This is a genomic window from Paenibacillus oleatilyticus (assembly GCF_018998565.1).
Taxonomy (GTDB): domain Bacteria; phylum Bacillota; class Bacilli; order Paenibacillales; family NBRC-103111; genus Paenibacillus_G; species Paenibacillus_G oleatilyticus.
In genome coordinates this window covers 57,672-115,342 of the sequence record NZ_JAHNZO010000003.1, presented here as the reverse complement: position 1 = coordinate 115,342, position 57,671 = coordinate 57,672, and the positions used below count along the sequence as shown (strand labels likewise).

Annotated in this window: 44 protein-coding genes (2 of these 44 cut by a window edge); 9 read left to right on the top strand and 35 right to left on the bottom strand. The window is 54.3% G+C overall.

Going from position 1 to position 57,671, the window contains the following annotated elements; genetic code table 11:
• The 3 genes from KQX66_RS05410 to KQX66_RS05400 all read right to left on the bottom strand — a co-directional run.
• Positions 1-1,533, bottom strand: the 5' portion of a protein-coding gene (locus KQX66_RS05410) for a response regulator transcription factor (RefSeq protein ID WP_216790688.1). Its footprint begins 57 nt before the window's first position; the window shows 1,533 of its 1,590 coding nt (coding positions 1-1,533); it begins with the start codon at positions 1,531-1,533; its stop codon lies off the left edge, out of view.
• Positions 1,526-3,343 (bottom strand): cache domain-containing sensor histidine kinase, encoded by a 1,818-nt coding sequence (locus KQX66_RS05405; protein ID WP_216790686.1) that lies wholly within the window; start codon positions 3,341-3,343, stop codon positions 1,526-1,528. Before KQX66_RS05405 ends, KQX66_RS05410 begins: the two co-directional genes overlap by 8 nt.
• A gap of 152 nt (positions 3,344-3,495) precedes the next feature.
• Positions 3,496-3,927, bottom strand: a complete 432-nt coding sequence (locus KQX66_RS05400; protein WP_216790684.1) for a hypothetical protein — start codon at positions 3,925-3,927, stop codon at positions 3,496-3,498.
• A 249-nt stretch (positions 3,928-4,176) separates the two neighbouring features.
• Between KQX66_RS05400 and KQX66_RS05395 the strand changes: the two genes are divergently transcribed.
• Positions 4,177-4,527, top strand: coding sequence for a helix-turn-helix domain-containing protein (locus KQX66_RS05395; RefSeq protein ID WP_216790682.1), 351 nt, complete (start codon positions 4,177-4,179; stop codon positions 4,525-4,527).
• Positions 4,528-4,598: 71 nt separating this feature from the next.
• On the opposite strand, the gene KQX66_RS05390 is transcribed toward KQX66_RS05395, so the two are convergent.
• The 3 genes from KQX66_RS05390 to KQX66_RS05380 are packed head-to-tail and all read right to left on the bottom strand — an operon-like array spanning position 4,599 to position 6,250.
• A complete protein-coding gene (locus KQX66_RS05390; protein WP_216790679.1) occupies positions 4,599-5,315 on the bottom strand; it encodes a DUF1963 domain-containing protein in 717 nt (238 codons plus the stop codon).
• A 14-nt stretch (positions 5,316-5,329) separates the two neighbouring features.
• Positions 5,330-5,761, bottom strand: a complete 432-nt coding sequence (locus tag KQX66_RS05385; RefSeq protein WP_216790676.1) for an immunity 22 family protein — start codon at positions 5,759-5,761, stop codon at positions 5,330-5,332.
• 18 nt (positions 5,762-5,779) lie between these two features.
• The gene (locus KQX66_RS05380; protein WP_216790674.1) at positions 5,780-6,250 is read right to left on the bottom strand and encodes a MarR family winged helix-turn-helix transcriptional regulator; all 471 of its coding nucleotides are present in this window, start codon (positions 6,248-6,250) and stop codon (positions 5,780-5,782) included.
• Between the two features lie 191 nt (positions 6,251-6,441).
• Here KQX66_RS05380 and KQX66_RS05375 point away from each other — a divergent pair, with 191 nt between their 5' ends.
• From KQX66_RS05375 to motB, 3 genes are all read left to right on the top strand, one after another.
• Positions 6,442-7,821 (top strand): MFS transporter, encoded by a 1,380-nt coding sequence (locus KQX66_RS05375; RefSeq protein ID WP_216790671.1) that lies wholly within the window; start codon positions 6,442-6,444, stop codon positions 7,819-7,821.
• A gap of 209 nt (positions 7,822-8,030) precedes the next feature.
• Positions 8,031-8,822 (top strand): flagellar motor stator protein MotA, encoded by a 792-nt coding sequence (motA, locus tag KQX66_RS05370; RefSeq protein WP_216790669.1) that lies wholly within the window; start codon positions 8,031-8,033, stop codon positions 8,820-8,822.
• Entirely contained in the window at positions 8,815-9,648 is an 834-nt protein-coding gene (gene motB, locus KQX66_RS05365; protein ID WP_216790666.1) for a flagellar motor protein MotB, read from the top strand. The genes motA and motB overlap by 8 nt, the downstream gene beginning before the upstream one ends.
• A gap of 71 nt (positions 9,649-9,719) precedes the next feature.
• On the opposite strand, the gene KQX66_RS05360 is transcribed toward motB, so the two are convergent.
• The 4 genes from KQX66_RS05360 to KQX66_RS05345 form a co-directional block, all read right to left on the bottom strand.
• On the bottom strand, positions 9,720-16,154 hold the full coding sequence (locus KQX66_RS05360; RefSeq protein WP_216790664.1) for a phosphodiester glycosidase family protein: 6,435 nt from the start codon (positions 16,152-16,154) through the stop codon (positions 9,720-9,722).
• Between the two features lie 375 nt (positions 16,155-16,529).
• Complete coding sequence (locus tag KQX66_RS05355) at positions 16,530-17,534, bottom strand: helix-turn-helix domain-containing protein (RefSeq protein WP_216790661.1); 1,005 nt, start codon at positions 17,532-17,534, stop codon at positions 16,530-16,532.
• A gap of 314 nt (positions 17,535-17,848) precedes the next feature.
• Complete coding sequence (locus KQX66_RS05350) at positions 17,849-18,505, bottom strand: hypothetical protein (RefSeq protein WP_216790659.1); 657 nt, start codon at positions 18,503-18,505, stop codon at positions 17,849-17,851.
• Positions 18,506-18,926: 421 nt separating this feature from the next.
• On the bottom strand, positions 18,927-19,481 hold the full coding sequence (locus KQX66_RS05345; RefSeq protein WP_438804171.1) for a DUF6985 domain-containing protein: 555 nt from the start codon (positions 19,479-19,481) through the stop codon (positions 18,927-18,929).
• 181 nt (positions 19,482-19,662) lie between these two features.
• Between KQX66_RS05345 and KQX66_RS05340 the strand changes: the two genes are divergently transcribed.
• Both KQX66_RS05340 and KQX66_RS05335 read left to right on the top strand, forming a co-directional pair.
• Positions 19,663-21,462: a helix-turn-helix transcriptional regulator gene (locus KQX66_RS05340; RefSeq protein WP_216790654.1), complete on the top strand. Its 1,800-nt coding sequence runs from the start codon at positions 19,663-19,665 to the stop codon at positions 21,460-21,462.
• Positions 21,463-21,750: 288 nt separating this feature from the next.
• Positions 21,751-23,745, top strand: a complete 1,995-nt coding sequence (locus KQX66_RS05335) for a serine hydrolase domain-containing protein (protein WP_216790652.1) — start codon at positions 21,751-21,753, stop codon at positions 23,743-23,745.
• A gap of 93 nt (positions 23,746-23,838) precedes the next feature.
• Here KQX66_RS05335 and KQX66_RS05330 read toward each other — a convergent pair whose 3' ends face one another.
• The 8 genes from KQX66_RS05330 to KQX66_RS05295 form a co-directional block, all read right to left on the bottom strand.
• A complete protein-coding gene (locus KQX66_RS05330) occupies positions 23,839-24,897 on the bottom strand; it encodes an alpha/beta fold hydrolase (protein WP_216790650.1) in 1,059 nt (352 codons plus the stop codon).
• Positions 24,898-24,918: 21 nt separating this feature from the next.
• Positions 24,919-26,238 carry an esterase/lipase family protein gene (locus KQX66_RS05325; RefSeq protein ID WP_216790648.1) on the bottom strand — a complete coding sequence of 440 codons (1,320 nt, stop codon included), beginning with the start codon at positions 26,236-26,238 and terminating at the stop codon, positions 24,919-24,921.
• Positions 26,239-26,389: 151 nt separating this feature from the next.
• Positions 26,390-27,130 carry a 3-oxoacyl-ACP reductase FabG gene (gene fabG, locus KQX66_RS05320; protein WP_216790646.1) on the bottom strand — a complete coding sequence of 247 codons (741 nt, stop codon included), beginning with the start codon at positions 27,128-27,130 and terminating at the stop codon, positions 26,390-26,392.
• A 2-nt stretch (positions 27,131-27,132) separates the two neighbouring features.
• On the bottom strand, positions 27,133-28,050 hold the full coding sequence (gene phaZ / locus KQX66_RS05315) for an intracellular short-chain-length polyhydroxyalkanoate depolymerase (RefSeq protein WP_216790644.1): 918 nt from the start codon (positions 28,048-28,050) through the stop codon (positions 27,133-27,135).
• A complete protein-coding gene (locus tag KQX66_RS05310) occupies positions 28,040-29,074 on the bottom strand; it encodes a 3-oxoacyl-ACP synthase (protein WP_216791066.1) in 1,035 nt (344 codons plus the stop codon). Before KQX66_RS05310 ends, phaZ begins: the two co-directional genes overlap by 11 nt.
• Positions 29,074-32,289, bottom strand: a complete 3,216-nt coding sequence (locus tag KQX66_RS05305; RefSeq protein WP_216790642.1) for an AfsR/SARP family transcriptional regulator — start codon at positions 32,287-32,289, stop codon at positions 29,074-29,076. Before KQX66_RS05305 ends, KQX66_RS05310 begins: the two co-directional genes overlap by 1 nt.
• A gap of 40 nt (positions 32,290-32,329) precedes the next feature.
• Positions 32,330-33,835, bottom strand: a complete 1,506-nt coding sequence (locus KQX66_RS05300) for an acyl-CoA synthetase (protein ID WP_216790640.1) — start codon at positions 33,833-33,835, stop codon at positions 32,330-32,332.
• Positions 33,836-34,400: 565 nt separating this feature from the next.
• Entirely contained in the window at positions 34,401-34,607 is a 207-nt protein-coding gene (locus tag KQX66_RS05295) for a recombinase family protein (RefSeq protein ID WP_216790637.1), read from the bottom strand.
• A gap of 174 nt (positions 34,608-34,781) precedes the next feature.
• Between KQX66_RS05295 and KQX66_RS05290 the strand changes: the two genes are divergently transcribed.
• A complete protein-coding gene (locus tag KQX66_RS05290; protein WP_216790634.1) occupies positions 34,782-35,006 on the top strand; it encodes a helix-turn-helix domain-containing protein in 225 nt (74 codons plus the stop codon).
• Positions 35,007-35,155: 149 nt separating this feature from the next.
• On the opposite strand, the gene KQX66_RS05285 is transcribed toward KQX66_RS05290, so the two are convergent.
• From KQX66_RS05285 to KQX66_RS05270, 4 genes are read right to left on the bottom strand one after another with little or no spacing between them, the layout of a single operon-like run.
• Positions 35,156-37,336, bottom strand: a complete 2,181-nt coding sequence (locus KQX66_RS05285) for a molybdopterin oxidoreductase family protein (protein WP_253956946.1) — start codon at positions 37,334-37,336, stop codon at positions 35,156-35,158.
• 27 nt (positions 37,337-37,363) lie between these two features.
• On the bottom strand, positions 37,364-37,720 hold the full coding sequence (gene nirD / locus KQX66_RS05280; RefSeq protein WP_216790632.1) for a nitrite reductase small subunit NirD: 357 nt from the start codon (positions 37,718-37,720) through the stop codon (positions 37,364-37,366).
• Positions 37,721-37,734: 14 nt separating this feature from the next.
• Positions 37,735-40,155, bottom strand: coding sequence for a nitrite reductase large subunit NirB (gene nirB / locus KQX66_RS05275; RefSeq protein ID WP_216790630.1), 2,421 nt, complete (start codon positions 40,153-40,155; stop codon positions 37,735-37,737).
• A gap of 35 nt (positions 40,156-40,190) precedes the next feature.
• A complete protein-coding gene (locus KQX66_RS05270; protein ID WP_216791062.1) occupies positions 40,191-41,438 on the bottom strand; it encodes a nitrate/nitrite transporter in 1,248 nt (415 codons plus the stop codon).
• A gap of 404 nt (positions 41,439-41,842) precedes the next feature.
• Here KQX66_RS05270 and KQX66_RS05265 point away from each other — a divergent pair, with 404 nt between their 5' ends.
• On the top strand, positions 41,843-42,490 hold the full coding sequence (locus KQX66_RS05265; protein WP_216790628.1) for an ANTAR domain-containing response regulator: 648 nt from the start codon (positions 41,843-41,845) through the stop codon (positions 42,488-42,490).
• 10 nt (positions 42,491-42,500) lie between these two features.
• On the opposite strand, the gene KQX66_RS05260 is transcribed toward KQX66_RS05265, so the two are convergent.
• Together KQX66_RS05260 and KQX66_RS05255 are read right to left on the bottom strand one after the other, a co-directional pair.
• Positions 42,501-43,229 carry an NAD-dependent protein deacylase gene (locus tag KQX66_RS05260; protein ID WP_216790626.1) on the bottom strand — a complete coding sequence of 243 codons (729 nt, stop codon included), beginning with the start codon at positions 43,227-43,229 and terminating at the stop codon, positions 42,501-42,503.
• A gap of 24 nt (positions 43,230-43,253) precedes the next feature.
• Positions 43,254-44,243 carry a Gfo/Idh/MocA family protein gene (locus tag KQX66_RS05255; protein WP_216790624.1) on the bottom strand — a complete coding sequence of 330 codons (990 nt, stop codon included), beginning with the start codon at positions 44,241-44,243 and terminating at the stop codon, positions 43,254-43,256.
• A 168-nt stretch (positions 44,244-44,411) separates the two neighbouring features.
• Here KQX66_RS05255 and KQX66_RS05250 point away from each other — a divergent pair, with 168 nt between their 5' ends.
• Positions 44,412-44,801 (top strand): hypothetical protein, encoded by a 390-nt coding sequence (locus tag KQX66_RS05250; RefSeq protein ID WP_216790622.1) that lies wholly within the window; start codon positions 44,412-44,414, stop codon positions 44,799-44,801.
• A 123-nt stretch (positions 44,802-44,924) separates the two neighbouring features.
• On the opposite strand, the gene KQX66_RS05245 is transcribed toward KQX66_RS05250, so the two are convergent.
• The 11 genes in view from KQX66_RS05245 to KQX66_RS05195 are tightly spaced (at most 34 nt apart) and all read right to left on the bottom strand, a layout consistent with a single transcriptional unit that may run on beyond the window.
• Positions 44,925-45,656: a YggS family pyridoxal phosphate-dependent enzyme gene (locus KQX66_RS05245; protein ID WP_216790620.1), complete on the bottom strand. Its 732-nt coding sequence runs from the start codon at positions 45,654-45,656 to the stop codon at positions 44,925-44,927.
• Positions 45,657-45,689: 33 nt separating this feature from the next.
• A complete protein-coding gene (locus KQX66_RS05240) occupies positions 45,690-47,423 on the bottom strand; it encodes an ABC transporter ATP-binding protein (RefSeq protein WP_216790617.1) in 1,734 nt (577 codons plus the stop codon).
• Positions 47,383-49,221, bottom strand: coding sequence for an ABC transporter ATP-binding protein (locus KQX66_RS05235; protein ID WP_216790614.1), 1,839 nt, complete (start codon positions 49,219-49,221; stop codon positions 47,383-47,385). The genes KQX66_RS05240 and KQX66_RS05235 overlap by 41 nt, the downstream gene beginning before the upstream one ends.
• 14 nt (positions 49,222-49,235) lie before the next feature.
• Entirely contained in the window at positions 49,236-49,790 is a 555-nt protein-coding gene (locus tag KQX66_RS05230; RefSeq protein WP_253956944.1) for a GNAT family N-acetyltransferase, read from the bottom strand.
• Positions 49,791-49,824: 34 nt separating this feature from the next.
• Positions 49,825-50,547, bottom strand: coding sequence for a class I SAM-dependent methyltransferase (locus KQX66_RS05225; RefSeq protein WP_216790611.1), 723 nt, complete (start codon positions 50,545-50,547; stop codon positions 49,825-49,827).
• A gap of 20 nt (positions 50,548-50,567) precedes the next feature.
• The gene (locus KQX66_RS05220) at positions 50,568-53,690 is read right to left on the bottom strand and encodes a non-ribosomal peptide synthetase (protein ID WP_216790609.1); all 3,123 of its coding nucleotides are present in this window, start codon (positions 53,688-53,690) and stop codon (positions 50,568-50,570) included.
• 23 nt (positions 53,691-53,713) lie between these two features.
• Positions 53,714-54,829 (bottom strand): DegT/DnrJ/EryC1/StrS family aminotransferase, encoded by a 1,116-nt coding sequence (locus KQX66_RS05215; protein ID WP_216790606.1) that lies wholly within the window; start codon positions 54,827-54,829, stop codon positions 53,714-53,716.
• Positions 54,823-55,917 carry a GNAT family N-acetyltransferase gene (locus KQX66_RS05210; protein ID WP_216790603.1) on the bottom strand — a complete coding sequence of 365 codons (1,095 nt, stop codon included), beginning with the start codon at positions 55,915-55,917 and terminating at the stop codon, positions 54,823-54,825. The genes KQX66_RS05215 and KQX66_RS05210 overlap by 7 nt, the downstream gene beginning before the upstream one ends.
• Positions 55,898-57,031, bottom strand: coding sequence for a glycosyltransferase family protein (locus KQX66_RS05205; RefSeq protein ID WP_216790600.1), 1,134 nt, complete (start codon positions 57,029-57,031; stop codon positions 55,898-55,900). Before KQX66_RS05205 ends, KQX66_RS05210 begins: the two co-directional genes overlap by 20 nt.
• A 14-nt stretch (positions 57,032-57,045) precedes the next feature.
• The gene (locus tag KQX66_RS05200) at positions 57,046-57,507 is read right to left on the bottom strand and encodes a nucleoside 2-deoxyribosyltransferase (protein ID WP_054972943.1); all 462 of its coding nucleotides are present in this window, start codon (positions 57,505-57,507) and stop codon (positions 57,046-57,048) included.
• A gap of 1 nt (position 57,508) precedes the next feature.
• Positions 57,509-57,671 carry the final stretch of a DegT/DnrJ/EryC1/StrS family aminotransferase gene (locus KQX66_RS05195; protein WP_216790597.1) on the bottom strand. 1,073 nt of this gene lie beyond the right edge of the window, so 163 of the gene's 1,236 nt are visible here — the last part of the coding sequence; the start codon falls outside the window, past its right edge; it ends in the stop codon at positions 57,509-57,511.

Sequence of the window (57,671 nt, the reverse complement as noted above, 5' to 3'; positions counted from 1 at the left end):
GGTATATTTGCGGAAAATTTGGCTGAAATAGCGCGAATCCTGATAGCCCACCTGAAGCCCGACCTCGTATATTTTCAGCCGCGGGTTCGTGAGAAGCTCCTTCGCCCGGCGCATCCGCAAGGCGGTCAAATAATCGACGAAGCTCGTGCCAACCTGCTTCTTGAACAAACGGCTGAAGTAGCTCTCGCTCATATTGCAGCGCTCCGCGATGCTCTGGAGCGTGATGTCTTCGGCATAATGCCGCCCGATGTAGTCCTCGATCTCCTCGAACCCGCTCCTTGACTGCGGCTTCGTTTGTTCCTGATAGCGTACGCTCCAGGAAAGCAGCATCCCGTTCAGCCGCTCCAGCCCGTCTTCCAGCCGGACGGTCCGTTCCAGAGAGGTCAACAGAAGGGCGGAATCCTGCACGATGAGCCGCAGCTCGTCCTCGTGAAGCAGCATGGTGTAGAGCGATACGATCCAGCCGAAAAACGCCTTTCTCGCCTCCAGCTCGTTCGTCGGGTGCTGCTGCACGATCCATGTGAAGCAAGCCTGGCTTTTCGCCCGGATGGACGCTTCCGTTCCCCACTTGACCGCCTCGATCAGCTCCTCCGTCAAGCCGGGCAGCGCCGGCACCTCCGCCGCGAGCCGCTCCGTATCTTCGAACCAGGCGATACGCTCCCCGCCCCAGAAGAACGACGTCACCAAGGCGTGCGTCGCTTGCTGGAACGCGGCCGGAATCTGATCCAGCCGGTTGTGGCGCCCGCTGACCCCAAGCACCAGTTGCCGCTGCGTCGCTTGCGACACGCTGAAACGGGCCAAGTCCAGCAGCCGGTGCAGCTCGGCGCGCTCCGTCTCCCGGTCCAGCAGCAGCGCATATTTGGCATCGTTCATGCGCACGAGCGGATACGACGATAGCCCGGAGCTCCAGGCCGCGACGCTCCGGTACAGCTCGCCCGGCGGCGCGGATTCTCCCGGAGACGGCTCCGCATAGAGCAGGGCAATGCGGAACGCGTCCAATACCTCTCCCTGCTCGGCGGCATATTCCAGAAACAGCTCCTGCTCCATCGCTCCCGCATGGTCCAGCATCAAGTCGTACAGCATCTTCTCGACGATCAGCGGCTGGCCGAACGCCAGCTTGTGCTCCATGCGCTCCCGCTCCGTCCGCCGCCGCCGCTCTTCGTCCAGCTTGGCCGCCATGCGTCCCATCAGCTGCGTCAGTTCGTCCGGATTCGTCGGCTTCAGCACGTAATCCGCGGCTCCCAGCTTGAGCGCCTGCTGGGCGTACGCGAATTCGTCAAAGCCGGTCAAAAATACAACCTTCATCCCCGGATACCGGGACGCAATTTCCTTGGCGAGCTGAATGCCGTCCATCTCCGGCATCCGGATATCCGTCAGCACGATATCCGGCGTCTCCTCTTCCATCAGCCGGAGCGCCATTTCGCCGTCGGACGCTTCGCCCATGATGCGGCAGCCGACGTCTTCCCAGTCGATCGTATGCTTAAGCCCTTCCCGAACGAGCCATTCGTCTTCCACGATGAGCACCTTATACATGCGTATCCTCCCCCGGCGTCCGAATGATCGGAATCTCGATCGTCGTTATCGTCCCCTGCTGCGGCTGGCTGCTAAGCCTCAGAACATAGCGGTCTCCGAAGTAGAGCTGCAGCCGCTTTTTTACATTTTCCAGGCCGATCCCCGTCTTCCGCTCGTCGGCCGATACAAACTGTCCCGACGTGATGCGTTCGAGCTTCTCCTGCGGGATGCCGACGCCGTCGTCGCGCACTTCAAAACGGACCCGCTCCCCCAGCACCTTGCCGGTAATCCAAAGGTGCCCCGGTCCCCGCTTCATCTCGAGCCCGTGCGTGATCGCATTTTCCACAATCGGCTGCAGTATCAGCTTCAGTGTGTAAAGCCGCTCGACCTCTTCTTCCAGCTCGATATGCACCTCCAGCTTGTCCCCGTAGCGCATCTGCTGGATCGTAAGAAAATTGCGGATTTGCTGCATGTCCTCGCGTACGGGAATGAGCGCTTGCCCTTTGCGGATGCTGAACCGGAGCAGCTCGCCGAGCGAGACGACCGTCCGGCTGATATGATCGAGCTTATGAATGCGGGCCATCCAGTTGATGGAATCGAGCGCATTGTACAGAAAATGCGGATTGAACTGCGCCTGAATCGCCCGGATCTCCGCTTCCTGGAGCATGAGCTGCTTTTTGTACACTTCGTCGATCAGTTGCTTGATGCGCTGCACCATCGCATTGAAGCTGCGGCCGAGCTGCCCGACCTCATCCTTGTACTTCGTCGGAAAGGCGACGTCCAGATTGCCCGTTTCTACCGTACGCATCAACGACTTCAGCTTGCGCAGCGGATGGGTGATGTTCACGGACAGCAAGTAGGCCAGCACGCACGAAACGGCTGCGCCGACGGCAATGACCAGCAGGGTCAAATTGCGGATGCTGCTGCTCTCCCGCGTCAGCGCCGCTACCGGCAGCACGTTCACCAGCTTGAAGCCGGTTACCTCCGACGTATCGTACACGACCATGACGGGCGGCGTCCCTTCGCCGGCCTGCTCGAAAAAGCCTTTGCCGCCCGCAAGCACCCGGTCCACAAAAGGCTCCTCCAGCTTCGTCCCGACCTTGTGCTTGGACGGCGTGCTGGAGATGATATAACCGTTGCGGTCCAGCAGCAGCATCTGCCCGCCCGGCTGCAAATGGGCTTTTTTGTACTTGTCCGCGAGCGCATTTTCCATCATGTCCACGACCAGATAGCCCAGCGGCGCGTTCGTATCGATGCGCTTCAAGAGCCGACCGCTGCTGAGCACGATGCCGAAATCGTCCGTCTTCTTCATGCTGTAATGCGTATCCCAGACAACATTGCCGCCCGCAAGCCTCATTTTCCGGAAAAGTCCCCAGGAGGCGTTGTAATCGTCGTAAGCCCCGGGCAGCAGATCGCCGGTAAAATAACGGTCCCCGTTTTCCCCAAGCAAATAAATGGAAATATCCCAATTTTTGAATCCGAGAAACGTGTCCAGCACCTCGCCTACCCGCTGCTTGTCCCGGTGCTTCTCCGCGAGCGGGCGGTCCGCCGGCTTGGACAGCACGTCCTGAATGTCGCGGCTGCTGTAGATATACATCGTGAGCTGCTCGATATCTTTTACAAAATAGTCCAAGCTGTAATTCACCTGCGACAAGCTTTCCAGAATGGTCTGGCATACTTGCTGCTGTACGACCTGCGCCGATTTATGATATGAAAACGTTCCCAAAACAGCGAGCGGAATAATGGCAAGCGGCAATACCGCCAAAAGCAGCTTGGTTTGCAGGCTGGTGCCCAGCAGGTTGTTCTTAAGCTTGCGTATCCAATCCGCCATGTCCCCCAGGCCCCCCCGAACAATCGTTTGCTAGTAATTATGGCACAAGTTGAAACCGGTTACTAGCCCTAAGGCCTACTGGAAAATGGAGGATGCCAGGGGATGACGGGGATGCAGTCACTATACAATAGGCTAAATCTGCGGTTGCGAGGCTAAGGTCTGACGTAGAAGAGAGACTTTTTAGGGAGAACCCTCGATATGCGGCAAGGCAGGCACGGAAGTTGAAAAACAAAGCGATATCCGCCCTCACACTCTTCTGCTGTCATTAACGACATGCGATACAAAATAGCATCGGCTTTAACCAGCACCTTCGAGACCGATTCCATAGCTGGTAAATAAGCAGACCGATCATATTCAGAACAAAAGAATAAATGAACATTGATTAAAAACAATTCTGAATCTAAGTCAAGCTTAACATAGGACCGGACATCTTGGATCAGGCCCCCGACTGAAAGCTGCGATGAGGGGAAGGTTCCGTTTATTTTTATGTATACTGCTTGAAGCATGGTTTTTAAAGCCTCATCGGCAAGTAAAACGCTTTGCCAGTACAATCCACGTTGAAAGAAAAGTAAAGCCAGTTCCATCAACTGTTGCGACTTTTCATGCCTATTGTGCGAATTTGTTTCAAGCATTATTGAAATAAATGGGACGCTTTATTTTCATTTGAAGCCCTCCAGTTCTATGCATAAATACCGAATAAAGACTCATTTTGTGTCTTATTATTCAAAATATACATACTTATCCACAAGATTGTCAAGCATAAGGAAACTTATTGTGTCCTTTATGGTTTGGAATTTTACAGTTTCCTATAATGAAGCGAGGGGGTGCTCTGCTTGTTCGGAAAAAGATTAGCGGAACTGCGAAACAAAAAGGGAATCAGCCAATACGATCTAGCAGATCGGTTACAGTTCACCCGGGCTCAGTTAGCCAATTATGAACAAGGCACCAGAGAACCTGATTTCCAAACGCTCGTTACGTTAGCCGACTATTTTGAAGTGAGTTTGGATGACTTGCTTGGTCGGACGAACAACGCCGCTGTGCCAACCAACGAATATAAAAATGTTGTTTTTTTCGGCGAAGAGAAGGAAATTTTGACGGACGAAGAAGCCGAGTATTTGAAAGAAAACCTGCTTCTACTCCGCAAGTATAAGACAAAATGGAACCATTCCAATATGCATAAATAGCCTGTCCTACCCATCTTTCCATGGCATAGGATCAGGCTATTTTTGTGTATGTTTCTGCATCCCGCGGCTGCTCAATAACAGTCCCAGGTCATACGCCATTCGTTCGTTCGCGGGTCCCGGAAAAAGTAGGCGCAGCCAGAGTCGTGTCCCCACATGAGGTTGCCTTTTTCCGTCGAATCGATCTGAAGCACGAACTCGAACGACTCGCCAACCGACGTGCCGGGCTGGATAAAGCAAGGGTGGCCTCCAATTTTAAAGCCGCCATGCAGTTCGATCAGATCATGGTAATCCTCGATCTTGCCTTCGTCTTCCAGCTGCAGGATCAAATCCGAAATGTCCTCCGGAATGTCTCCCCCATCCCAGACGGGATAGTCTTCCACCGGCTCGCCCGGCCGCATCGGAAACGGCTTCAAATGCGAGCTCGTCTTCCTCTGCTCTAACGGCGCCAGCTCTTCCAACGATGCATAGGTGCGGATCAGCCAGTTCGTTCCGTTCGGGTCTTCCTGCTGCGGATGCTTGGGCCCGAAAAAGATCGTGAGAAACGCAACATCCTTAAGCGCCTCGGGAACGCAATCGAGTGCAGACAAGTTCACTTGGCCCAAAGCCCACATTGGCGTTCCGTCCGAAAGCGCCGGCCACCTTTCGTCGCGCGCGGCGACCGTTACCTTGCCGAACCAGGGTGCAAGCGGGTCATCCGGCGGGCGAAAGCCGCCGATTTCGAACACGACGGCCGGCCGTTTCAGTCGGCTTTTAATTTTTTCGATCGACTCCACCACGGTTTCGTTCATCTCCTAATCCCCCGCTACCTCTCTTCCGTTTCGTAAACGATTTTCGCGATAAGCGCGACAGGCTGCTGCCCGACCTCAGAGCCGCTCTCGGCCAACGAAAACAACACTTCGTTAATGGAACCGTACCGCGAATCGTTGCCATAGAGCACGATCACCGAAGAATACGGCGCTATGCTCTCGCCGAGCGAATCCGGAACCTGCGGCGCAAACCGGTCCGGATCAGAGGCATAGTCCTGCTTCAAATATTGCACGAACGCCTCGCGGCTCTCCCCGTCCGGCAGCAGATGAACCTCCATAAAGTCCTCATCGATCCAAGACAACCCGGTGCCGCTCATGAATTCGGACGGGGTAACATCCCCATCCTCCGTATATTCCAGTTCGACGAAAGCGGCAAGCTCCTCTTCCGAGCGACAATTCACGCCCCAGATCGCCACGACATGCTTCATCCGATGTTACCCCTCCCGTTAGCCGTCCTTGCGGGAACGCCCGCTCTCCAAGCGGCGGTTGTAATCGCTTAAGTACTGGCTTAAACGATTGATCCGCTCGCTTAAATCGTCCAGGCCCTCCTGGGGCACCTGTGCAAAAATAACATCCGCGTGCTCGGAAAACTGCTGCCTCCAGCGAAGCAATTGCTCCTTCCCCTGATCCGTCAGTTGGACATTCATAATGCGCCGGTCCTCTTCGGAACGCACCCGTTCCACCCATTGCTTTTCTTCCAGCTTATCAATGAGATTGGAGGCTGCGCCGATAGTAATGCCCAGAACCTCGGCAATTTTGTTGATTTTCATCGATTCCTTATGCTCCAGCTTGAAGATCAGCGCCACCGCGGACGGAGGAACCTCCTCCGCCGAGCTAAGCAGACACAGCGTCTGGTTCAGCTTGCGGTTCATATCCAGAAGACTGTGCCACAACGTATTCATGGAATTCGAAGGCATAAGCGACCCACCTTAACATCGTTCTTTTCCTTCCATACTACACTATACCTAAGGCAAAAGAAAAATTTAACAAAGACCCCGTTGACAACATCCGGGCGTGTGATATATATTTTAGCACAAATACTATTTCTAGAATAGTATTATCGGAAAAGTATTCACTTCCATTTATCATAAGGAGGCTGCCATTTGTTATGAAGCCTGAAGCCGCAAATCCATCGTTTCGGGAATCGTTAATTATCCCCCTATGGGGGCTCACCGTCCTGCTGGTCGTCATGAACACGACCATGTTCAACGTTGCGCTGCCGACCGTTGCCCATGATTTGGGGCTGACCGCGACAGCCGCTTCGTGGATCGTCACCGGCTACTCGATCCTGTTCGCTATTTCGTCCATCACGTACAGCCGTTTGACCGACTTCGTCCCGATTCGGACGCTGCTGATGATCGGCCTTGTACTGCTCGGCATCGCCTCCGTCGTCGGCCTGCTGGCGCACAATTTCTACGGCGTGCTGGCCGCCCGCCTGCTCCAGGCGATCGGAGCAGCATCCGCGCCCGGACTCGGGATCGTTCTCGTTACCCGGTATATCCCGCTGGAGCGCAGAGGCAAATCGATGTCCGTCATTATTTCCGCGGCGTCGTTCGGCTTCGGCCTCGGTCCAATCGTCGGGGGCGCGATGACGCAGTATTTCAGCTGGAACTCGCTGTTCGTCGTGACGGCCTTGGTGCTGCTGACGATCCCTGTATTTTACCGCAATCTGCCCAAGCAGCCGTATTCCCGCATTCAATTCGACGGATGGGGCGCTCTCTTCATTGGTGTCGGCGTTACCGGGCTGCTGCTCTTTCTGACGCTGCATCCTTGGTGGGCTCTGGTGCTGGGACTGCTGTCGCTGGCTGCCTTCTGGATTCGAATTCACCGGGTCGACCAGCCTTTCCTGCAGCCCTCGCTGCTGCGCAATCGGCCATACATGAACCTGACGGTGATGGGATTTGTGGCTTACGTGCTTCATTTTGCCACGTTGTTTCTCATGCCTCTCGTGATCATCCGACTGTATGGGCAGAGCTCCGCCGTCACCGGATTCCTGATTTTCCCCGGAGCGATTCTGACCGCGCTGCTCTCTCCCCGGATCGGCCGACTGATCGACCGGGTGGGTAATTCTCCGGTCATCCTGGCCGGACATGCGACGCTGCTTGCCGCCACTTTCGTTTTTGCACTGCTCTCCACGCAGTACTTGTACGCCATCACCGCAGCGTACATGCTGATGAGCGTATCGGTGTCCGCCATCGGATCGAGCGTCTCGAACGAAATGTCGCGCATTCTCGCAAAGCATGAGATCGGCGGCGGGATGGGCATGGCGCAGCTGACGCAGTTTTTCGGCGGCGCGCTCGGCGTGGCGCTCACCGGCGCTTCGCTCGTCTGGCAGGCGTCCGCCCCGCTGCAAGCCGCTTACCGGAACATCTTCTGGGTCATGGCTGCGGTCGCTGCCGTTTCCCTGCTCGTCTCCCTAAGCTACGTCCGCGCCAGCCGCAAAACGGTTCCGCTGCCCGCTGTCGAAGAAGCCGCGAACGCCGGATGAAGCCGTATCTGTTATTTCAATATCCCGACGAGCCTCTCGTTTTCTCTTGTTGAAAACGGGGGGCTCTTTCTTTTTCCCAGGTCATAAAAAAATTTAAATTTCGCCAGGTCGATTTAGCAGGATTTGTGTCATTTTATGTCGAACTAGTGAACTGCTCATCTAATTGGCATATCATGCCTGAATAAACAGAAGCGGAAGGTGTTCCTCGCGTGGAAAAATCAACTATCATCGGCATTATTCTCGCAATTATCGCAGTAGGGGTGGGCATGGTATTAAAGGGGGCAAGCCTGTCCGCACTAATCAATCCGGCGGCGATCCTCATCATTTTCGTCGGAACGGCAGCAGCGCTCTTTATCGGGTTTTCCCTGGAAGAGATGAAATTGTTTCCGAAATTAATGAAAATTGTGTTTACCGAGCAAAAGACGATCTCGAAGATGGAACTGATCGACATGTTCACGGACTGGGTAGCGATTACCCGCCGCGAAGGCTTGCTGGCTATGGAAAGCAAGGTGGAGGAAATCCCCGATCCGTTCTTGCGCAACGGGATGCGGATGATCATCGACGGAAACGATCAGGAATTCGTTCACGACGTATTAATGGAAGATATACATACGATGCAGGAGCGGCATCGGACGGGCGCGCAAATTTTTACGCAAGCCGGTACCTACGCGCCGACCCTCGGCGTTCTCGGGGCGGTTGTCGGTTTGATCGCGGCACTCAGCAACTTGAGCGAAATCGAGGCGCTCGGCCATTTGATCTCCGCCGCCTTCGTCGCTACGCTGCTTGGCATCTTTTCGGGGTACGTGTTATGGCACCCTATCGCAAATAAGCTGAAGCAAAAGTCGAAAAAAGAAGTGGAGCTGCGTCTAATGATGGTAGAAGGATTGCTTTCCATTCAGACCGGCATTTCCGCAACTGCCGTCCAACAGAAGCTTATGGTCTTCATTCCGACGTCCCAGCGGGAAAAAAATAACGACGATGCGGTGAAAGCGGATGAGTAAAAAACGACAAGAGCATCACGAAGAACACGTTGACGAATCGTGGCTGATTCCTTACGCCGACCTGCTGACGCTGCTTCTTGCGCTGTTCATTATTTTGTTCGCCGCCAGCCAGACGGACCAGAAGAAATACCAGACCATCATGCAGTCGTTCAACTCCGCCTTTACCGGCGGGATAGGACAGTTTAACTTCTCGAATCTCATTCCGCTGACGACGGAACCGAACATTGACCAAAAGAAGTACGATCAGCCGACTAATCCGGCGACGCCGAACACTTCGGGACAACAGCAGAAGCAGCAGGAACAGCTTAACAGCCAAATGGCAAAGGAGCAGGTTGACCTCCAGCAGCTGAAAGAAAAATTGGACAAGTACATCGCCGAAAACCAATTGTCCACCCAATTGGAAACGAAGCTGACCGAAGATCTCCTGATGCTCACGATTCGCGACAACGCCTTGTTCTCGTCCGGATCAGCCACGGTCAAGCCGGAGGCGAAGCAGCTTGCGGGCACGATCTCCGAGATGCTCGCCCAATATCCGGATTATCGGATCGAGGTCGCCGGCCATACGGATAACGTGCCGATTCGAACCGCGGCATTCGAAACCAACTGGGATTTAAGCGCCAAGCGGGCTTTAAATTTCATGAAAATTTTGCTCGAAAACGATAAAATCGGTCCGGAGCGCTTCCGCTCTATCGGATACGGCGAGTACCATCCGATCGATACGAACGATACCGAAGCCGGCCGTGCAAAAAACCGCCGCGTCGAAGTCAGCATTCTGCGCAGCGTGAAGCCGCCGCAAATGATTGACGCTGCTGCGAAACAGCCGTAGCCCAGTTGAAAAGAGAAGAGCCCGATCCGCACGCTGTCGGCGTACGGATCGGGCTCTTTTTCGATTTCCGATTACTTGTAGATCTTGTTCAAGATGCGGTACATGAACACGGCGACTTCCGCTCTCGTAGCGTTACCTTCCGGATTCAGCGCCTGACCGTCGCCTTGGATCAGACCTTCCTTGACCATCCCGGCCAGACTGTCCGCCGCATAGGCTGCGACCTTCGCACGATCCGCGAAACCGGCTAACGCCTCGGCGCTTGCGGTCATGTTCATGTTTCTGACCGTGTTCAGCGCTCTTGCCATGATCGTAAACATATCCTGACGCGAGATTTTTTCTTTCGGATGAAAGATCCCGTCGCCGGTTCCTTCAATGATTTTCAGTTCTTTGGCCGTGCCCAACGCTTCGTAATAATAATCGCCGCTGTTCACGTCTGTGAAGTTTCCGGTCACCGATGCTTTCAACTCCAGCGTTCGAACGAGCATCGCGACAAAGTCCGCTCGCGTAATATTCAGCGCCGGGGCGTACGTGTCCGCATCCATGCCTTGGATGATGTCGCGCGCCGCTAAAGCCTCGATCGATGGTTTAGCCCACGCATAAGCCGCAATATCGGCAAACGTCTTGTCAACAAACGCTACGGCATATTTGCTAAAATGCTTCACTTCAAACCGCACCGTTCCTGCTGCCGGATCGTAGATGCCGCTCGGCACCGAAAGAATACGCCCCGCCGCATCGAGATAGCGGATGACAATCTTGCCCGGATTCTCCAGCTCCTTCGCTGTCGGTTTATACGGAATGGCAATCCGTACGACCGTATCCGGGTTGTTCCATGCGCGGAATGCCCCTTTTTCTCTAACCTCCAAATTGATGATCGGGCGGCTGCCAACTTCTTTCCGCGCCTCTTCGCTTAGGGAAGACGGGGCCTCCTTGCTGATCACCAAGCTTACGAAGTCGGTATCCGCTACGTTCTTGTCCTTCAGGAAGTCCGAAGGCACGGTCACGCTGCCGATAGGCGTCACGATCTCAAACTTGTTGTCCAGCCTCGTTTTCGTTACCGATTTCTTAGGCAGCGACACTTCCACGTGGTTCGCGTTTTGAGCGCCTTTCACCTCGACACGGACCACTTTAGCGCCGTCGGAATCCAACTTTGCTTCCTTCTGCGCAAGCTCCAAATCTTCCGCACGAATCTCGACCTTCGCGGTTCCCGCTTCGACCTTCGCCTCGACGGAGACGCTGCCTTGCGTTACCGTAGCCTTGCCCGGCTTCGTAGCTGGAGGCTGCGTATTGGTATTGCCCGAGCTGCCCGACGTTACCGGCGTGCCGGAATCTCCGGAGCTTCCGGAGTCTGAGTCGTCGTCCCGTTCTTTTACAATCAGCTCCAGCTGTGCGTACTTGGTTGGGTCCATCTGGCTGGTCGCGCGAATGGATACCGTTCCCGGGTTCAATGCGGTAACCAGACCTTTGTCGGTGACATTGGCGATTCCCGCCGGACCTTCTACCGACCAGATGACGTTTTTGTTAAGCACGTTCTCCGGCAACACTCTTGCAGACAGTTGCAGCGTTTCTTCCACTTTCAGCACCGCAACCTCGCGATTCAGCCAAACCTCGCTCACTGGCGGATTGGTCGGCTTGTCCGCTTCTTCTACGGTCAGCTGAAAGTCCGCATATTTCGTCGCATCCACTGCACTCATCACGCGGATCGTCGCGGTTCCAGGTGCAGCTGCCTTGACCAGACCACTACCGTTGACGGTAGCAATCCCTTTCGAAGCATCGCCATATACGGACCAGTAGACAGATTGGGTTACATTCGACGGAAGAACCGTAGCTTTCAACTGAAGCTCTTGTCCAGCTTTCAGTTTGCCGCTCGTTTGGTCCAACCGCACTTCTTCCACGCGAATCTGAGGCAGCCGGTCCACCGTAATGACGCTGTCGGCGTACACGTTGCTCCATACGCTGGTCGCCCGAACGACAGCACTGCCTAAATTCTGTGCGGTCAGCAAGCCGTCTGCTGTCACCTTAACAACATTGTCCGTAGAAGAACGATAAACGGACCACGTTACGCTCTTGTTGCTGGCATTGGCCGGCAGCACGGCAGCATTTAATTGAACACTCTCGTTTACGGCCAGATTGACCTGCGCTTTATCGATCACAACCGACTGCGCCGGAATTTTGACCAACTTAAATTGATCCACTACACGGTCGTTGATCGTTTTGACGACGAATTTCATCTCGTCCCCGTCGATCTCGGCAGCGACGTACATCTGCACCTGCTCGCCGTCCGTCACCTTCTGCCAATCTCTTGCCCATACTTGGTAAAACTTCGGACCTGACGACCCGCCGACGATATACGTCGTGCCTTCGCCATCGGCAACCGGCTTCTTGTCTTTCATCGGATATGTCCGTACATACACATGATCATGACCGTTCATGACCAGATCGACTTGGAACTCGTCGAAAATCGGCGTCCAAATGTTACGGGCATTCTTCTCATCGTACATACTGCCGAACGGTCCGCGGTGGAAAGCAACGATCTTCCACTTCTTGTCCGTAGCGGCCAAGTCTTTGCGCATCCATTCTTTTTGCTGCTCAAAATCATATTCACTGTTCAGCACCACAAAATGGGCATTCTTGTAATCAAAGGAGAAATTGCTTCCTTTGAGGCTGTCGATCCCGTTCTGCGGGTGGTTGAAGTGAGCCAGGTAATCTTCCGTTTTCCGCGTACCGGTCACTTCATGGTTGCCGACGACAGGCACGACGGTCGTTTGCATCAGGATGCCTTGAGCGGCATTGAACCACATATTCCACTCGTTTTCCTTAAAGCCGTCCTCGACCAAGTCGCCGCCCTGTACGACGAACTCCGTATCCGGATGATCCGTCATCGCTTTTTTCAAAATATCTCCCCACAGCTTGAAGCCTGCTTCGTTCGATGCCTGCGAATCTGCCAGGAAAATGAACTTCGTACGCTCGCCCGTGGCTGCCGCAGTCTGAAGCGACCCGTTCGAGCTGTAGTTGCCGTGGCCGTCGCCTACACGGAACACATAGTGCGTTCCCGGCTCCAACCCGTTTGCAATCGCCTTATGAACTCGAACAGTTCCCGTGTCCGTGGTGTTGAACAAGTAGCTGGTGCCGGTAAACCGTTTCACGTTTGATCCGCTGAAATCCGTAAACTCCGATTTCTTGACGACCTCGATTACCGTATCGCCCGTAGCCGGGTCCGTATGCCAGGTGAAGGCTTTGGAGGTCGTCGTGTCCGCTCCCATCGTCACGCTGACGTTGCTCGGAATCGGGCTGCCCGCCAGCTTTGATACTTTAAATTTCAGAATTGGGCTATAGGAGTCGCCCTTGACCGCTTGAAGCGGGTACTCCTTCACTTCGGAAGTAAGAGCCCCAGTAATTAGCGTACCGTGAGCGTCGGTCACACCCGCCTCGGCACCGCCAACAACGGTTACTTTCGCTCCTTCGACCGGAGTTCCGTTCTCGCCGACTACCTTGAACGTGGTAGGCATCCCTTGAACGACGCCGTGCTCATCCCAGCTTAGCTGCAAATGATGCTTGATGGCCGCTTCCACCGGCAAGCCGAAGAAGCCGAAGCTTGTATCGCCTTTATCTTTAAACGTAATGGCTCCCGTTTTAAAAGCAATTTTGACCGTATCCTTCGCATCAGGCTTTATCCGGTATTGAATTTGGCCGAGCAGATCTTGATCGGTCAACCCTGCCGTATAAATGTCGTTAAAATTCAATTTTACGGCGCCTGTGGCCTCGTCTACCGTAGAGACGAGTTGGCTTTCCGTCAGCTTGCCGCCTTTCAACACGTGCAATCTATCAACCTTCGCCGGATCGAAGCTGAATTCCATCGTTCCGCCCTTAATATCCGTCGCTTTCAGCGCTTTAATATCGACGGTGTACGTATTTCCTGCATAAACGGTTGACGGAGCGTCATAGACGATCTTCGATGAGCCCGTATCTACCGTAAATGTCCATTCCTTCTCCGTCACGTTGCCGGACAAGTCTCTAATCTTAATCTTCGCCAAGTGAAGCCCATCGGCCAACGGCACGTTCGGCGTATAGTGAATTTGTCCTTTTGGAGGATACAACGTATGCTGCACCAGGACACCGTCGACGTAGAAGCGGATTTTGTCCGGGTCGATCAGCGTCGTTGCCGGATGCTTCACCGGATCGTAGCCGTAATCTTCGCCAATCGCCTCGATTTTTGGCGTATTCGTCGTGACTGTGCTGCCTTCCGCAGGCTTGAAGTTTTTCAACACAGGCGGGTCCATGTCGTCATTGGTCGGCCCGTAAACCGCCCGGATCTGGTCGATGTAAAGGACGCCTGCCGTCTTGTTGTCGTTTTTCGTTTCCATGTAACGCACAGGCTGATCCATGCGCAGCGGAAGCGGACGCCCCTTCGGCACGACAGCCTCCAAGTATCGCCAGCCCGTAAAATCGACGCCGACCGTCTGGTCTACGTAATCAATGCCGACGGCCGATCCGTTACCGTCGCGGATTTGTCCGCGCAGCCAATGCTTTTTGCCGTCGCCATACACCCACAGACCGATTTTCTCCGGATAGCCCGGAATTTGAATATTGCTTTCCAGATCTTTCGCTGTTACATAAGCCCCGGAAGTCCCGATCGTTTCGGTAAAATCGTACTCCAGCTTCGCCGCTTTATTCCCTAAACGGACGAAGTCCTCATTCGTTTCTTCGCTAAGCTTCATCGTCTTGTAACGTGCGCCGGATTCGGTCAAATATTTGCCTGTGCCATTCTCGAAATCCTCCAGCACGACCGGCGGAAGTCCGACCTTGACGTCCATCGACGCTTCAACATGGTTGTATTTCACGAAAATTTTGCCGCTCTGCTCCGTTGCATTTGTCGCGGTAAACGTGCCGTCCGCATCAATGCTGCCGATCGGTCCCTCTACCCGCCATTCGAGCTTGTTGTTTTGCGCGCGAATGAGTTGACCGTTGCGGAGAGCGCTGATGCTCAGCGTGACTTTTTCGCCGGATGTGAAGGTTTTCACCGCGTCGGAGAACTTCAGCTCCGTCAGCTCGTTCACAACTTCCACTTGCCCTTTGCCCGTCAATCCGCCTGCGGTCGCTGTGATGTCAACCATCCCTGGTTGGCTGCCCGCAGTAAATTTCCCTGTGGTATCGATCGTTCCGAGAGGAGCGTTCAGGCTCCACTCCGGCGTTCCGCCGAATGAAGCCGGATGACCGTTCGCATCGACGGCAGCCGCTTTGAACGTAACGGAAGAGCCGACCAGTACCCGCTCCAAGTTCGGCTGCACGACCAGCTTGGCGGCCGCGCCTTCCGGCGCTTTATTCACGAGCAGAAGTCCGTTGGCCGTCTTGCGCTCCGAGCCGTCGGAAGGCCGGTTCAGAATTTGCCGTTTCGTTTCGCCCGGAAGCTTGGCTACGAACGTCGCAGATCCGCCGCCGTCCAGACAAAGCGCGTTCACGGCGCCCATATCCTTCATGATCTTCGCGAGATCGTCATAAGACACGCCTTCGCTAAAACCGGGCGCTCTGCCGTCGATTTCGACCATGATGATCGAACCGTCGGCTTTGGTACCGATTCCGACCCGAGGGTACAAGGCTTTGTCATCGTGGGTTTGCGCCACGCCGTCCTTCACCAGCATAAAGACGCCGCCCATCGCCATCTTGACGTCTTTCCAATCGTCTTCCAGCTCGAAGCTGGCGGTGACCTCGTCGCCGATTTGCAGTCCGGCCAGCTCGGCCCGATGGCTGCCCGATGCGGACAAAACGACTTGTCCGGCTTTCAACGGCGTATTTCCTTTATCCTTATGAATCTCGGCCACTTTGAGCCTCAAGCTCTTGCCGCTCTTCACTTCGCCTTCCAACACATCGAGCACAATCTCGTCGCCGAGATCGTTCGTCATCGTGGAGGTATGGAAGGAAGCGGTGTACAGCATGAGCGCCTCGCTGTTTTCCCGCATCCGGTTGATGTGGGAGATCGGGATCGTCTTGCCCCCGATCGTGAGCGTCCGGGTCAGATCCGGGCTCAAGCCGTAAATCGTTGTGCCGTCGTTCTTGAGACCGAAGGCAAGCCAGCTCCATTTCTCCGGCGGGCTGGTCAGAATCTCGCCGTCCCCCATAAACAAACCGAGCGGAACGCCGGTCGCCATGTCATAAAAGTCGCCGTTGATAGCCGCAATGACCCGGTTCCCGGGGGCGTCGGCATCGTCGGCCATTTTGGTTACGCCCTGCATCCCGTACACTTTTCCATACGTTTTGCCCGGCTGCAGGTCGAGCGCTGTATTTTTCGGATCAAATTCGACAGAATGAATTTTCTCCAAGCCCTGCGGCAGCTTCATATCCTGCCAGGTGTACTTCGCACCCGGGCCAAGTTCCATTTGACGCGAATCCAGAACTTGTCCGAATGCCGTCTGGGGACTGTCCGCCGCCAAAGCTTGTCCCAAAGGAGAAACCAAAGATAATACGATAAAAATGTTGAGCAATAAAGCCATACTGCGTGTCTTTCGTTTCATCTCGTTTCTTTTCCTCCTCGCTGGATTCCAGTCGCCTGAACGACCTGTCCTAGTATAATATGCAAGGCAGGAAAAGTAATGAATCGATCTTATTGTTTCTGAGCCGATTTTCTTCTTAACGAAATCTTTAAAAGTCCTGTGAATAAATAGCGGAACGTGCGGAATCATTCTGGAGAAGCGTCAGCGTTCGCCTTTGTCTCCGGATTCTAACCACTTCATGGCTTATAGAATCCAAGAATCTGGAGGGCCGGGGTCCCCACAAAGTACTTGAAATGACTTCCTTGGATGGACATCACTTTGTGGGGTGGAGCAGCGATCGGAAGAACGATCCGTAAGAGTAGCGCTCACTTATTCACTGGACTTTTAAACGCCATCTCAGATCCCAAGTCTTCTCCGGTATTCTCCCGGCGTCATATGTACGGCTTGCTTGAATACTTTATTGAAATACTGCAGCGTATCATATCCCACTTCTCCGGCCACTTCGTAAATTTTCAGGTTCGGCTGCAACAGCAGTTCCTTCGCCTTCTCGATCCGGACGCGATTCAAATAGTTGACGAACGAATAGCCCGTATATTTCTTGATCTGCACGCTAAAATAAGAGACGCTCATCCCGAAACGCCCGCTGACCTCAGCCAGCGTATGATCGCTCCGGTAATTCTCCCGGATATAGTCGCAGGCCCGCTTCACGTTCAGCTTCACGCTGTTATCCGCCGACGAGGCGGACTGGGCGATCCAAAATTCGCACAGCCTCTGGAAGTAGGCGATTGCCTCTTCTTCGCGCTCCCATGAAAAAGGCTCGTCGAAATTGAGCCCGTGTTTCTTGAGAACGTAGTGCCATTTGGCATAAAGCATACGAAACAGGCCCAGCCGCTCCCCCTGCTGGCCCTCTTCGAAGCTCTGCATGCTCCGGATCATCTCGGCATGCTTCTGAATGACATCGCCCGGCTGGAGTAGGTCCAGCCTCTCGAAAAATTGCTGCGCCTGAACGAACTCGCGATGTGCAGCATGGAAATACCCCACCCGCTCTTCCGCCCGCTGCAGCGCACGCCTCAGCTCTTCAGCCTTCACCGGCTTAAGCAAATAATCGATGGCGCCTGCCTGCATGGACTGTCGTACGTAATCAAACCGCGTATTGTCGCTCAGTACGATTGTTACTACGGGAATGCGCTGCTCGTACACTTGTCTCACCAGAGCCAGTCCCTCAAGCCGGGGGAGCATAAGATCGGTCAGAAGAAGCGTCGGCCATCCCTGCTCCATCAATCCTAAAGCTTCTCCCCGGTCACGCGCCTCCCCGACGACGATATGCCCCATCTCCTGCACCATTTTTTTGATTCTCGCGCGTTTACCCGTATAAGGCTCCACAATAAGTACATGAAGCATCGCTGTTGCCCTCCCCATCCTCCTCGCAATCAGGATCCGTTAGATTTGGAGTCCGCTTGTGGTCTTTAACGTTTCTTCGGATGAATGGTTGCAGGAAGTGAGCATCTTTGTAAAATCTTTAGAATGGGGGATTGTGGAAAAAGCCCAAAATACGAGCGTTTGTCGCATTGTGGCTTACGTTCTAGATCTTATCATCAGTAGTAGCTAAGATATTCACTGACAAGATCACCTTGGTTGTAAAGCTATTAGGAGAACAAAAAAGCGATAATTGGATTACCAATTACCGCCATCGAACAAGCTATTTGTGTTTTAAGCTATACTGTTACGATAATTTTATTTTCTATGATAGTTCTAAATTGGGAATAATTCCTCATCATATTATTACCGTAGGCACTTACGGCCTCATTACCACCTATCATACTCTCATAATTTTCTTTAAATTCTTTTTTTACAGGTTCTTCTAAACTTGCATAATATCTTTTGGTGGCTTCTTCTGCTAATTCCCGCGATCCGTGTGTTAAGATAAAACTAATATCAACCACATAACCTCTTTGAGGATAAAATCCTCTTAAAACAACCTCTTTTACAAAGTTATCCAGATCATTCATGCATCTTTCTACAATTGGTATGAATAAACTATCTAACCAATTAGTGAATTCTTTGACTGTCCGATCCCAATCTTTTTCACTTGCTACGTTCCAGTATAATTGACCACTTGGTACATTGCATTTACGGGTATTGATATGAAATATTTTATCTTTCGATTTTAATGGAATAATTGCACATTCACCATAAAATGCTACATTTTTATTAGATATATTATTCCAACTTGTATAAAAAAATACTTTATACATGAAATTCTTATCTTTTTTGGTCATCGAATGACCTGATTTAGAATATTTCCAACCGCAAACTTTATACTTTTCAGATATTAAACCACGTACGCTCTCAAATGCTTCACTTGCTTTCATAATTACACCTCAAATATCGATAATCGTTCCAAAACATTCAAAAATTTATTGACTTCTCACCTCATTTAATCAATAAGCAGATTCGGCGCATCTTTCTTGACCATAGGCGTCTTTATGGAAGCAAGAAAATCTAGGAAATCCTGAAGAACCAAGGCGCTCAGGTAGCCTAAATAACAGTTGCTCGAATCATGAAGGAGCTCGGCTTGAAATCCCAAACAATCAAGAAATATAAAGCAACAACGAATTCCAAGCATAACTTGCCAGTAGCCCCGAATGTGCTAGTCCCCGCTCCCAATTAAACAAAGAGTTACGGCCAGCCAGTATTTTGGCAGGCAGGGTCCGTAATCATCCATCTGTTGATTTGATCATTCGGCGAATCCTGCAGCAATTCCTATGAAAAAGATTCCGCCATTATCTGTAGTCATTTTTCTTCCCAAATCGCGTATTCCCCATAACCTAGAAACTCGCGTACTTCAAGAACTTCCTTGCCTTTGATAATAATTTCAATACCATCTTCAAATTCCCATTGCATACCGGCCAAAACACTTGCTCCAAATAGGGTATCATTTTTATCATAAGGATTTCTGTAGATATAAATATCGCTTACTGAAATAAAACGTAAGATATCCTTGCCCTGAGCATCCGACAAACCATCCGGACATTTCATAGCTGGACACTCTGTTAGTACATCATCTTTCCATGCGCACATTTTTTTGCATAATTCATAGATAGTTTCATCAGGCAGATTATTTAAATAATTTTCGATATATGACTCCGCTTCGTCTAAATTCATGTCCTCCTCTCGAAAATGGTATTCTACGCGTTCGTTAGATAAAACGCACAAACCAAATCCTGAAGTAGCTTCTCCGTTTGAAGCGTAAATGTCTTCCGTTTTTCCGACATTATCCAAATTAAATTTTCTATTAATAGGATATTCCCTCCAAAAATATAGTTGGCGGTAACTGATGAAAACCACTTTTTCAGTAGATTCGACATTCCCATTTATCCCCCTTTATTTTCGTAGAGAAAAAGCTTAAAATTATTTCTTTGAGCCCGCTCATTTCTCGAAAAACACGACTCCCCCTTTTCCCTTGCATAAAAGCTCCTCTGTTAGTAGGATAAAAAAATAGATAATAAAGCGCACTGAGGGTGATTCATTGCTGGACTTTATAAAACGTTGGTTTTGGTATGACTGGATGATATTCGTCATTCGGACCATCCTTTTCGTTTCTCTTCTCTTTACTTTGGAACATTTTTCCGAACAATTGACCATCCCTTTCTGGTTAGGGGCTCTGTGGGGGATTGCTGCTTTTTCCGTTCCTTGGGTTTGTTTGCAAAAGCACTATGCGTATTACCTGATCTCGGAAATGGTCATATCCGGGGGATTATGCTTATACGCGGTCTCCCTGTTCCCCGAAGCCTACGTGGCTTTTTTAGGTCCGACTTTTATGATTGCCAGCAATAGCGCCCAAAAGTCATACCGTTGGGCAGGCCCGATGACCATCTTTGTCATCCCGGCCTTATTGGCGGAACTGTCTGAACCAAGCAACCTGATGACGATGATCCTCCAATTCGGCCTCATTTACGCTGTAGGGTTTGCCTTTCAATTGCTGGTGGTGAACCATCGGCAAAGTGAAATGATTCGTGATCAATATGCCGTGCTGGAACAATATTCATCGCAAGTGGAGCGCCTGACATTGGCGGAAGAGCGAAACCGGCTCTCGAAAGACCTTCATGATACGATGGGACATTCCTTTACCTCTATTATGATGGGGCTTGAAACGTTACGCTCGGAAGTGAACACCCCGGAAGGGGAGCGGAAGCTTGATTCCTTGTTACAACTAACCCGCGGCAGTCTGGATGAGGTCCGACAATATGTGCATCAGGTTGGGGCTGCGCAAGATTCGCGTACCCTTGTAGAATCGTTGCAGGCATTGACGGCCGAATTTCAGGCGTTGACTAAAGTGACTGTTCGACTAAGGACCTTGGGCGAGGAGGTTCAGGTATCCCAACAGGTCAAGATGACCCTGCACCGGTGTCTGCAGGAATCGCTGACCCATGCCGTACGTCATGGGCAGGCGGATGAAATTGCGGTCAGCCTGCATTTTGAGGAAAAGCAGCTTCGGCTGGAAGTGCAGGACAACGGGCTTGGCACCGATGAACTTCGAGCGGGTTTTGGTTTAACGGCGATGAAGGAGCGGGCTTCCGATTTGCAGGGACAGGTGTCCATCCACTCGAAGCCGGGCGAAGGAACGGTCGTGACCTGCACATTGCCCAGACAGGCGGAGCAGCAGGAGGAAGCGATCCGGCTGCTGTTGGTTGACGGTCAGCCATCCATCCGGGAAAGCCTTCAAGCGATTTTGGAGAGAGAAAAAGATTTCGAAGTTGTGGGACTTGCGGAGGACGGGGAGCAGGCGCTGGAACAATGCGAGCCGCTTCGCCCTCATGTCGTTCTCATGGATTTACATATGCCCCGCATGGACGGTGTGGAAGCGGCCAAACTGGTGAAGCAAAAGCATCCGGGTGTCCGCGTGCTGATCATGACCACGTTTCAAGAGACCGAAAAAGCGGTTGAAGCTTTGCGGAGCGGGGCGGACGGGTATTTATTAAAGTCTTCGGAGCCTCAGGAGCTTTCCGAAACGATACGTCTCGTACATCGCGGGGTGATGATGATCGCCCAAGATGTCACCAACCAGTTGATTCAAAACTATGGGGGAGGAGCCCTTCGGGAGCAACCGGCAGAGCCGGACAAACCGCTTCCTCCTCCTTCGGGGTTGACCCCGCGGGAGATGGATATTTTGCAATGTTTATCCAAAGGGCTTCGCTATAAAACGATTGCGGCCAAATTGTATTTGTCCGAAGGAACCGTCCGAAATTATGCTTCCACGATTTATACCAAGCTGGGCGTTCGCAATCGAGAAGAGGCCGTACAAAAAGTTTTCGGGAATCAAGGATAGATGGTTTGGGAAGACAGCACGGGTCTGTACCTTTGAAAGAAGGAACAGGCCCGTGCTTTTTTTATTTTATCCGGTGCATTTGCCCAGCATGAGCGTCATATGACATTTTGTCATCTATGCGGAGAGTTCGCTTGCGGGTCGCGGGATAAAAAACGGTGACAGAAAATAACTCTCTCCTATGACACGTTGTTTGCCATACTAAACCCAAGAGAAGGAGGAAGGGCAGTACCGAACCAAAGTTTTAGGAAAACAATGATTTTAGAAAAACAATGAGAGGGAGAACTAACGATGAGCAAGATGAAACCCAAGTTGAATATGGCGGCACTATTCTTATGTGCAACCCTGATGACGGCATGCACACCATCCGATGGAAAGCCGGAATCGGCACAGGCGGTGGAAAAAACGAACCTGAATGGCCCGCAGGATGCCAAGGAAATAGAGACGTTTGCCGATTCTTTATTTGCAGAAGTAATGAAAAAACACAATGTTAATGGTTCGAATTTCGTTGTGGTCAAGGATGGAAAAGTATTGGTAAATAAGGGATACGGCTATGCCGATAAGGAAAAGAAAACTCCTGTCGATAAAAATACCGTCTTCCAAATCGGTTCCGTCACGAAGACATTCACCGGGCTGGCCGCAAATCAGCTTGCCGATCAAGGGAAAATTAACCTTCATGAGGACATCCAAACGTATTTGGGAGGAATGAAGATTCCAAACAAGACCGGAAAAAAACTGACCATGTTTGATCTGCTCACGTACACGCCCGGGTTTGATTTTCCGGATATTGCTTCTTATTATTCACCCGAGTTTGCAAATAAAGACATGCCGATGAAGCAGTTCATCCTGGATCATATGCCGACGGTGGTCCGGCCCCCCGGTGAAGCTTATACGTACGACAACTTTGGTTTCTTGCTGGCAGGATATGCGATAGAGAATGTAAGCGGCATGCCGTTTCATCAGTATATGGACAAAAATGTGTTCAAGCCGCTCGGCATGAATTCGACTAGCGTACGCCTAACCCCGGAGCTTAACAATCGCATGGCCGCTCACTATGGTCTGGCTGGTGAACTCGTTCCAATGGACTGGAATGCCCCAACCGACGGGCCGCAGGGGAGCATCATATCGACTGGCGATGATATGGCCAAGTACTTGACTATGCTGCTGCAAAAAGGAAAATACGGAGACCAACAGTTGGTAAGCGAAAAGACGGCCGAGCAGATGCTCACGTACCAGGTGGTCGCCGATAAAAGCATTCCGCAGACCACCGTAGGGGGATTCGAAGGCTACCGCAACGAACTGGCGAATGGCCAGCGTGTCGTTATAAAAGGCGGGAATGTAACGGGCCATCAATCCTTGATCGTAGTAATACCCGAGAAGAATACGGCATTTTCTATGTCGTACAACAACGAAACAGTGATGATGAGTATGGACGTGTATGAGGCGTTTATGGACCATTATTTTCCCGAAACAAAAACACTCGAGAAACCTGTTTATGTCCATTTGGATGAAAAGGATGCGGAAAAGTACGTAGGACTGTATCAGAATACGCGCTTTTTCTTCTTGAAATCGAAATTTTCGTACGCCGACGGGAAATTGCTGATGGAGACAGGAACGGGCAAGCACACATTCAAGATGATTACTCCACTGCTGTTTGAAGACGAATCAGGTAACAAGCTGGCGTTTAAAAAAGACCATCGCGGATCGATTGAATATTTTTATTACAATACTATGGAGGGGAATCACTTTGTCTCGGATTCGCAAAAAATCCATGGGAAGCAGCCGTTTTCGGATGTAGCGGAGGGAAGCAAATATAAAAGCTTTATTGACGTTTTGCACGCCCTGGATATCATGGGTGCGAAATCAGGCAACCGCTTTGAGCCGCAGGCATCCATGACGCAAAGCGAGTTTGCCGACGTGCTGCTTCGTGCCCATGGATGGTATGGGGTCCCCTGGACTATCGATAGCACGAAGAGGCAAATGCTAACCGGTCTCCCTTCCTTTGATCCGAATGCGATCATTACAAGGCAGACGGCAGCGGTCATGATTCAAAACCTGAAAGAACTCAAGCCTGCGTCCAAAGTTCAATTGAGCGGTCAAACGGATGCGTCGGCGGTTGAGGCCGTTACTGCACTGGTTTCGCAGGGCGTTATCGATCCGGATACAACCGTACAGGCGGACGGCAGCGTCGATTTCCGTTCCAGCCAGCCTTTGCTTCGGCAGGAGGCAGCCGCACTGTTGGATAAAGCGTTTGGCCATTATGCTTTACCGCTCCCCATAAAATAAAGCGTCACAGCCATGCCGGTATGTTTGCAAGCGGGGTTCGTCATAATCCATCCATTGATTATTGCGTGCCCCGCCGGCAGCGGCTTCGTCCCTCTATTCGATTAAAGACAGGAATGACCTCAGCTTCGCGAATACAAATTCAGGCTGCTCAATGTGCGGGGCATGCCCTGCGTCCCCAACGACAACTTCCTCGAAACTGCCGCCTGCTTCCTCATACTGTTTAAGAACGCAGCGCATCTGGGAAACCATGGGCTGCGGCGGATACACCTCTTCGCCGGGCCAGCCTTCAACGTAGCCAAGCTTGCCTAAATACCCAAAATCGAACCATGAACTGTCTGACACGATTGCGTCGTCTGCGCCCCGTATCCATAGAATCGGCCGTTTAGGTTCGATATGTATAATCGGCGAAAGATTGACATACTTGGGCGACATCGCATTGTTGATCCCCTCCGCTCCCGGAGCTATGCCGGGCCAATGCTCGCAAGTCTCATAGGCTCCTGGGTAATGAGCGTCGCCAATGCGGGTGGACAGCATCGCGTCCAAGTAACGTTCCTCCCGCTCGCCGCCAACGCGAAACGGCGATTTAAAATAAAACTGATTCAGGATATTGCGCGGGCTGTTCGGCTCTTCCTCGCTGCGGTCATTGCCGCTGAGGCAGGCGACAAACTGCGGGTTTGCCGTTCCCCCTCCCGAACCGGCGTAATTGTCGTAACAAGGCGTTCCCCACTCATCCTTGGTGCCGCCAAAGCCGTATGGCGAAAGCGGGGACATCAAAACGAGCGAACGAACAGCCGTAGGATGATCGATGGCAAGCTGCATGGCAATTCCTGCTCCCAGTGACCAGCCCAGCACATGTACGGGTCGACTCATGCCGAGAGCATCCAAAAACGACTTCAAATCGTCGGACCAATCGCGCAGCCCCCGCGTTGCATCGATAGGGAGCGCTTCCGTTTGACCGTATCCGCGCAAATCCGGAGCAAGCACCCAGTACTCCTCAGACAATGCGCGAAGGGTGTCGTCCCAGAATAAATTCGCAGAAACGTTGCCATGAATAAGAAGAAGCGGCGGATTTTCAGCGCTGCCCGCAGATAAATAGGAAACATGTAAGCGGTCGGTTTGGATCGATTCAGGCTGTAAAGTCGTTAGGGTCATGCAGATACCTCCCATGGATCGTTAGTTTTGTTTGAGCCACTGATCAATCTGTTTCACCGAACCAGCCGCCCAGCCAAGCTGCAAATGATTATGCTGCACCGTGACGTTGCCGGCGACATTGCCGATTCCTTGCACCGCTGCCGCGCTTGCAATGAAGACGACGCCATCGCTCGGGCCCGTGTGTTCGCTATGAATCGCCGGAATGTCATTTTTATCTCCCGACAGCAAATAGGTCTGAATACTGGCCGGAATGCCCGCATTCAAAATAGGTTCAACCAACGATCCCTGCTGAATCGCAGCGTCGATCCCATTGCTATTCGTAAAGAAGCCCTGACCGCCGTAGTAAGTCGTGTACCAATCCTGCTCAAGCACAGGAAGCGGATATTCGTCTACCCATTTGCCAAGCATTTGCTTTTGCCCCGGGAAAAAATTGCCTGACGCTGTATTGTAAATCGACAACTCGGGATGGTTCCTCGATATCCCCCAGCATACCATTTGCGTGTGCGGAGAAGGCGCATTGACAACACCGCCGCATTCAGGGAAAATGCTAAGATTATGCGACCAGCCATGGCGGAAGATGTAATCGAATCCCTTGTTCGGATTGCCGACCAGGACCAGCTTGCGAATATCTTGGCTGTAGCTCGTGCCCCCCGCTTTTTTGACAGAGGAAGCATACATCCGCGAAGCGAAAGCGCCTTTGCTCCATCCGATAACATCGACTTTGCTTTCGCCTGTTACGTTTTGGATAATCGTAATCGCATCGTGAATTTGTTCGGCGCTGTAATAATTGTCCCCTTGCTTATGCGGAAAATTAATCGCAAACACTTTGTAGCCTTTGCCGACCAAGTCCTGCATCATGCCGGTGCCAGGGCACGATATTGCGCCGCAGCCGTAGGAGCCAAGCTCGTTCGGATTCGCCCAAGCGCGATCCGCGTTATCGTTAGCGCCGTGCACGAGCAGAACCGGCGTTTTTACCGGATTGGTGTCGTACTTCGGAGCGTAGTAAAGCAAGAAGCGGCTGGAATGCGGTTTTTTCACCCCTCCGAAAAACGTAAGGCGTTGTCCGTCCTGATCGCCTCGCCCATCCTGGGGGTAGTCCTCGGCAGCGAACATCGGATTGTTGTCCTTCCAACGCTCCACCTTGCTCCATCCATTGCTAACCGTTGTAAACGTCTGCTCCAGCACCAAATTGGATGCTGCTGCCCCTGCAGTTCCTCCTGCAACTTCCGCAGCTCCCGTCCCCCCTGCTGTCTCTGCTCCGCTCACTCCGGCAATCGGTACGAGCAGCGCGCAGACGAGCAACAGCGCCGTTGTTACCGATGGCAACCATCTTTTGTACATGTATCCAATCTCCCTTCATGGCGACTGTTCACGCATATCCAAAAGTCACAGCCGCACCGTGTTTTTATGCGTCCCTAAACGCATGGTTTCATCATAATTGGAAGCGGTTGCATTTCAGTTGCAGAAGACGGCGAGCGCTTGTTTTGGCTGCTTAGATGACCAAGCCTCCGTTTACTTCCAGTACCGTGCCATTGACGTAATCCGATTCGGAGGAAGCAAGAAATAAATACGCATTCGCGACATCCATCGGCCGCCCAAGGCGGCGGAGCGGAATTTTCTCCAGCATCTGCTGAACCACTTTCTCCGGCATGTTGGCCACCATCCCCGTCTCAATAAAGCCCGGCGCAACCGCATTGGCCTGAATGCCTTTCGGACCAAGCTCCTTCGCCCACGTTTTCGTCATTCCTATAATCCCCGCTTTGGTCGCGGCGTAATTGGTTTGCCCGATGTTGCCATGTACGCCTACAATCGATGCCGTACTGATAATTTTCCCGCTTCCGCGTTCGATCATCGAATGGATTAGCGCCTTGGTGCAATAGAAAACGCCGTTCAAATTCACTTGAATGACCCGGTGCCACTCCTCTTCGGTCATTTTGGCCAGCGTACGATCCTGCGTAATTCCCGCGTTATTGATCAAGACATCGACCGCACCGTTTCGCGCCAGCGCTTCTGCCGCCATTTTGGTGACACTGCCGCTGTCGGACACGTCAACTTCGATAAAATGCGCATCCGCTCCCTTTTGCAGCAACGCCTGAATCGCTTCCTCCCCCTGTTGTTTGTTGTAGTCGGCTATAATGACGCGCGCTCCTTCCTGTGCAAAAAGCGCCGCTGTCTCTCGCCCGATGCCGGCGGCCCCTCCTGTAATAAGGGCTGTTTTCCCTTGCAATCTCATGCTTATCTCCTCCGTTCCATAAATTCGGCTACAACCTGGCAAAGCAGCGCCAGGCTGTCCACCATAGGCGAATGGCCTGTATGATCCAATTCCCTGTAAACCACATGCCCGCCCAAATCTTCTACCAATTCCTCCGTCATCTGACGAGTGACGACTTTATCTTGGTTCCCCCATAAAACAAGCGTTGGCATCGAAAGGCGTGCCGCATCGCCGCTGCCGCCCCCTGCTTCATGATCCTTGGCGCTCATATTGAAGCGATTCATGGCATCGTATACATCCAGCAAATTTTTTTGCGTCAGCATGTCGTTCAGATACGTCTCGTACCGGACTTCATCCGGCTCCTGGATGACATACACTTGACGATTCCACAAATTGCGCAAAAATGCTTTGTCCCGGTAATCATAGGCTCGCTGCACCAGCTTCGTTTTGTCCATTTCGGCAATTTCCGCTCGGGTGCGAAGCCTTCTCGCCTGTACTTGCCCAGACTGGTCATCCTTCTCTTCCGCTTGGTAACACGGATAGCCTCTTGTTGACATGGACGCCAGTAAAATTAAGGCCGCTACGTACTGCGGATACGAAGCTGCGAATTGCATCGCGACTCCGCCGCCCATCGACCAGCCCATCAACGTGAATGAAGCGAGGTTCAGCCCGTCTACAAACAGCCGAAGATCCTCCGAAAAATCGGCTATGCTGCGGATCGGCACATGATACGTAGAAGCGCCGAAGCCTCGCAAATCAACAGCAATCAGCGTATGAGACGGGTCGAAGCTTTCCATAAACAGATCCCAATGTACGGATGAAGTCATATTGCCGTGGACGAGCAGCAGCGTCCGGCCGGTCGCCGTTCCGGCGCCTCTGCGCAAGCGGTAGGCCATCGTTTCGCCATTCGAGAGCTGTATCGACTTGAACTCAATTTCCATCGTCGGCTTCCCCCCATCGGATGGTCGTCGCTCCCCATGCATAGCCGATGCCGGCGCTAATCAGAACAACCACATCCCCATCTTTCAGCTTTCCGCTGCTTGCGGCCAGCTCTAAAGATAAAATTTGATCGAACTGTCCGATATGGCCGAATTCGTTCAAGTAAATGGACTGGTCGTCGGATAAACCCAGCTGGCGAAGCACGTAATCATGAGCGGATTTCTTCATGTGCAGCATCGCCGCATAGGCGATGTCCTTTTCGGTATACCCGCTCTTCGCAAGCGATTGCCGGACCGCCTCCAAAAAGTAGCCCATGGACTTTTCTTCCAGGCGCTCTTTCATCCGCTGCGGATTCGGAACGTGGAAAAAATGCTTTCTCTGCTCTATCGCTTCTAGCGTAAGCGGATGCTTCGTGCCGCCGGCCGGTACGATCACATCTTCGCTAAGTGAGCCGTCCGTGATCAAATGGCTCGCCAGCACACGATTGCGCCCATAGTCGCGCTGCAGCAGGATCGCCCCTCCGCCTGCTCCGAGGTTAAACATAAATGACGTATGCCGATTGCCGTAGTCAATCAAATCGCCATTGCGGTAACCCCCCGCCAAAAGTACGGTACGGATCGAACGATCGGCGATCATCATGCTCTGCGCCACCTTTAAAGCCATCACCGTCGTGCTGCAGCGCATACCGACATCAAACGCCCAAGCGCGGATCGCCCCTACCTCCTGCTGGAGCTTCATGGCCGCTGTCCAAACGGGATATTCTTTGTGTTCTTCGCCGATGTAGATGACCAGATCGATGTCTGCCGGATCAAGCTGAGCTCTGGCAATGCCCAGCCTTGCCGCACGAATTCCCATCTCGCAGCTATGGTCGTCGGCTCCCGGCACGGGCTTGCGGAGAATGCCGAACTTATTCTCGACCACATCCTGCGGCACGCCGGACAGCTCGCTAATTTCCTTGCTTGTCTGGAACGTCTCCGGGATGTACATGCCCGTGCTTACGATACCTATGGGTACTGCGCTCGTCATCATGATTCGCTCCACTTCTGTTGTGTCATTTTGGCATATAGCTGTTTTGTCGCCGGCATCGGCTCCACCCCAAGCTCCGACTCCAGCGCCTTGCTGCATCGGGCATACCATTTAAGCGCTTGGTGGCGGTTATTGTTGCTATAGTGGCACTTCATCCCCAAGCGATACGCCTCCTCCCAGCACGGATCTTTCTCGATAATCCGCTCGCACCAGCAAATGGCCTTATCGAAATCACCCTGAGCCGCATGAAGCTCCGCCAAACGCTGCGCTCCTCTCAAGAACAACACTTTCAGCCGTTCCCGCTCCTGCGTGCACCAGTCTTCGTATCTTCTCTCAGGGATATACTCTCCTGCATATAAGCTTAATCCTTTTTGCAATATGTCTACGGCTTCCTGACGATCCTCCGCATCCAGACCGCGCCTGATTCCATCCTCAAAGGCGTCGGCATCAAGCTCGAAGCCGGAGGCAAGGCTCAGCCCGTACAAGGTGCCGCTGCGCTCCACGAAAAAGGGGGCAGCTCTCGCCTGCCGCTCAGGCTCTAAGGCCGTGTTGAGCGCATTAAGCGCCACTTTAAAATCGCGATAGGCCGCCTTATCGTCCAGATCGCCCCACAAAAGCGCCATCACTTCCTCTTTGGGCAGCATGTGCTTTCTTCTTGTGACAAATAGCTGAAAAAGCTCTTTCGCTTTGCCGCGCTGCCAATCTTTTTCCGTCACTTCTCTTTCCCCGAGCAGCACTTTAAAGCCGCCCAACGTCTGAATCCGCAGCGTATAGCCAGGATGGTATGTCAGCTGTTCGATTCCCAGATCGGACAACAGCACGGAGGTGTAGCTGATGTCCAGCTTCTTCTTGTGCGCTTCCAGCAGGATCGGAACAAGCTGCCTAAGATCGCGAGGCCCGAATAGCGTACGCTTGTGCAGTAAAAACTCGTAGCCGCCTTCTCTCATTAGCTTGAGAAAACGCGAAGCGCAGCGATCCCGCAAATGCTCCCTCTTCATATGGTGCGCAAGCAAACATTGCCACAGCATCGCAACGGTTATCCCGTACCCGTCGCCGCACGCCTGAAAGTCCGATTCGCAAAGGGCAAGCCTTTCCGCTGCATCTTCCCACCTGCTGCCGCAGACGGCGGCAATGGCCATACCGAGCCGAATCCACGCGGACAGCCAGAGATCGTGCGCTTTTTCCGTTTCCAATAGCGCCTGCGCCCCGTACTCCATCGCAAGCTCTGTCGCTCCTTCACGACCGTACAGCAAGCATAACCCCATCCAAGGCTCCGCTTTTCCTCTGGAAACTTGAAGCCCTTCCATCATCTCAATCGCTGTGCGATAGCAAGTAAGAGGCAGCCCCAGCTCATAACGAGGCAAGAGCAGCGCAGCATTTCCCATGCGCATCCATCCGCAAGCCTCCATGTAAGGAGCTTTGCTGGATACCCCCTGCATGATGCCGCGCTCCGCCCATTTCTTGGAGCTTTCCGAGTTGCCGGCCAAAGCTTCGATAAAAGACAATAAAACCGACGTTTCACGGTGCGATTTGGGCAAGTGTCCGTCTGCTGCCGCACCTTCATCGCAGCGCAATTTCCGCTCCAGTGCCTGACGCGCCTCCCGCAGACGGCCGGAACGCAAATGAAGCCGCGCCTCCAGCACATGATCCTGAAAATCGGCTTGCAGCGCCTTGCATCTTCCGTACCACACCTCCGCTTCCTTTAATCGTCCGGCATTGACGAGATTTTCGCAGATTAAGCTGTACAGACGAACACTGCCTTGCTCCGATACTCCGTCAGCTTCCATCACGACAAGCGCCTGCTGCAAAAGCTGTTCCGCCTTCCCCGGCTCGATCGTATCGAGGAAAATATGGGCTTTCCGCTCAAGAGCCAGATTGGAGGCGGAGGAATAGCCCGCTTGCACAGCCAACTGCTCCCCCTTCGTGTAACAAAAAATGGCGCGGTCATACGAATAGCGGTACCGATGCACGTCCCCCTCATACATCCACACCATGTAGTAGCGGTCTTTCAAAGGCTTGGGAAGGCGGGCGATGATCGCAAGCAAATGTTCAAGCTGGCCGTGCCTAAGCAGCTTATGGCCGTGTTGATGAATCGCTTGTGCGACTTTCTCATACTGTTCCAGAGCGCACAGGTGATCGATCATTTCCAGCCATTTTTGTTTGCGCTCGAAGTAATCGGCGGCACGCTGATGAGCAAGCGCATACTGCTGCGGTTTGGCCTGAAGCTGCTGCCTGACAAACTCGCGGAACAGCGGATGATAGCGATAGCCGGTATCGGCATAGGCCTGCAAGAACAGGCCCAAGCGCTCGATTCGCTCGATCATGTGCCGGGAATGAAGAGGCTGCAAGCCTAGCAACTCATCGCACAGAGCAGGCGCAAACGTTTCCAGCACGCAGGTTTGTTCAACAAACCCGCGAACCGCATCATTCTGGTGCCGCCACACTTCCAGCATCAGATATCGATGCAAATCGGCAGACGTATTTCTGGCGGCAGACATCTGCTGCCACATCGAATGGATAGCCGTAATCCAGCCTTCCGTTTGCCGATAAATTTCCTGAATATCGCCCTCATGCAGCAAAAATTCATAAGCATCGGCAAACAAGGTTTCGAGCTCTTCCATGCTGAATGCAAGGTCATGCTCCCCGATTTCCAGGAGATTTCCTTTCACCTTCAACGTCGCAAGCATATCCCACGACGGGTGGATTCTGCTCGACAATAGGACATGGACATGATGCGGGGCGTACTGCACAAACATTTGCATCCAATCATCAATTATCGAATGCTGCGCCACATGGTGGTAATCATCGATCACAAGAATCACTTCCTGAGACAGTGCCAAAAGCTCGTTAACAAACAAAGAGCAAAGCAAGCGGACGCCCTCTTGCGATTCGTAACCGCCTGTCTGTTCGTTTACCGTATTCATCCAACCGTCCGCAAAATGCGGATGGATTGTCCGAACGGCATGGATCAAATATAAGACAAACGTGGCCAGCTGCCTGTCTTCCGCGCCTACGCTGTACCAACAGCAAGCCGTAGCTTCGACTTGAAATAAAGCAGAGAGTGCTGTGCTTTTTCCGTATCCCGCACCGGCGTATACAAGCGTTAACGGATGCTGCTCGCAGCGCTTTAGCTTTTTGCTCACAGTCGGCCGCAGCAGTATCGTTTTTTTGAGCGGGGGAGGCATCAGCTTCGTTTGGACAATTGCCGCAGTCATCGCTTCGATCAACCGCCTTTTACAACCGAATATATCTCCACTACATTTCTTGACACATTTGGCAGATCCGTTTCTTATCCACTTTGCCTACATGTGTTTTGGGCAGCTCCTGCAGAAACAAAAACCTTTTAGGAATCTTATACTTTCCGATTCTGCCCATGCAGTAATTCCTCAACCCCTCATCGGTAAGCCCATGATCCGGGTGCAAGGCAACCGCCGCGGCGACAGATTCCCCCCATTTGGGATCGGGAAGGCCGACGACTGCCGCTTCTTTAACGGCGGGGTGCTCCAGCATGAGCTGCTCCACCTCGACGGGATATACATTTTCTCCGCCTGTGATGATCATGTCTGTTTTACGGCCTACGATGTAGTAGAAGCCATCCTGATCCCGCCGGCCCAGATCGCCTGTCCGCAGCCAGCCGTCAACAAAGGCGGATTGCGTCGTCTCCGGCTGATTCCAATAGCATTGGAACACATGCTTGCCGCGCAGCCATATTTCGCCCACATCTCCAATCGCCGCTTCGCAGCCGCTGTCTGCCACAATTTTCACCTGCACCAGCATCATCGGCTTCCCGACCGATCCTCGCTTATGGACGACAGCGCGCGGGTCCATATAAAAATTGTTCGGCCCCGCCTCCGTTAAACCGTAGCCTTCCTTGAACGTCAGCCCCTTGCTCTCGAAGGCTTCGTAGATGGCAATCGGGCATGGAGCACCGCCGGAGAGAAACGTATGCACATGCGGAAATTGCGCAAGCGCAAATGCAGGCAAATCGATCATCATCCGGTACATCGTCGGCACCATCAGCACGATCGTGCAGGCATAGCGCTGAATCAGTTCCATTAGCGGCTCCGCCCGGGATTCTTTGCTTACCACCACAGTGCCGCCGGCGTACAAAACCGGCAGGCAAAGCGCATTAATTCCTCCCGTGTGGAACAATGGCAGTGACGTCACGGTAACATCGCTTGCCGTCAAATTCCAACTTACGATCGTATTCAACATGTTCCACAGCACCGATTGGTGCGACAGCACGACACCCTTAGGTTTTCCAGTCGTTCCGCCAGAATAGATCATCATGCAGCTTTCTGCCGCTACATCGTCGCGTTCCGCTTCCAGATGTCTCATCGGAATGGCAGCGCTGATGATGCCCTCGTATTCCACTCCGCCTACTTGCAGCGTGATTGGAGCGGACAGGCCGCGCGTCAACGGCTCCAGTTCACGATGGTACAACAAAGCTTTCGGCGTGCAATCGCTTACAATAGCGTTTAATTCGCTGCCGGATAAACGCCAGTTCAGAGGAACGAATACGGCGCGCAGCTTGATGCACGCAAACAGCGCATCCCAGCAGCAAAGATCATTCTGCGCAAGCACAGCGACTCGATCCCCGGGCGCTACGCCTGCCGCTTCCAAATAGCCCGCCAGACCGCAGGCTCGTTCGTTCATTTGAGCGTAGCTCCACGATTCTCCCGTCTCTGCGTTTATGGCCGCCGTTCGATGGGGAGTTAAGGCACTTCTGGCGGCCAGCCAATCCATTGAATCCTTTCTCATACGCTCGACCCCTATAGTCCATGATCTGTCCATTTGTTTGTACTATAGGAAGGTTACAAAGCAGTTACAAATTTGCGTAAATGAGGGGTTTGGAGTGGGCTCTGTCTTAATCGTAATGATCGTTCTACTCATTGATAACTGAAGCAGAACATTGTATGTATTCAAGAATATTTTCTCTGTAAAATTATACCTCTACGAGATAATTTATGTATATAGGGGATCTTAAAAAACAATTTAATTCTTCATATAATATACCCTCAACGCTCAGATACTCCAGCAATAACCTACTCTCCGTTTATGTCCCAGTTTTAGTGTTTCGATAGTTGGCATAGTGCCTTTTCTAGCCTCAAATGAAGTAATTTCGTTTGCAATTCAATAGTCTTTCGGTGAAGGTTCGAAACAATGTCTTCCACCGCAAATTTATGTAATGGTCTTATTTGATCGTTCACCCTGTTCAAGACGGCCATAGTGCAAGCTTCGTACGTTTGAATTTGCTGCATCAGTTCCCGTTCCTCGGCATCCAATCTTTTCATAAGGGTAACTTTCATATTCATATCTTCACCTTTCATAAGATCACCCGATGCTTGTCGAGTTCAACATCATCATATTGGTACATCCCACCATAAAAACTGCGACGGTTCACTTGTATTCTGGTGAACGCTTTGCATTGCTCCTGATAATACGCTTCGGTGTCTTCCCGTTGATACGATAAGCTGTAACCACTGTTTGCTTGGCCTGCTGTGGAGACTCGAACATAACCGATCACATTCATTGAAAGTTCCCTCCGCTACAGAAATTTAGATTTTTGTAATCACTAGGAACGACAAAATGTATTATTTAATAAATACATTTTATATCATCTAGTCGATACAATCAATACATTCTTTCTTTTACCGTCTTTTCATCTTATAATTTATGAAAAGATGTTCGGAGAGTAGGTAGTAACATGGCAATTAAGGTTCGGTTAAAAGAAATACTCGAACAAAGAGAACTGTCTCAGCGTAAATTAGCAAGAAAAACAGGATTAACACCAAACACGATTAATCACTACTGTTCTGAAAATATTGACCGCGTACATTTAAGTACATTAGACGCAATATGTAAAGCGCTAGAAATTGACTTGCATGAATTACTTGTTTTTGAAGACGACAAAGAATTGAACGAAGTATAATTTTCATGAGATCAAAACAGTTTTCACCATTTCCCCCAAAATACAAAAAGAGCAACCTCCTCGCCACGTTAACCATGGTTCGAAAGATTGCTTTCAGATGACAGTGAAATAGCAGTTACATGCAAACTAATAAAAATTCCCCTACCACACTAAGACTCACGCTCCACCTTCACGGCGCACAGCTTAAATTCCGGCATCCTGCTGTTCGGGTCTAGGGCATCGTTGGTCAGCCGGTTGACCGAGAGCTGCTCCCCCCAATGAAAAGGCACAAACACCGTACGCAGCTGGATGCCTTCCGTCACCTTTACTTGAAACACAAGCGAGCCTCGGCGGCTCGTGATCCGGATGCGGTCTTCCAGACGCAAGCCAATCTTCTGCGCTAGCCAAGGATGAATTTCCGCCACAGGCACCGGCGCTTTTTTATTCAGCCCTTCGGTGCGCCTCGTTTGCGCGCCGCTTAAGTAATGGCTCGCTACGCGCCCGGTTGTCAGCACATACGGATAGTCGCGGTCGATCGGTTCCGCAGGCAGTTTAGGCGTGATGCCGAACAGTCTGGCTTTCCCGTCGGGATGATGGAACCGTTCCTGAAACAAATAAGGCGTACCCGGATGCTCAGGAGCCGGACAAGGCCAAAATATGCCCTTCTCCCGCTTCAGCCGTTCATACGTGATGCCGCTGTAATCCGCCTTGCCCCCGGCTGTCGCTAAAGCCATTTCGTTAAAAACTTCCTCAATGCCGCCATAGCGAAAAAATGCTCCGCTCCCCAGTTCTTCCGCCAACCCGCATAAGATTTCGTAGTCCAGCCTGCTGCTTCCCGGCGGCTCCAGCACCTTTCCCCGATGGAACACTCGGCCCTCCAAATTCGTCAGGGTGCCTTCTCCCTCCAAAAACGACGAACCCGGCAGCAGCCAATGGGCGTAGCGGGCGGTTTCGGTCTCGAACAAATCGATGACGACGAGCAGCTCCAGCTTCCGCAAAGCGCGCTCGACCATCGAATTGTTGGGACTCGATACGACCGGGTTGGAGCCGAGAACGATTAGCGCCTTGATTTCGCCCTCGTCGATTTTTTGCAGCATTTCGTAGGCAGAGACGCCTTTGCCCGGCAGCTCGGCCGGGTCGATCCCCCACACCTTCGCCACATGCTCGCGGGCGGCCGGGTCCTCGATCAGACGGTAGCCGGGAAGCTGGTCCGCCTTCTGTCCGTGCTCGCGGCCGCCTTGCCCGTTCGCTTGGCCGGTCACTGCGCCGTAGCCGCAGCCGGGCCGGCCGATTTTCCCCGTAATCAAGGCCAGATTGATGTAATTAAGCGTATTCTCCACGCCGTTAACCTGCTGCTCCAATCCCCGCGCAGTAAGCACAATGCCCGTTTCCGCCTTGGCAAATCCGCGGGCGATGGTGCGAACGACGCCTTCGAGAACGCCGGTCAACCGCTCGACGTAATCCGGCGTACAGGCCTTAACGGCCTCAGCAAGCTGTTCGAAGCCGTGCGTCCGCTCGCGGACAAACGATTCCGCGTACAGCTTTTCCTCTACGATCACATGAAGCAAGCCGTTGACGAACACGGAGTCGAAGCCCGGCTGAAGCCGCACGTGAATGTCCGCCACCTTCGAGGTCATTGTATTGCGCGGATCAACGGTGACGATCGTGGCGCCGTTTTTCTTCGCCGCGAGCAGGTAAGGCATCATAGTCGGTTGGCATTCCGCAATATTCGTGCCGGCGAGGATAATGTACCGCGCGTGCGGAATTTCATGAAGCGGCATCGTCATGCCCCGGTCGAGGCCGAAAGCCTGATTGGCGGCGGCCGCCGCCGAGGACATGCAGTACCGCCCGTTGTAGTCGATGTATTTGGTTTTCAGCGCCACCCGCGCAAACTTGCCGAGCAAGTAGCCGACCTCGTTGGTCAGCGAGCCCCCGCCGTAGACGGCAACCGCGTCGCTGCCGTATTCCGCCTGCAACCCACGGATTTGCCCGGCAATCTCCTTCAAGGCCACATCCCAAGATTCCGGTCGAAGCCCGCCGGCTGCAGAGCCTCCCGAAGCGTCAGAATCAAACCGGCCCACCCTTCGCAAAGGCTCACTTATCCGTTCCGGATGAAGCACATGCTCCAAAGCGTGCAGCCCTTTCTGGCACAGACGTCCCGCAGCCACCGGAAAATCCGGGCTCGGCTTGATGACCAAGCCCGGATGACCATCGCTGGGAGTCAGCACCATCTGGCATTGCATACTGCAAAAGCAGCAGTGCGATGACCGACTCTCCGCCGTGCTTGTTTTTGCGGCTGTTTCCCCGCTCGCCGCTGCCTTCGTACTTAACAAATCCGGCGCATTCGCCATCGTCGTCGCACCCCCGTGAACATCACATCAGCCGGCCTTTTCCACCGACGCTGGAAACCCGATATACACGGCTCCATCCTGTATTTTGGTCGCATAGGTGCGAACGCATCCCGTATCCGGCGCCTGAACGAGCCCGGAGGAAAGGTCGATCCTGCGGTCGTGCATCGGGCAGAAGACATGCTCGCCGCAGACGATCCCTTCCGCCAGTACCCCATTCTTGTGCGGACAACGATTTCGAATCGCTTTGACGCTCCCGCTGCCGAGCCGGAACAGCGCTACTTCATCGCCCTGATAACGGACCGTCTTTCCGGTATTGACCGGCAGCTCCTCATATAAGGCCGCCCAGATCCAAACGATGCTTTCCCTTTCCTGTGTTACGCTCATGCACTTCTCCCCCTTTACAGCTCAACGACTTCATAGAAGTCTTTTTGAATTTTCTCGCTCTCGATCGCTTCTTTCCAAGGGTCCTTCGTGACCGACAGGGTGATGTCCATCCGCTCGCAGAGCGCCCTGCGCTCCTCCGCATTCTCGACGACCTTGCGGATGCTTTCGATGCCAACCCGCTTGACCCATTCGCTGGTCCGTTCGCCGTAGTTGGCGTTCTCGCGGTAATATTGCAGGTACGCCTCCGTATACTCCACGACTTCGTCTTCCGTCTTCACCGTGGTTAGAAGATCGCCGGCCCGCACCTTCACACCGCCGTTGCCGCCCGCATACAGCTCCCAGCCTCCGTCGATGGCAACGACGCCCAGGTCTTTAATAACGGATTCCGCGCAGTTTCGCGGGCACCCGGACACGGCCATTTTGACCTTGGCCGGCGTGTTGAGCCGCTCAAAGCGCTTCTCCAGCCGGATGCCCATGCCCATCGAATCGGCGGTACCGAACCGGCAGTACTCCGCGCCGACGCATGTTTTGACGGTACGGAGCGCCTTGCCGTAGGCATAGCCGGACGGCATATCCAGCTCCTCCCACATGCGGGTCAAATCCTCCTTCTTCACGCCCAGCAGATCGATCCGCTGTCCGCCGGTCAGCTTGACCGTCGGGACGTTGAATTTTTCCGCCACCTCGGCTATCCGCTTCAGCTCGGCCGGACTCGTCACGCCGCCGTACATCCGGGGGACGACGGAATACGTGCCGTCCTTCTGGATATTGGCATGCATCCGCTCGTTCACGAACCGGGAGGTGCGGTCATCCTTGTAAACCGTCGGGTGCACCATACCCAAGTAATAATTAAGCGCGGGGCGGCACTTCGAGCAGCCTTCCTCCCTTGTCCAGCCGAGCACGTTCATCACCTCGCGGACATAGCCCAGTCCTTTCTCGCGAATGGCGGCCACAATCTCTTCCCGGGAATGCTCCGTACAGCCGCACATCGTTTCCTTGACGGCCGTGCGGTCGTAGGAATCGCCCAAGGTATAGGCGAGCAGTTCGCCAACCAGCGGCTTGCAGCCTCCACAGGAACGGGATGCGCCGGTGCAGTTCTTCACTTCCTCGACCGACGTCAGCCCCTGCTCCCGGATCGCCGAGCAGATCGCGCCTTTACTGACCCCGTTGCAGCCGCAGACGATCGTATTGTCGATCATCGCGGCGACACCGGAACCGGCGTTCCCTCCCGAACCGGCGGACTCCCGAAGGATGGCGGCCTTCTCCATGCCGCTGATATCGGAGCCGTCGCGGATCATCTGCATCAGCCGTGTACCGTCCGACGTATCCCCGAACAGCACCGCGCCGATAATTTTGTTATCCTGAATCACGACCTTTTTGTAGACGCCCGAGTATTCGTCGTGCACGCGGATCGTCTTGCAGCCCTCGCTCTCCAGAAATTGACCGCCTGAAAACACATCCACACCAGACACCTTCAGCTTCGTGTACACGACCGAGCCTTCGTACGGGGTCGTCTCCACCCCGGCCAAATGCTTCGCAAGCACCGCCCCCTGCTCATAGAGCGGAGCGACAAGGCCGTACACGACCCCGCGATGCATCGCGCATTCGCCGACCGCATAAATGTCCGGCATGCTCGTTTGCATGTAATCGTTCACGACGATGCCGGGATTGACTTCGAGCCCGATCGACTTGGCCAGCTCGACGTTCGGACGAATCCCGACGGCCATGACGACCAGGTCCGCTTCCGCCACGCTGCCGTCCTTGAACTTGAGTCCAGTGACCCGCGAGTCTCCGATGATTTCGGCAGACTGCTTTTCGAGCAAAAAGTTCATCCCCTGCGCTTCCAGCGCCTCCTGCAGCAGCTTGGAGGCCGTACGGTCCAGCTGGCGTTCCATCAGCGTATCTCCGATATGGACGACATCCACCTTCATCCCGAGGTTCAGAAACCCTCTCGCCGCTTCCAGCCCGAGCAGCCCGCCGCCGATGACGACGGCTTTTTTGTATTTTCGGGCCGCATCGATCATCATCTCGCAGTCGCGGATCGTGCGGTAAGCCATCACGCCTTCCTTATCCGCGCCCGGCAGCGGCAGCATGAACGGATTCGAGCCGGTAGCCAGAATCAGCTTGTCGTAAGCCACCGTGACTCCTTGATCGCTCGTGACCGTCCGCGTCTGCGTATCGATGGCCGTTACGGTATGCCCGGTATACAAAGTGATCCCGTTCGCCTTGTACCAATCCCAGGGATGAATGACGATATCCTCTACGCTGGAATCGCCTGCAAGGACGTAGGACAGCAGAATCCGGTTATAGTTCGGATGAGGCTCACTGCCGAAAATCGTAATTTCATAGCTGCCGGGAGCCAGCTTGAGCAGATGCTCAATCACATTGACACCGGCCATTCCGTTCCCGACAAGTACCAGCTTTTGTTTGTTCGACATGGACCAATCATCCTTTCATTATGAGAATCAACGACTTACTGTACAGGGACTTCGCCCCCTATCCCTTCCCTGTGGGACACGGTCACTTTGCCGCCTTCGCCGATCCAGGTGCGCTTCCATTGGCCTTGGACCACCGCCACCAATATCACACACGAAAGCGCGATGACGCTTAGGATCAGAAATCCGGATGCAAAAGAGCCGGTAGCGAGCTTCAGATTGCCGAGAATTTTGGGCAGAAAAAATCCTCCAAGCCCTCCGGCCGCACCGACAATGCCGGTGACAATCCCGATCTCCTCGCGGAAGCGCTGGGGAACGAGTTGGAACACCGAGCCGTTGCCCATGCCCAGACACATCATGGCCGTGAAGAGCAGCGCCGTCGTTACCGCAAGCGGCGGCAGGGTGGAAATGCCCGCCATCAGCAGAGCGACGACTCCGTATAAGCCCATCAGCATCCGGATTCCGCCGATTTTATCGGCAAGCCAGCCGCCGACCGGACGGAAGAAGCTCCCGCCGATGACGCATAAGGTGGTAAAATCGGCGGCTTTCACCGGAGACAGCCCGTACTGCGTATTGAAAAAGATTGTCAAATAGGTGGACAAGCCGACGAAACCGCCGAAGGTCACCCCGTATAAAATGCAAAACAACCAGGCATCCCTCTGCTTCAGCACCATTCCGTAGTCGGCCAGCTTTTTGGACGCAGGCTGATTGGGGCTGTCCTTCGCCAGAATCGAAAACACGATCAACGTCAAAGCGATCGGAATCATCGCGATCCCGAATACGACGTGCCAGTCCCCGTAGTACTGGGCGATCCGGTTCGCAAACAGCGTAGCGAAAATCGTCCCGCTGTTCCCCGCGCCGGCGATGCCCATCGCGAGCCCCTGATACTGCGGCGGATACCATCTGCTCGCCAGCGGCAGGGCGGCCGCGAAGCTGGCTCCGGCAATGCCGAGCAGCAGCGCGATCGCATACATCTCGCCGATCGTGTCGGCAAACTGCCAGCCCCACCATAGCGGGACGAGCGTGATCCCCAGTCCGAGCTGGCCGGTCAGCTTCGGCCCGATTTTATCCGTCAAATAGCCGAGCACCAGCCGCAGGACCGACCCGCCCAGAGTCGGCAATGCCACCAGATTCGCTTTTTCCGCGGCATTCAGCTCGAATTCCCCGGCAATAATCACGGCCAGCGGTCCGAGCAACACCCAAACCATAAAGCTCATATCGAAGTACAAAAACGCACTGAACAACGATCCCTTGTGCCCACTCTGCCAAAAGCCTTTGCGTTCGATCATATGGACCTCTCCTTTTTCCTTGTGCGGTATCTCTCTTCAAGCGATGTGACAAAGACGACGAACCGGACGCACGAAGACGGAACAGCTCATCGGCCTCATTGCCATGCACCCGCGTCATCGTAGCCGAAACATAAAAAGCCTACCCCTGTACATTTGTTCAGGGATAGGCCTCATTGCCGAAAGGATTGACACGCCGTTGTGTCAGGAATAACCGGGTAAGCTTTATGGAGTTATTATAATTTGCCTCGTTTTAGTTGTCAATAAACATAACACAAAAATCGTAAACCATTTATGAAAATAACAACATCGACATTTTTAAAAATATTGTGTTATATTATTGTAATATAAACTAACATTTTATATCGAAAAATCAACATAAAAACCTTGATGGAGGTAGTTTTATGTTACGTTCCTTTTTACTTGTCGATGGCTTTGAACCGGAACCCTCTTCCTCTCCATCGTCCGCTGAACCCGGCTCGCCCTCCGGTCCTTCCGGCTTGGAAGCGACGGCCGCAACGATATTGCAAGATCTCGGCTTTCGCGTTGAGACGGCTTCTTCCTTCCACGAAGTTCAGTTTCTGGCCGACAAAGCCGATGCCGTGCTCTTATCCGTCGTCCCCCAACAAGTCGAGCCGTGGCGCCAAAAAATTGCCGCCGTACGCAGCCTTCCTTTGCTGTGGTGGTGCGACCGCCGGACGTTTCCCAGCTACGAATGCAAGCTGCCCCCCGGCATCGACGGCATGCTTGGTCCCGGGATGAGCGCCTTGGAAATTCACTGCGCGCTGCTGCTTGGCTTCAATCAATATGGTCAGCGGACGGAATGGCAGCGGGAACGCGAGCAGCTCCTGTCCCGGCTGGAAGAACGGAAATGGATCGATCAGGCGAAGCGGATTTTGTGCGAGATCAAAAGTATTTCGGAGGCGGAAGCCTACGAATTTCTGCGCAAGCAAGCCATGAACGAGCGCAAACGGATGTCCGACGTAGCCTCCTCCATCGTCAAGGTGTACCAGTTGCTGCAGGACGGAAATCAAGGAAGCCGCAAGCGATGACCGCTGTCTTTTAAGACACCAAAGCTTTCAGCACTTTCCCGATCGAATCGCGGATGACGTGAGTCGCCCGACTATCATACGGCGTGGAAGACTGGTTGATCAGAACCAACTTGTCGCCGCCATATTCTCCGACCAGCGCGGCGGCCGGGTTGACGGTTAGCGACGTGCCGCCGACGATCAGTACGTCCGCTTCCGCAATATGCTTTCGGGCCTTCGACAGGATGTCCCAATCGAGGCTTTCCTCGTACAGCACCACGTCAGGCTTTACAATTCCACCGCAGGCATCGCAGCGAGGAACCATCGTCTCGTCGCTCGTCACGTGATCGAGGTCAAAAAACTTGCCGCAGCCCATGCAGTAATTCCGGTGCACCGACCCGTGAAGCTCCAGCACATGCTGGCTCCCCGCCATCTGATGCAGCCCGTCGATGTTCTGGGTGACGACAGCCCGAAGCTTTCCCGTTTGCTCCAGCTGCGCCAGCACCTCGTGAGCCGCGTTCGGCTTGGCTTCCCTGTGGACCATGCACGCACGGTAAAAGTCGAAAAATTCCGCCGTACGCTCCATAAAAAAACTGCGGCTCAGCATGACCTCCGGCGGAAAAGCATGCCGGGAGGTCGTCTGATACAGCCCCGTTGCCGAACGAAAATCGGGGATCTGGCTCTCCGTCGAAGTCCCCGCTCCTCCGAAAAAGACAATGTTCCGGCTGTCCTCAATCCATGATTTGATCTCTTCAACCGCCATCTCCAGTCCTCCTTGATTCCTGATTCACACCGCTCCATCCGCCGGAAAACGGAGCCCGATCTGCTTGCGGGCCTCGTCCATGATCGAGATTGCAGTCAGCGAATTGGCGTGCGAATTCGTTGCAGACTCCAGTTTGCCGGCTTGCAACACATCAATGAACTCCTGAACTTCGTAAACCATCGATTTGTCGCTCTGCGGACGGGTCAACACCTCGACCGAGCCGTCGCGGTAACGGATTTCCACCTGCTCCGGCTGATTGATTTTGTCGATAACGAGGGTACCGTGCTCGCCTTGAATTTCCGTCGGCACGTACGAATTGACAATCTTGGAATGCGTCAGCACCGCCTCCATCTGCCCGTAGCTTAGGAGCAGGCTTCCCTGCCCGTCCACACCAGAGTCGAGCAGCAGACCATTCGCCTGAACGCAGTCCGGCTGACCGAACAGCACGACCATCGGATAAATGCAGTACACGCCCAGATCCATCAGCGACCCGTTGGACAAGGCGGGATTAAACGCATTGAGCACCGTCCCCTGCTTATAGGCGTCGTAGCGGGAGGAGTATTGACTGTAGCTTGCCGCATAGCGGCGGACCGGACCGATTTTGGACAAATGCTCCTGAACGGCGCGGAAATTCGGCATCAGCGTCGATTTTAACGCCTCCATCAGCAGTACCCGGTTCGCCTTCGCCGCGGCGATCATCTCCATCACTTCCGCCCGGTTGGAAGCCAGCGGCTTCTCACAGAGCACGTGCTTCCCGTGATTCATCAGCAGCACGGCCTGCTTCGCGTGGAAAGCATTCGGGCTGGCGATGTAGACGGCATCGAACGCATCGCTCCGCGCCATCGTCTCCAGGTCCGTGAACTTGTGCGGGATTTCGAATTTGGCTGCGAAGGCTTCGACCTTCTCCTCCGTCCGCGAATAAACCGCCGTTAAGGCAAACGCCTCGCACTCCCGCGCCGCGCGAATAAACTCTTCCGTAATCCAGTTCGTTCCGATGACTGCAAATCGTACCATGTTCGATTTCCCCTCGTTGTGTAATTTAATTTGTCGTCATGCCTATCCTTCTATTGTATAGGAGGATCGCGTGAGAGGCCAATTGAAATTTCCAAATTTACATATCGAACGGATAGATGTACAAAATCAGGGTAAAATATCCATAAAATCTTACGTTAAGGAGCCGCCATGATCAGCAACCGCGAACTGAAGGGACAAATCGAAGAATTAACCGAGCAAAACCAGTTTCTAAGCGACGAGCTGCAGCAGATCAAAAGCTTGCTTGAAAGCAAATCCAACAACCAGAACCAAAGCTCGAATCAAGGCCAGAGCAACCAAGGATCGGGGCAAAATAACAACAATGCGCTGTTCGATATGGCCAACGATTTCATTCAGCTCAAAAAGCTGACGAGCGACCTGCAGACCAAGATGCAGGAATATGCCTCCAAACAAACCCGCGGCTCGCGGTTAACAGACGAGGATGTCATCAATCTGATCATCAATATGATGAACGGGATGATCGATTGGACTATCGACTTCGTGTCCAAACAGAATCAATCGCAAGGGCAGATGCAGTAAGCAAAAAAGGCAAAAGGGCCCCTCCTGTGTCGGAAGAGCATTAAAAATGCGGCACTCCGGATTGAACATCCATCGTGCCGCATCGCCTTCTCATGATTCGCCTTAGATCGGCGTAGACCAGCGCTAGCCCCCGCCTGATGTAACGCCAACCGGACGAATCCCGTTATTTCCCTCGGGTCTTCCGAGAAGCACCGAGCCCAATCGGAGCCAAGTCGCCCCTTCTTCGACCGCCACCTCGAAATCGTTGGACATTCCCATCGAAAGCCCGCCGACCTCGTACTTCAGAATGCTTAACGCATTCAGGTCGTCGCGTAATTCCCGCAGCCTTTTAAAAACGGGGCGAGTCGCCTCCGGGTCCGCTTCGTGCGGGGCCATCGTCATCAGTCCGGCGATCCGAATGTGCTCCATGCCTGCAATTTGCTCGGCAAACGTAAACAAGCTTTCCGGCGGCAGCCCCTGCTTCGTCTGCTCCCCGGAAACGTTGATTTGAATAAAGCAGTGGACGACGGTTTGGAGCGCCGCGGCTTTTTTTTCGATTTCTTCCGCCAACGACAAGCGGTCCAAGGAGTGAATATAAGCGAATTTGCCGACGACATCCTTCACCTTATTTGTCTGTAAATGTCCGATAAAATGCCACGTCCCCATCGCGTGAAGAGCCTGCCATTTATCCCGGGCGTCCTGCCAGCGGCTTTCGCCGATATGGGAGACGCCGAGCTGCAAAATCCGCTCCGTCACTTCCAGCGTCGTATATTTCGTTATGGCAATGATCCGCAATTCCTCCGGGCTTCTTCCGGAGCGCCGGCAAGCTTCTTGAATGCGATGCCGGACGGCGGCCAAACGGTCCTGTAAATCCAACGCGTATCCCTCCCCATATGCGTTATGCGGCGGCTAGATGGAAAGGCTTGCCGACGCGCGATGTTGAGCGGCCACCAGCCTTTGGTACCCCTTATGAACCCTCAGCAATTCGTCGTGCTTCCCTTGTCCGGCAATATGCCCTTTGTCCAGCACGAAGATGACATCGGCATTTTGGACGGTCGACAGCCGGTGGGCAATCACAATGGTCGTCTTGCCCCGCCTGGCTTCGTCCAAATTCCGCTGCACCTCGTATTCCGTCTCCACATCCAGAGCGGAAGTCGCTTCGTCGAGAATTAAAATTTCCGGCTCTTTCAGCAAAATCCGGGCCAGAGCCAGGCGCTGACGCTGGCCGCCCGACAGACTGATGCCTCGTTCCCCGATCGTCGTGTCATAGCCGTTCGGCAGGCTGATCACAAATTCATGAATGCAGGCGATCTGACAAGCGCGGACCAACTCGCTTTCCGATACATGCTCCGCGCCCAACTGCAAATTATGCCGGATGCTGCCGGGAAAAAAATAAGGCTCCTGAAAGACGATTCCGACTTTATCCAGCCAATCGTTTCTTCGGACGGCCGCCAGCGTCCGGTCATTGACGGTAACCATGCCTTCGCACGGATCGTAGAAACGGATCAGCAATTTGGCGATCGTCGATTTGCCGCTGCCGCTTTCCCCGACAAAGGCAATTTTGCGGCCTGCCGGCAGCTCCAGGCTGACCCGGTGCAAAATCCGTTTGCCCGCGTCCCCGTAATCGAACGACACGTGATGGAAGCCGATGCGGCGGACTTCGTCCCGAAACGGCAGCGTTCCGTCCGCCTCTCCCTCCGCCTCCGTGACTTGACGAATCCGTTCCACGGATGACAAATAACCGGACACATTCATGGACAAATCGTACATTTGCTGCACGGTATCCATCAATTGACGGGCATACTGATAGGTCACGACAAACATCCCGAGCGACAGCTTTCCCTGCAGCACCAGCAGGCCCCCGTACCCGAGCACCAGCAAATTGGCCGCCCATTTGACCGGATCGCAGGCCAGCAGCTGTTGATTCAGCAGCTTGGTTTGCCGCAGGACGCTGGCAAAATACCGGTTGAACCGGTCGTTGAACCGGTCGCGTTCCCACGATTGCCGGTCGTTCGCGATCACTTCCCGGGTCGCGGATACGGATTCTTCGAGATGCACCAGCAGCTCGGCCTTCCCGGCGTTGACTTCGTCGGCGGCCCGCTTGCGCAAACGGGCGAACCGCCGTCCAAGCGCCAAATAAAGACAGCTCAGCCCGCCGGTCGCCAGCAGCAGGAACGGACTGGCAAAGCCGATGATGACGGCAAGAATAACGACGGTGGTCAGCTGCTGGACCAGCTTCGGGATATCGCTCCCTGCCGTATGGGCGGCTTGAAAAATATCTGTCGTCAACCGGTAGACGTAATCGGCCGTCCTTTCCTTCTGCCACCGCAGAATCGGAACGCGCTCCATAAACGTCAAAAATTCGCCGTACATATTGGACCGCATTGCCGCGATGTTCCTTTGCACAAGATAAGGAACAAGCGTAAACAGCAGCGAATAGACCGCATACGCGCCAATGACCGCCGCCATCAGCGAGCCGAACAGATGATACTGCTGCCCGAGAAACACGTCGTCGATCATAACCTTCTGCATCGCGACCGTCGCAAGGAGCGCCGCCCCCTCCGCCATCATGAGAGCAATGCAGGCCGTGATTTTCCATCTTCTAAGCGCGATATGTCCCAGTATCCATTTCCAATTGGCCATGTTGATCCTCCGCCGCATTCCAGGTTCCGCCGGCAGCCATCCGGTAAAAGCTCCCGCCCAGCCGCAGCAATTGCTCGAAGCTGCCCGCCTCCGCCACTGTCCCGTTTTGGATCACGCAGATGAGGTCGTACTCCTTGATCGTCGATAGTTTGTGAGCCACCGTAACGATCGTTCTGCCCTTCATCAGGCCGCTGATGGCTTGCTGCACCTTGATATCGTTGATCGTATCGAGCGCGGAGGTCGCTTCGTCCAGGATCAGCACCGCCGGATTGTTCAGAAACAGCCGGGCCAGCGCGATGCGCTGCTTCTGTCCGCCCGACAAGAGGACGGCCCGCTCGCCCACGACCGTATCGTAGCCCCGCGGGAGCTCCATAATAAACTCGTGGGCATTGGCGGCTTTGGCGGCGTCGATCATTTCCTCGTCCGTCGCCTCCGGCCGGCCGAAGCGGATATTTTCCCTCACCGTGGCTCCGAACAAATAGGGCTCTTGGAACACGAACCCCATCGTCTGCCTCAGCTGAGCTAAGGACAGACGGGTGAGGGGAACCCCGTCCAGGGTGACCGTTCCCCGCTGCGGATCGTAAAATCTCCCGATCAGCTTCAGGATCGTCGATTTGCCGCAACCGCTCATCCCGACCAAAGCGACCCGCTGCCCCGGCTTGATCGTCAGGTTCAGCCCCTGAAGCAGAGCGCTTCCCGATTCGTACCCGAACTCTACGTCCTCCAGACGGATTTCACCCTTCACGTCCGGAAGGATTACAGGCTGCGCGTCTTCCTTGACGGCGGGCTCCTGCTCCATAAACGCGTACAGCCGGGCGGCTTGATGCACCAGGATGCGCTGCTCCGTAAAGTTTGAAATCAGCGCGGTCAGCGTCTGCATGCCGGAAAAAAAGTACATCATAAATACGGTAAACTCGCCGACCGTCAGGCTGCCCGACCGGTGCAGCACAAAGCCGCAGGCAAAAATGGCGATGCCGCCCGCGTACAACGTCATCTTGCGGTTGGCTCCCCGCAAATTCGCGTACCACAGATGCTTCAGCGCAATGCGGCTGAACTCGTTCAACCGGTCCATGACGAGGGACTGCCCCCAGCGGACGGTGGAAGACGCCCTCAGCTCCGACAGCGCCGACAGCGCGTCGTACACGGTCTGGTTCAAGTGAACCCGGTCGGCGGCCATTTGCTGTCCGGCCAGGGACGCTTTCGTTTCCAGGTAAGGCCCGAAGACGTAATACAGCAGCAGGCAAGGAATCGCGAGCAGCGTAAGCTCCCAGCTCGTATGCAGCATGAGGGCGACCGAAACGGCCGAAAAAACGATTTCGTGCAGCAGCCACGGAATCGCCTGCCGGTACATATTTTGCACCGCCGCCACTTCCGTGTTCAGCAGCGACAACGTTTCGCCTGCCGGGTGATGCTCGAAATACGCGAAGCCAAGCTTGCGCATATGGTCGATCACCGCATACTGCATGTCCCGGGCGGCGCGCTCCTGCAGCGAATTTTGCGTCACGTTTTGAAGCACCCTCCCGGCAAACAGAAACGTCACCAGCAGAGCGATCGCGCCCAAGTAGCCGTAAAAATAAACCGGGTCGGACATCGCATCCACACCGTCGATGAAATACTGGATCAGCTTGGCGACCAGCAGCTCGGATACCGAAATGACCGCGATGGCCAGGATCAATAGCGAGCAAGCGGCGCGGTAAGGCAGCATAAAAGACACGATCCAGAAATAGACCCGGCGCATGCGGTTCGATTGAGCCCGGGGCCGCTCCGTACCGACGCCTCTTGTCAGGTTAGTCCCCATGCGGTCCGTCTCCCTTAATCCGTCGTCCGAACCCGCTCGTTCACCTGAAAAATTTGAATCGGGCCGTCCCAATCGTCGGCGCGCACTTCCTCATAATTCCCGTGGGTAAACTCGTGAATCGCCTTGCGCCAAAAGACGTGGGCCGGTTTGTTATCGGCCTCCTGCCTGATTTCCCACGCTCCCTTCAAATGGCGGAAAATTTGGCAGACCACCTCCCGTCCGATCCCCTGCCTTCTCCATTTTTTCAACACGAAAAACTCCGCGATGCTGTAAGTATCGTCCCCCGGCTGCAAATAGACGGTATAATTGTTGATGAACGCAAAGCCCGCCAAGCTGCCGTTCACGGTCAGCAGCAGCGGCAGCCGCTTCTCCTGCTTGCGGCCGTCCTCCGTCCAGTAATGATCCAGGAACGGATAATCGAAGTAACCGTGCTCGTCCGGGTCCTCCCCGGTATAATCCGTCGATTCGTACTGGTACAGCTGCATCAGATTGCGGATCACCGGCTTATCCGCCATGCCCGCTTCCCTGATTTCCACGTCATGGCCGTTCATGTGCGTCCGAATGTTCATTTTGGCTTCGCCTCCTCTACTTTCGTGCCGCCGGTCAAGCTTTCCGGTACAGCCCCGTCCACCAGCCGCGCTTGCCCTGCTGCTCGTCGGCGCGCTCGTCCTTGTGCTCGTACAAATCGATCTTTTCCAGGCCGTTGCGCTCCATGAGCTCCTCGATCTCGCCTTCCGAAAAATGGTGATAGGTCATCCCGTGCTCATGATTTTCGTATGAAACAAACGTAATTCCCCGATCCTCGATCCGTTCGGCGGACAAAGGAATGTCCCGGTACGTCGAGCGTACTTTGAAAACAAAGTATCCGCCGGGGCGCAGCACTCTGGCGATCTCGCTCCATACCGTCTGGGCCGACGACCACGTATTGAACTGCAGGCAAAAGCTGGCGACCAGGCAGTCGAAGCGGGCCGCCACGAAAGGCAGGCGGTAGAACCCGCCTTCCACAAGCCGAACCTCGACGCCCCGTTCCGAGGCGAGCTGCCGGGCGCTTTCCAGCGCGACCTTGGAAATATCCAGCCCGGTGCAGCGGTGCGTCTTGGCCAGCTCCACCAGATTGATCCCCGGGCCGCAGCCGATTTCCAACAGCTCCATATCTTCCGGCAATTGGGCAAAATAGTCCTGCAGAAACGGGGCGATCGTTTCCTCCGTGCCCGGCACCGAGCGCAGCTCGGATTCCGTTTTGGCCACGCTATCATCCGTCCGGCGGCTGTATAACCGGTTCCATTGGTCTTTATTCGTCGCGATGAATTGATCTATGCTGCTCATTTGCAATCCCCCCTATCGAACTATCGAACGAAATGGGCCTCGATCCGCTTTGCTATGTCCTGAATGCCGGAATGCTTGAACAAGTCCGTAATGGACAGCGCATTCGGATATTTTTTATTGATTTTGGCGTAAAAACGCATCAGCAGGATGGAGTCGGCATCGCCGCTTAACACCGGCTCGTGCGCCTCCGTTCCGGGCCGTCCGCCGGTCTCCTCCCACAGGACCAGCAGGTCCCGTTCGATGGCGGTCGGAGGCAGCCCGCTCCCGCCATGTCCTGCGGCTGGGCGCGTATCCGGGGCGGGCAAGGCGCTGCGGTTGATTTTGCCGCTGGTCAGCATCGGAATGCGCTCGATTTGCATCAGATGCGCCGGAATCATATAGGCCGGCAGCTCCAGCGCCAGAAAGGCTTTCACGTGCTCGGCGTCCACCTTGCCGTCGGCCGTAAAATAGGCGCAAAGGTACTTCAATCCGTCAGGCGATGCAAGATCGACAACGGCCGCCTGTTTTACGGCCTCGTAGCGAAGCAGCGCCTGTTCGATTTCGTCCAGCTCGATCCGGTAGCCCTTGAGCTTGATCTGCCGGTCCACCCGGCCCAGAAACTCCAGGTTGCCTTCCTCGTTCCAGCGGGCCAGATCCCCGGTCTTGTACATGCTCGTTCCCGGTTCGAACGGATTGTCCACGAATTTCGCGCGGGTCAACTCCGCCCGGTTGACGTAGCCTTGCGACAAGCCGCGTCCGGCAATGCACAATTCGCCCGGCAGACCGATCGGCATAAGCCGGTTATCCTTGCCGACCACGTAGCACTTCGTATTGGAAATCGGTTGACCGATCAAAATTTCGCCGCATTCGGGAGTGAGCTCGTACACCGTCGTATTGACGCTGTTTTCCGTCGGGCCGTACTCGTTAAACAACCGGCAGTTCGGCAGCGCGGCAAAATGGTTGGCCGCCAGTTTAAGCGATAGATTTTCCCCGGCCAAGATGACGAGCTTCAAGCTGCCCATCTTCGGATAGGCATGCTCCAGCAGGATCGCATACAGCGTCGGAACCGTCGACAGCCGCGTCACTTGGCAGCTTTCGATCACGTCCCCGATATAGCCTGCGTCCAGCCGCTTCGCCTGCTCCAGTATCACGATGCTTGCCCCGACCAGCAGCGGCGAGAACGTGTCCTGCACCGAATTGTCGAACGCGAACGAATCCATGATCAGCACGACTTCCGTACCGTCATAGCGGTAATAGTCGAAGTTCCAGCATAGCGTGTTCATGATCGCCTTGTGCTGGATCATGACCCCTTTCGGCTTGCCCGTCGAGCCGGAGGTATAAATAATGTAGGCGACATCCTCGCCCGTATGGAGGGGCGGTACATCGGCACAATCTTCGGCCGCAGCGGCAGCGTCGTCCACCGCAAGCGTCGGCCCCGGGAACGGAATCTGTCCGTCCGAACCGGACTGGACCAGCAGCACGCGGGCGCCGCTGTCTTCGAGAATGAACCGGATGCGTTCCTCGGGATAGTCCGGGTCCAAAGGCAAATACGCGCCTCCCGCCTTCAGCACGGCCATGATCGCGACCATCATGTCGCTGGAGCGCTCCATATAAATACCGACAACCGTGTTGGGGCCAATCCGCTCTCTTCTTAACCGCCGTGCCAGACGGTTGGCCCTTTCATTCAATTCGCGGTAGGTCAGCCGGGTGTTCCGAAACATTACGGCGGTGCGTTCCGGCGTCAGAGCGGCTTGCCGCGCAAAACGACCGGGAATCGTCCATTCGCCGTCAACGGCCGTATCCGTACGGTTGAATTCGGTGATCAGCGTATTTCGTTCCTCGTGGGAAAGCATGTTCACTTCCGCCAACGACTTGTCCGCGCGGCCGATCATGTCCTTCAGGATCCGCAGGTAATGGTCGAGCACCCGGCTCATGGTCGAAGCCTTGAACTTCGCGGCGTCGTACGTCAGCTTCACCTCCGGCTCGGCGCCGTTGCGGAACGTCACATTGACGGGGTGCTCATACCATTCCTCCGCCTCATAGCCCGTGACCGTGAGCGTGCCTCCGGCCGGATACGAACCCATCGGCGCTTCGATCCGAAAAACCGAATCGATGATCGATTCGCCGGAAGGCGACGGGCAGCCGGCTTTGATGTCGGCGGGCGGGTCGAAGGCATGGCCGGATAAATCATGCACTTTCAAGGCGATGTCCTGCACAAAATCCAGAGCTGTTTCCACGTCGTCCGCCACCGCGCGAAGCGGCAGCGTGTTGGTCGCGCAGGCGACGATCTCCTCGAACGGCTGCGGCCTTCCCGGCATGCGTACGCCGAACATCACGTCGGCGCTATCGCTGTAATACCGCAACAGCACCGCCCATGCCGCATACAGCACGGCGGAGGAGTCCAGACCGAGCTTCGCCGTGAAACCGGCCAGCGCTTGCTGCAGCGAAACGGGAACGGGCCGGGAGCTGCGCGCCCACAGTTCCGTTCCTTCCGCGCCTTTACGCTCAACGGGAAAATGATCCCGTGGCTCATAGCCCGCCAGCACCCTTTTCCAATACGCCTTCGCCCGGTTGGTCCGCTGCGCCCGGAGGAAGGCATCGTATTGGCGGTACGACGGCTTCGCCGCCAATGCCGCTTCGTCTCCCTGAGCGACCGACTCGTAGACCCGAAAAAATTCGTCCAAAATCCGTCCGTCACCATCCTCGTCGGATACGAGGCGGTGAGAGGTCATAATCATCCGGTACTGTCCCCGGCCCAGCGTGCAAAGCGATACGACGAACAGGGAACGGCTGATATCCGCCTCGTTCCTGTCGGCGGCCCTTATGCAGCCGACGGCGCGGTCTTGTTCTGCTTCGGGCAGCCCGGACAGATCGTGATCCTTCACGGGCGGTTTCCAAGACTTCATGATCCGAAGCGCGGGCGTCTCCTCCTCTTCCCACCGGATCATCGCTCTCAGCATCTCATTCCGCTGAGCCACCGTATCCCAGGCGCGGGCGAAGGCGTCCTTGTTCAGTTCCCCGGTCAGACCGACCATGATCTGATTCGTTTGCCGCCCCGCTTCGGATTGCTTGATCCGGTTGAACAACAGCCCTTCCTGGATCGGCGTTAAGGGAAACGTCTCTTGCACCTGCTCCTCGATTAACGTTAGTTTGTTTACCGGCAACGAAATTCCCTCCCTGCAACGGTTCATGCGCTCGAACCGACTTTGTTGAGCAGACCGCAAATGCGCCGGATGCCGTCGCTTGTCATTTGCGCATGGGTATACAAAAACATCAGATTCCGCTCGACCCCGGCGAAATTCGGAAAGCCGCTTCCCGACTCGTCCGCAAGATGCGAGAGCCGGTTGGCGCGGTAATAATCCTGAAGAAATCGGGCCTGGTACAGCGGGCAAGGATGCGCTTCCTGGAACGGAAGCCCTTGCCGTCTTAACTCGTCCGCCAGCTGCCGGTAAGCTTCGGGCGTGACGGACAAATGCACGACCAACCGGTGCCAAGACGATTCCCCTTCGATCAAGGGAAGCACGGGACGGACGGCGCCGGAATCCAGCTGCTCCCGATACAACCCGGCATGGCGCCTTCTCAGGCCCGACAGCTCCGCGATGCTCCGAAGCTGCCCGGCAATGATGCAGGCCTGCAGCTCGGACATTTGATAGTTGTATCCGAACGTTTCGTGATACGGCGTTTGGCGGGCACCCAGCTGAGCAAATCGGAACGCACGTTCGTACCATTCCTCATTTGCGGTAGCCAGAAGCCCTCCTCCGCCCGCCGAAAGGATCTTTCCTTTATTGAACGAGAAGACGGCCATGTCTCCATGCCGCCCTACCGGCCGGCCTTGAATCGTCGTGCTGTGAGCCTGGGCGCAATCCTCGATGACGCAGGCGTCCGGTTGTTTGGCCCGGACGATACCGACCAGCAGCTCCATATTGGCCGGAATGCCGTGCTGATGCACGACGATCACCGCCCGGGTCCGGGAATGGGCGTCCAGCATGCGCTCCAGCGCCTGGGCATCCATATTGAGCGAAGCGTCGGTGTCCACCAGCACGGGCAGCGCCCCGACGCTCAGAACGGCCATCGGCACGGATGCACAGACGTTCACGGGGAGGAGCACCGTATCCCCGGAACCGATGCCGGCCGCCGCCAGCGCCGTATGCAGTGCGGCTGTTCCCGAATCGACGGGCAGCACGTAGCGGAAGCCGTAATATTGCTGAAACAGCCGGCACATCTCGCCGATGTAATCCCGGGATAACGGCGTATTGCTGCCGTAATGCTCGATAATTTCCAACACGGCCTCGCGGTTCAGCATAGCTCCACCGCGGACGGGGCGGCCGCCGAGCTTCGGGCAGCCTCGTCCTGCCTCTTGAGCGCCAAGCCTTCCGCCGAGTTGGCATACAGGTGAACGGCATACCGGTCGAAGTGGGCGTCGCTCCAAATCGTTTTGAATTGATCCTTGCTCCCCCACAGATCGATCATCCGAAAGCCCCGTTCGAAAAACTGCTTCGTCGTTTCCAAGCGCAGGATGACGCCGGGCGAGAACGCAGCGTACTTCGCTTTGTAGCCCCATTTGATCGCCATCACCTTGCCCTCGAAAAATAAATTATATTCAAAAGCGACCGGCTCCCGCTCGTTGACCAGCAGCCACAGCTCCGTCATCCCGCGTTTGGCGCCCTCTTCGGCCAACGTTTCGTAGAAGATGTGCTGGCCTTCCCGCGAGGCCATGTCGCTTCTCTCCTCGTACTTCCAGCTTTCGCAATCGATTTCCAGCAGCTGCCGAAATCCGTGCCTGATGTCTGTCTCCTTCGCGTACGATTCAATGCGGAACGGCGACAGCGCCTGCAGTTTATCCGGCTTGTTGCGCAAGGCGTTTTTAATCTTCTTCTTGCGCGTCAGGTAATAGCTTGAAAAATCGGTACGGATCTCGACATATGGGGACTCGTGGCTCTTATAAATAAAAAACGGCATCCCCTCGCCCTGGGCCCAATCCGTTAAACCCGCAAAGCCGTAGCAGGAGGCGTCGACCTCCTGAAACGAAACCTTCAGCAAATCGGCATAGTTATGGCGTAAATAAGCAAAAAAGCACTCCAGCACCGGGGCGTCCTCACTTACCGTGCTGTACGGCACGATTTCGGTCAGCACCTGCACCGCCGTTCCCCGGCAGCCTTCCCCACGAACGGGCCTCGCGACAAAGGGAATCGCCGACACCAGCGTGTCGGCTTCCCACAGCGTCGCGACCCGGACATCGAAAAAGCCGGCGTACCTTTTCCAGCTCGCATAGGCCCATTCGTACGTCAGCGCCACGTTCCGCGTGACCGCCTGCTCCAGCATGCGGTCCCAGGCCGTGCGTATCGCCGAAAAATCGCTAAATTTTTTCAGTTCAATAATGTGCAGCTTCATCCCTAACCCCCAACACCGTGGCGGCGATCCGGTCCGCGCCGTCGGTACCTGTCTGATGGATGAACTCGCGCTGAAATTGCCCAATTTGGCGGTGAATGCCGGCATCGTGAATCTGCGAGTGAAGCAGCTGAAGGAACATCTTCGTCTGAACGTCATCGTCAAAGAACGCCTCCATGCCGGACTGAACCGCCATGACCGCTTCTTTCTCCGGCATGTCCGGGTCGAGGCGGAAGCTTGGATCGAACAGGCTCCAGTTTAACAGCTCCACCGGGTACGACAGCTCCAACAAATAGTTCAAAATCAAATGCTGGCTGTAATTTTGCGGAGGCAAAAATACGGTCTCGATGCCCATGGCGTACGCCTCCAGCAGCGTTGTCAGACCCGGCGTCGTAATCAGCAGGGCCGAATCCGCCAGCAGGCGCATGAACTCGTCATGCGGCAGCGATACGATCCGGTCCGCAAACCGGTATCCGCGCTGCCGCAGCTCGCCGGCAAACCGTTCGCCGCACACGACGATCACTTCGTCGAACGTCTCCCAGCTTGCCTGCTCCAGCAGCTCCATCATCCGGTACGGGTAACGGATTTGACGGGAATCGTTGAAAATATTTTCGATGCCTCCGAAATGAACGACCGCCCTGCGCTTGACCTCGGGCTGCCGGGCCGGAATATCGATAATTCCGCCCACGACGACAGGGTTTCGAATCGGCAGGTTGTTCGACCTTTGCTCGGCGATGAACGTGTTTTGCACAAAATAATGATCCGTTTGAAACAGCTCGGGAAACTCGTCGAAATGCCCCGTATCCCACATCCAGAACAACGAATCGATATAGCCCCGGCGGACGCCGGCGGGGAGATGCTTGACGAACAACGGCTCCATCGCCGTGAGCGCGTAATCGAAGGAAGCGGACAGCCCGGCAAGCTGCCGGGCGCCCTCCTCCTCGTATAAGTTGAGGTGTACGGTGTCGCACACTTGCTCGCGCCGCATAAAATCATAGGCGATGCCGCTGCCGCAAAACGTCAGCTCGGCGCCCCCGGCCTTTAATTTTTTGGCGACGGTCAAGATTTTGGAAACCGGGCCGTACCCGAAGGGCACGGCGTTCAAAAGGATCTTCATCCCGTACCCCCCTATCAGGTATAGTGCAGCGTGTATTGATCCACTTCCTCCAAAATCTGGTCGACCAAGCGGTCCATGTCCGCATCCCCGAACAGGATGGGCTTCACCTGCGTGACCATCCCGAGCCCGGTAACCATCGGCGTATACGATTCGTCCTCATGCAGGAACAAGAGAATCGGTTTGCCCTTCGCGGAGGCCCATCCCAGCTCCACGTGCACGCCTCCGGAAATCGGCGCCCATCCGGGGAAAGCCACGACCAGGTCCGCATTGCCCATCTCCTGATAATCGAGCCGGGTCGCCAGATCCGGTTCCATCAGCTCTTCGCCAAACACTTCTCTCACTTGAGCGGAAAACACGCTGTGCCCCCGCTCCTCCAACCGCTTCACCGCGTTCGTAATAAAATGTTTGGCAGACTCGTGGAAATTTCCGTCTGCATCCAGCAGTTTCGTAAATGGATAGGCCAAAAAAATTCTCATGTTATTTTCCTCCCTCATAGGACGCCATAATGTGTTGTACCGCCTCGGATATGGTTTCGATTGTGTCCATATCGTATAAAGGAATAACCGGAATCCAAACGGAAAGACGGGCTAGCCGTTCCGCCGCCGGGCACATGCCGGGCTCGTATCCGACCCGCGATTGG

What these genes read in the sequence shown, in the direction of transcription:
- KQX66_RS05405 (WP_216790686.1), bottom strand. Translation starts at nt 3,343, where the DNA reads ATGGCGGATTGGATACGCAAGCTTAAGAACAACCTGCTGGGCACCAGC.
- KQX66_RS05400 (WP_216790684.1), bottom strand. Translation starts at nt 3,927, where the DNA reads ATGGAACTGGCTTTACTTTTCTTTCAACGTGGATTGTACTGGCAAAGC.
- KQX66_RS05390 (WP_216790679.1), bottom strand. Translation starts at nt 5,315, where the DNA reads ATGAACGAAACCGTGGTGGAGTCGATCGAAAAAATTAAAAGCCGACTG.
- KQX66_RS05385 (WP_216790676.1), bottom strand. Translation starts at nt 5,761, where the DNA reads ATGAAGCATGTCGTGGCGATCTGGGGCGTGAATTGTCGCTCGGAAGAG.
- KQX66_RS05380 (WP_216790674.1), bottom strand. Translation starts at nt 6,250, where the DNA reads ATGCCTTCGAATTCCATGAATACGTTGTGGCACAGTCTTCTGGATATG.
- KQX66_RS05375 (WP_216790671.1), top strand. Translation starts at nt 6,442, where the DNA reads ATGAAGCCTGAAGCCGCAAATCCATCGTTTCGGGAATCGTTAATTATC.
- motB (WP_216790666.1), top strand. Translation starts at nt 8,815, where the DNA reads ATGAGTAAAAAACGACAAGAGCATCACGAAGAACACGTTGACGAATCG.
- KQX66_RS05360 (WP_216790664.1), bottom strand. Translation starts at nt 16,154, where the DNA reads ATGAAACGAAAGACACGCAGTATGGCTTTATTGCTCAACATTTTTATC.
- KQX66_RS05355 (WP_216790661.1), bottom strand. Translation starts at nt 17,534, where the DNA reads ATGCTTCATGTACTTATTGTGGAGCCTTATACGGGTAAACGCGCGAGA.
- KQX66_RS05350 (WP_216790659.1), bottom strand. Translation starts at nt 18,505, where the DNA reads ATGAAAGCAAGTGAAGCATTTGAGAGCGTACGTGGTTTAATATCTGAA.
- KQX66_RS05335 (WP_216790652.1), top strand. Translation starts at nt 21,751, where the DNA reads ATGAGCAAGATGAAACCCAAGTTGAATATGGCGGCACTATTCTTATGT.
- KQX66_RS05330 (WP_216790650.1), bottom strand. Translation starts at nt 24,897, where the DNA reads ATGACCCTAACGACTTTACAGCCTGAATCGATCCAAACCGACCGCTTA.
- KQX66_RS05325 (WP_216790648.1), bottom strand. Translation starts at nt 26,238, where the DNA reads ATGTACAAAAGATGGTTGCCATCGGTAACAACGGCGCTGTTGCTCGTC.
- fabG (WP_216790646.1), bottom strand. Translation starts at nt 27,130, where the DNA reads ATGAGATTGCAAGGGAAAACAGCCCTTATTACAGGAGGGGCCGCCGGC.
- phaZ (WP_216790644.1), bottom strand. Translation starts at nt 28,050, where the DNA reads ATGGAAATTGAGTTCAAGTCGATACAGCTCTCGAATGGCGAAACGATG.
- KQX66_RS05310 (WP_216791066.1), bottom strand. Translation starts at nt 29,074, where the DNA reads ATGACGAGCGCAGTACCCATAGGTATCGTAAGCACGGGCATGTACATC.
- KQX66_RS05305 (WP_216790642.1), bottom strand. Translation starts at nt 32,289, where the DNA reads ATGACTGCGGCAATTGTCCAAACGAAGCTGATGCCTCCCCCGCTCAAA.
- KQX66_RS05300 (WP_216790640.1), bottom strand. Translation starts at nt 33,835, where the DNA reads ATGAGAAAGGATTCAATGGATTGGCTGGCCGCCAGAAGTGCCTTAACT.
- KQX66_RS05295 (WP_216790637.1), bottom strand. Translation starts at nt 34,607, where the DNA reads ATGAATGTGATCGGTTATGTTCGAGTCTCCACAGCAGGCCAAGCAAAC.
- KQX66_RS05290 (WP_216790634.1), top strand. Translation starts at nt 34,782, where the DNA reads ATGGCAATTAAGGTTCGGTTAAAAGAAATACTCGAACAAAGAGAACTG.
- KQX66_RS05285 (WP_253956946.1), bottom strand. Translation starts at nt 37,336, where the DNA reads ATGGCGAATGCGCCGGATTTGTTAAGTACGAAGGCAGCGGCGAGCGGG.
- nirD (WP_216790632.1), bottom strand. Translation starts at nt 37,720, where the DNA reads ATGAGCGTAACACAGGAAAGGGAAAGCATCGTTTGGATCTGGGCGGCC.
- nirB (WP_216790630.1), bottom strand. Translation starts at nt 40,155, where the DNA reads ATGTCGAACAAACAAAAGCTGGTACTTGTCGGGAACGGAATGGCCGGT.
- KQX66_RS05265 (WP_216790628.1), top strand. Translation starts at nt 41,843, where the DNA reads ATGTTACGTTCCTTTTTACTTGTCGATGGCTTTGAACCGGAACCCTCT.
- KQX66_RS05260 (WP_216790626.1), bottom strand. Translation starts at nt 43,229, where the DNA reads ATGGCGGTTGAAGAGATCAAATCATGGATTGAGGACAGCCGGAACATT.
- KQX66_RS05255 (WP_216790624.1), bottom strand. Translation starts at nt 44,243, where the DNA reads ATGGTACGATTTGCAGTCATCGGAACGAACTGGATTACGGAAGAGTTT.
- KQX66_RS05250 (WP_216790622.1), top strand. Translation starts at nt 44,412, where the DNA reads ATGATCAGCAACCGCGAACTGAAGGGACAAATCGAAGAATTAACCGAG.
- KQX66_RS05240 (WP_216790617.1), bottom strand. Translation starts at nt 47,423, where the DNA reads ATGGCCAATTGGAAATGGATACTGGGACATATCGCGCTTAGAAGATGG.
- KQX66_RS05235 (WP_216790614.1), bottom strand. Translation starts at nt 49,221, where the DNA reads ATGGGGACTAACCTGACAAGAGGCGTCGGTACGGAGCGGCCCCGGGCT.
- KQX66_RS05230 (WP_253956944.1), bottom strand. Translation starts at nt 49,790, where the DNA reads ATGAACATTCGGACGCACATGAACGGCCATGACGTGGAAATCAGGGAA.
- KQX66_RS05225 (WP_216790611.1), bottom strand. Translation starts at nt 50,547, where the DNA reads ATGAGCAGCATAGATCAATTCATCGCGACGAATAAAGACCAATGGAAC.
- KQX66_RS05215 (WP_216790606.1), bottom strand. Translation starts at nt 54,829, where the DNA reads ATGCTGAACCGCGAGGCCGTGTTGGAAATTATCGAGCATTACGGCAGC.
- KQX66_RS05210 (WP_216790603.1), bottom strand. Translation starts at nt 55,917, where the DNA reads ATGAAGCTGCACATTATTGAACTGAAAAAATTTAGCGATTTTTCGGCG.
- KQX66_RS05205 (WP_216790600.1), bottom strand. Translation starts at nt 57,031, where the DNA reads ATGAAGATCCTTTTGAACGCCGTGCCCTTCGGGTACGGCCCGGTTTCC.
- KQX66_RS05200 (WP_054972943.1), bottom strand. Translation starts at nt 57,507, where the DNA reads ATGAGAATTTTTTTGGCCTATCCATTTACGAAACTGCTGGATGCAGAC.